37 protein-coding genes, 1 tRNA gene and 5 pseudogenes are annotated in these 40871 nt (G+C 60.1%); 32 read left to right on the forward strand and 11 right to left on the reverse strand.

Annotated features, from left to right (window positions below; all coding sequences use genetic code 11):
• Positions 1 to 144: 144 nt before the first annotated feature.
• From KQH60_RS05265 to KQH60_RS05295, 7 genes and pseudogenes are all read left to right on the forward strand, one after another.
• Positions 145 to 664 (forward strand): annotated as a pseudogene (locus tag KQH60_RS05265) (integrase core domain-containing protein); the annotation flags it as partial.
• A 401-nt stretch (positions 665 to 1065) separates the two neighbouring features.
• On the forward strand, positions 1066 to 1968 hold the full coding sequence (locus tag KQH60_RS05270) for a hypothetical protein (RefSeq protein WP_237575503.1): 903 nt from the start codon (positions 1066 to 1068) through the stop codon (positions 1966 to 1968).
• Between the two features lie 821 nt (positions 1969 to 2789).
• Complete coding sequence (locus KQH60_RS05275; RefSeq protein WP_237575504.1) at positions 2790 to 3329, forward strand: glycoside hydrolase family 108 protein; 540 nt, start codon at positions 2790 to 2792, stop codon at positions 3327 to 3329.
• A gap of 408 nt (positions 3330 to 3737) precedes the next feature.
• The gene (locus KQH60_RS05280; protein WP_237575505.1) at positions 3738 to 4313 is read left to right on the forward strand and encodes a lysis system i-spanin subunit Rz; all 576 of its coding nucleotides are present in this window, start codon (positions 3738 to 3740) and stop codon (positions 4311 to 4313) included.
• A 214-nt stretch (positions 4314 to 4527) separates the two neighbouring features.
• The gene (locus KQH60_RS05285; RefSeq protein ID WP_237575506.1) at positions 4528 to 4914 is read left to right on the forward strand and encodes a putative holin; all 387 of its coding nucleotides are present in this window, start codon (positions 4528 to 4530) and stop codon (positions 4912 to 4914) included.
• Complete coding sequence (locus KQH60_RS05290; RefSeq protein WP_237575507.1) at positions 4911 to 5288, forward strand: hypothetical protein; 378 nt, start codon at positions 4911 to 4913, stop codon at positions 5286 to 5288. The genes KQH60_RS05285 and KQH60_RS05290 overlap by 4 nt, the downstream gene beginning before the upstream one ends.
• 133 nt (positions 5289 to 5421) lie before the next feature.
• A pseudogene (locus KQH60_RS05295) lies at positions 5422 to 6681 on the forward strand (IS256 family transposase).
• Positions 6682 to 7775: 1094 nt separating this feature from the next.
• Here the strand turns inward: KQH60_RS05295 and KQH60_RS05305 are convergent.
• Positions 7776 to 8939 (reverse strand): iron-containing alcohol dehydrogenase, encoded by a 1164-nt coding sequence (locus KQH60_RS05305; RefSeq protein ID WP_237575509.1) that lies wholly within the window; start codon positions 8937 to 8939, stop codon positions 7776 to 7778.
• Between the two features lie 213 nt (positions 8940 to 9152).
• Between KQH60_RS05305 and KQH60_RS05310 the strand changes: the two are divergent.
• Positions 9153 to 9272 (forward strand): annotated as a pseudogene (locus KQH60_RS05310) (hydroxypyruvate isomerase); the annotation flags it as partial.
• A gap of 158 nt (positions 9273 to 9430) precedes the next feature.
• Here KQH60_RS05310 and KQH60_RS05315 read toward each other — a convergent pair.
• The 4 genes from KQH60_RS05315 to KQH60_RS05330 are packed head-to-tail and all read right to left on the reverse strand — an operon-like array spanning position 9431 to position 14234.
• A complete protein-coding gene (locus tag KQH60_RS05315; protein ID WP_237575510.1) occupies positions 9431 to 10318 on the reverse strand; it encodes an HlyD family secretion protein in 888 nt (295 codons plus the stop codon).
• Positions 10319 to 10334: 16 nt separating this feature from the next.
• A complete protein-coding gene (locus KQH60_RS05320; protein WP_237575511.1) occupies positions 10335 to 10535 on the reverse strand; it encodes a DUF1656 domain-containing protein in 201 nt (66 codons plus the stop codon).
• Positions 10525 to 12732, reverse strand: a complete 2208-nt coding sequence (locus tag KQH60_RS05325; RefSeq protein WP_237575512.1) for an FUSC family protein — start codon at positions 12730 to 12732, stop codon at positions 10525 to 10527. Before KQH60_RS05325 ends, KQH60_RS05320 begins: the two co-directional genes overlap by 11 nt.
• Positions 12729 to 14234: an efflux transporter outer membrane subunit gene (locus KQH60_RS05330; RefSeq protein WP_237575513.1), complete on the reverse strand. Its 1506-nt coding sequence runs from the start codon at positions 14232 to 14234 to the stop codon at positions 12729 to 12731. The genes KQH60_RS05325 and KQH60_RS05330 overlap by 4 nt, the downstream gene beginning before the upstream one ends.
• Before the next feature lie 158 nt (positions 14235 to 14392).
• Between KQH60_RS05330 and KQH60_RS05335 the strand changes: the two genes are divergently transcribed.
• Positions 14393 to 15334: a LysR family transcriptional regulator gene (locus tag KQH60_RS05335; RefSeq protein ID WP_237575514.1), complete on the forward strand. Its 942-nt coding sequence runs from the start codon at positions 14393 to 14395 to the stop codon at positions 15332 to 15334.
• Here KQH60_RS05335 and KQH60_RS05340 read toward each other — a convergent pair whose 3' ends face one another.
• From KQH60_RS05340 to wrbA, 3 genes are read right to left on the reverse strand one after another with little or no spacing between them, the layout of a single operon-like run.
• Complete coding sequence (locus tag KQH60_RS05340; RefSeq protein WP_237575515.1) at positions 15335 to 16780, reverse strand: FAD-binding oxidoreductase; 1446 nt, start codon at positions 16778 to 16780, stop codon at positions 15335 to 15337.
• Positions 16777 to 17202: a DUF2069 domain-containing protein gene (locus KQH60_RS05345; protein WP_237575516.1), complete on the reverse strand. Its 426-nt coding sequence runs from the start codon at positions 17200 to 17202 to the stop codon at positions 16777 to 16779. The genes KQH60_RS05340 and KQH60_RS05345 overlap by 4 nt, the downstream gene beginning before the upstream one ends.
• Positions 17199 to 17807: an NAD(P)H:quinone oxidoreductase gene (gene wrbA, locus KQH60_RS05350; RefSeq protein WP_237575517.1), complete on the reverse strand. Its 609-nt coding sequence runs from the start codon at positions 17805 to 17807 to the stop codon at positions 17199 to 17201. The genes KQH60_RS05345 and wrbA overlap by 4 nt, the downstream gene beginning before the upstream one ends.
• Positions 17808 to 17855: 48 nt before the next feature.
• Here wrbA and KQH60_RS05355 point away from each other — a divergent pair, with 48 nt between their 5' ends.
• Positions 17856 to 19205, forward strand: a complete 1350-nt coding sequence (locus KQH60_RS05355; RefSeq protein WP_237575518.1) for a YihY family inner membrane protein — start codon at positions 17856 to 17858, stop codon at positions 19203 to 19205.
• Here the strand turns inward: KQH60_RS05355 and KQH60_RS05360 are convergent.
• Positions 19194 to 19491 (reverse strand): annotated as a pseudogene (locus KQH60_RS05360) (PLP-dependent transferase); the annotation flags it as partial. The gene KQH60_RS05355 and the pseudogene KQH60_RS05360 sit on opposite strands and share 12 nt — an antisense overlap.
• Positions 19492 to 19685: 194 nt before the next feature.
• Here KQH60_RS05360 and KQH60_RS05365 point away from each other — a divergent pair.
• From KQH60_RS05365 to aroC, 4 genes are all read left to right on the forward strand, one after another.
• A complete protein-coding gene (locus KQH60_RS05365) occupies positions 19686 to 20144 on the forward strand; it encodes a CBS domain-containing protein (RefSeq protein ID WP_237575519.1) in 459 nt (152 codons plus the stop codon).
• Between the two features lie 426 nt (positions 20145 to 20570).
• Positions 20571 to 20711, forward strand: coding sequence for a hypothetical protein (locus KQH60_RS05370; protein WP_237575539.1), 141 nt, complete (start codon positions 20571 to 20573; stop codon positions 20709 to 20711).
• A gap of 66 nt (positions 20712 to 20777) precedes the next feature.
• Entirely contained in the window at positions 20778 to 20957 is a 180-nt protein-coding gene (locus tag KQH60_RS05375) for a hypothetical protein (protein ID WP_237575520.1), read from the forward strand.
• 31 nt (positions 20958 to 20988) lie between these two features.
• Complete coding sequence (aroC, locus tag KQH60_RS05380; protein ID WP_237575521.1) at positions 20989 to 22095, forward strand: chorismate synthase; 1107 nt, start codon at positions 20989 to 20991, stop codon at positions 22093 to 22095.
• Between the two features lie 63 nt (positions 22096 to 22158).
• On the opposite strand, the gene KQH60_RS05385 is transcribed toward aroC, so the two are convergent.
• Positions 22159 to 23832 carry an electron transfer flavoprotein-ubiquinone oxidoreductase gene (locus KQH60_RS05385; protein WP_237575522.1) on the reverse strand — a complete coding sequence of 558 codons (1674 nt, stop codon included), beginning with the start codon at positions 23830 to 23832 and terminating at the stop codon, positions 22159 to 22161.
• Positions 23833 to 23997: 165 nt separating this feature from the next.
• Here KQH60_RS05385 and KQH60_RS05390 point away from each other — a divergent pair, with 165 nt between their 5' ends.
• Together KQH60_RS05390 and KQH60_RS05395 are read left to right on the forward strand one after the other, a co-directional pair.
• The gene (locus tag KQH60_RS05390; protein ID WP_237575523.1) at positions 23998 to 24780 is read left to right on the forward strand and encodes an SDR family oxidoreductase; all 783 of its coding nucleotides are present in this window, start codon (positions 23998 to 24000) and stop codon (positions 24778 to 24780) included.
• Positions 24780 to 25193 carry a thioesterase family protein gene (locus KQH60_RS05395; protein ID WP_237575524.1) on the forward strand — a complete coding sequence of 138 codons (414 nt, stop codon included), beginning with the start codon at positions 24780 to 24782 and terminating at the stop codon, positions 25191 to 25193. Before KQH60_RS05390 ends, KQH60_RS05395 begins: the two co-directional genes overlap by 1 nt.
• 104 nt (positions 25194 to 25297) lie before the next feature.
• Here the strand turns inward: KQH60_RS05395 and KQH60_RS15000 are convergent.
• A pseudogene (locus KQH60_RS15000) lies at positions 25298 to 25666 on the reverse strand (helix-turn-helix transcriptional regulator); the annotation flags it as partial.
• Between the two features lie 227 nt (positions 25667 to 25893).
• Here KQH60_RS15000 and KQH60_RS05405 point away from each other — a divergent pair.
• The 16 genes from KQH60_RS05405 (at position 25894) to KQH60_RS05480 (ending at position 40741) form a co-directional block, all read left to right on the forward strand.
• On the forward strand, positions 25894 to 26592 hold the full coding sequence (locus KQH60_RS05405) for a CoA transferase subunit A (protein ID WP_237575526.1): 699 nt from the start codon (positions 25894 to 25896) through the stop codon (positions 26590 to 26592).
• Between the two features lie 19 nt (positions 26593 to 26611).
• Positions 26612 to 27253 (forward strand): CoA transferase subunit B, encoded by a 642-nt coding sequence (locus KQH60_RS05410; protein ID WP_237575527.1) that lies wholly within the window; start codon positions 26612 to 26614, stop codon positions 27251 to 27253.
• Positions 27254 to 27432: 179 nt separating this feature from the next.
• Positions 27433 to 28365, forward strand: a complete 933-nt coding sequence (locus tag KQH60_RS05415) for an alpha/beta fold hydrolase (RefSeq protein WP_237575528.1) — start codon at positions 27433 to 27435, stop codon at positions 28363 to 28365.
• 51 nt (positions 28366 to 28416) lie between these two features.
• Positions 28417 to 28770: a RidA family protein gene (locus KQH60_RS05420; protein ID WP_237575529.1), complete on the forward strand. Its 354-nt coding sequence runs from the start codon at positions 28417 to 28419 to the stop codon at positions 28768 to 28770.
• 57 nt (positions 28771 to 28827) lie between these two features.
• Complete coding sequence (locus tag KQH60_RS05425; protein WP_237575530.1) at positions 28828 to 31053, forward strand: bifunctional (p)ppGpp synthetase/guanosine-3',5'-bis(diphosphate) 3'-pyrophosphohydrolase; 2226 nt, start codon at positions 28828 to 28830, stop codon at positions 31051 to 31053.
• Between the two features lie 164 nt (positions 31054 to 31217).
• A tRNA-Val gene (locus KQH60_RS05430) sits at positions 31218 to 31294 on the forward strand.
• A 248-nt stretch (positions 31295 to 31542) separates the two neighbouring features.
• A complete protein-coding gene (thrS, locus tag KQH60_RS05435; protein WP_237575531.1) occupies positions 31543 to 33450 on the forward strand; it encodes a threonine--tRNA ligase in 1908 nt (635 codons plus the stop codon).
• A 48-nt stretch (positions 33451 to 33498) separates the two neighbouring features.
• Positions 33499 to 34023, forward strand: coding sequence for a translation initiation factor IF-3 (gene infC, locus KQH60_RS05440; protein ID WP_237575537.1), 525 nt, complete (start codon positions 33499 to 33501; stop codon positions 34021 to 34023).
• Between the two features lie 206 nt (positions 34024 to 34229).
• A complete protein-coding gene (gene rpmI, locus KQH60_RS05445; protein WP_237575532.1) occupies positions 34230 to 34427 on the forward strand; it encodes a 50S ribosomal protein L35 in 198 nt (65 codons plus the stop codon).
• A 28-nt stretch (positions 34428 to 34455) separates the two neighbouring features.
• Positions 34456 to 34815 (forward strand): 50S ribosomal protein L20, encoded by a 360-nt coding sequence (gene rplT, locus KQH60_RS05450; protein WP_013434982.1) that lies wholly within the window; start codon positions 34456 to 34458, stop codon positions 34813 to 34815.
• Positions 34816 to 34959: 144 nt separating this feature from the next.
• Complete coding sequence (gene pheS, locus KQH60_RS05455) at positions 34960 to 35982, forward strand: phenylalanine--tRNA ligase subunit alpha (RefSeq protein ID WP_237575538.1); 1023 nt, start codon at positions 34960 to 34962, stop codon at positions 35980 to 35982.
• 24 nt (positions 35983 to 36006) lie between these two features.
• Positions 36007 to 38475, forward strand: coding sequence for a phenylalanine--tRNA ligase subunit beta (pheT, locus tag KQH60_RS05460; protein ID WP_237575533.1), 2469 nt, complete (start codon positions 36007 to 36009; stop codon positions 38473 to 38475).
• Between the two features lie 57 nt (positions 38476 to 38532).
• Positions 38533 to 38934, forward strand: a complete 402-nt coding sequence (locus tag KQH60_RS05465) for an integration host factor subunit alpha (protein ID WP_041753362.1) — start codon at positions 38533 to 38535, stop codon at positions 38932 to 38934.
• Between the two features lie 72 nt (positions 38935 to 39006).
• Positions 39007 to 39417, forward strand: a complete 411-nt coding sequence (locus KQH60_RS05470) for a MerR family transcriptional regulator (protein ID WP_237575534.1) — start codon at positions 39007 to 39009, stop codon at positions 39415 to 39417.
• A gap of 734 nt (positions 39418 to 40151) precedes the next feature.
• Entirely contained in the window at positions 40152 to 40433 is a 282-nt protein-coding gene (locus KQH60_RS05475) for a hypothetical protein (protein WP_237575535.1), read from the forward strand.
• Between the two features lie 104 nt (positions 40434 to 40537).
• Positions 40538 to 40741, forward strand: coding sequence for a hypothetical protein (locus KQH60_RS05480; protein WP_237575536.1), 204 nt, complete (start codon positions 40538 to 40540; stop codon positions 40739 to 40741).
• The last annotated feature ends 130 nt before the right edge of the window (positions 40742 to 40871 follow it).

Consider the following 40871-nt stretch of genomic DNA (forward strand, 5'->3'; position numbering starts at 1 on the left):
GTTTTTCGCGCAAGACAGTATGTCCCGATGCGTCGCATCCAACAACATGAAACCAGCGCTTACCGAGGTCGATACCCAGTGTAGTCGCGTTCATGGCTACCTCCATTTGAGCAATGTACCACTACGATAGAAGAAGCGGGTGGAACAATACCATTAGTCGCTGACGCACTGTTTGACGGTCGGTGCCTGCGGTCCCTGACGATCGTCGACAACTACACGCGTGAATGTCTGGCCATCGATGTCGACTCTACGCTGCGAGGCGAAGACGTGGTGGCGGCGCTGGACCGGATTACTGTGAGCCGCGCACTAGCGCGCTACATCAAGGCCGACAATGGCAGCGAATTCATCTGTAAAGCGCTCGACAGGTGGGCGTACGAGAGGGGCGTCAAGAATCGACTTCTCACGTCCCAGCAAGCCAACCGATAACGCGCAGAACGAGTCGTTCAACGGGCGTTTCGGAGAGGAATGCCTGAACGCGCATGGGTTCTTGTCGCTCGAGGACGCCAGGCGCAAAATCGAGGCCTGGCGCGAATACTATAATGAGGCGCGTCCCCGCTGGGCACTGAAGTGGATGACGCCCGCCGAATTCGCCCGCCAGCGCAAGTCCCGGGCCGATTCGGCCCACCCCGAAGAGCCGGAAATTTCCACTTTAGAACAGCCCTGATTGGGGGGCCTCAATTTTGCGCGCACCCCGTTATCCGTGGCGCGAATCGTGTCGATGGCATCGAGTACGTCGGCGGACGCTGGTGCCACACACAGCTTCATGATCGCCAGGAAAGCCGGCATATACTGGTGCAACGTCGCATAATGGTCGCCGATTTTATGCTGAAAGTCGAACGCCTAAGGCTGTGCCAGTTGCTCGGCTTTGTCGGCGCCTCGAGTGAAGGCTTCTCAAGATATGACCGATTCGACCGGCTTGGACGCGTCAGCGCTCCGGGATTGGAGATGTGCATGACCGGCACAGGAACATTAAAGTGTCATATCCTATGCAGCGGTACAGTTTAGCCTATGTGCGTATCGTCTCACCGTGTGTGCCAAGCGTAGCGTAACCATGAGGAGCGGAAAATGAAAACAAGCGCCGTTCAGAATTACACAGTGCGTCAATCCTCGCGCCGGTCGAGTAGGCAGCCGTCCGAGACGGAGGACGAGTCAACGCCGGCATTTGGCCTAGCGCCGGTTCAAGCCGCGTTGGCTAGGCTTTCGTCTGCTTCGCAAGTGAGCCATGGTGGTGCACGGATTCCGTATCAACAATTGGCAGAGGTCTTTCAAGAGGGAGATATTGTCTATGGTCTGGATGCGCCGAGAAAGCGTGCACTGGATACGTTAAAGCAAGCAGGGTTTAGTAACCCAGATCAAGGCAGCGGCAGCACGCAAAAGCGGGACGCGCTGCCACCTAAAAAAATTTTGATTCAAAATGACTTGACAAACGCGGTATGGGATCCACTGGGTAAACCTTATCTTTACCAGTCCGACAAGCGCATCAAAAAGGCGTTAGTCGATGCCCAGCGAGGTATTGCATTCAAGGCATTTTTGTCCCGCCATGCCCGCTACAATGTTGCCAGCGAAGTGACGCCAAGCCAACAACTAACGTTAGAGGCGAGCAAGGCGTTATGGAAGAAAACCAGTAAGGCGGGGCTTGAGTACCAGTTGCTGGTCAGGCAAAAAAATATTCACTTTATTGTGGATGGCATTGATGAAGATGAAAACCTCAGTGCGGTAGCAGGCAAGACGGGGCATGGGACCAGTATTACATCCAGTGAACTGAGATGGCTGTATCGGCATCAAAAAACTGAGCAGGTCAAGCAACATGTGCGGTTTTGGAAGGAGGATAGAGAAGTCCCGCATGATGAGATCTTCAGCCCGAAAAAATGGCGGTTTGGACTCGATAAGGAGCATACGTACCGGCCCAAGCAAAGTTACTGGCATGCTAGCTGGTTGACCAGTGCCCGCCCGCCCAGGCCGAAGTGAACCGTCACCGATCCGTTTTTGTTGGAATCGGTGAAGTCAAGGGTGAGAGAATGTTGGTAGGCCGACCTCATTACGGGGTAATCGTATCTTTCGTGAAATTTATGGTGGTTTGATTATAAAATCTTTATAGAACAATAGCTTAAGAGTCCTCCAGTTGCGCGAAAGCCGCGAAGCTGCCGAGACTTACTGCGAGCGCCTCGCCAAGTCATTAATGTCAGATTCCGAGCGATTCAAACGATTATCTTGCGGAGGGATACGCACTTTACTGCCCCCACGGCGGCACTCCGCCGCGATGACAGATACCGACCTCTCGACCCGGCCTTCGGCACATTCTCGCTGACCTTGCGCGCGTCGGATGGACGAAAACGGTCAGCCAATGTTGCCATCGAACCCTTCCCTTTGGGTGTCCACTCGCGGCCAACGACGTTTGGAGCTTTTTCTCCGTGACTTCGTCATGGTTTGTCTCGACAGAACTGAATGTCGGCGATCGAACACCGGCTTTGTCACATTGTGTTGTGGATGAGCTCGGGCCAGCTAGCTGGCTAGACAAAATCGCTTTATCACGCTCACTGTTTTCCAGCGACGATCATCCGCTGCGCGGTTCGATGGTACGGGCGCTTCAACCTGAGCCAGCGCGACATCGAAAGGGACGACCCGTCAGTTGTGATTTCGCAGTGGTGGCCGTGACAAATGGGACTGGTACCCGTTGCGTTTGATGGCTTTGTGTTTTTTGAACAGCTTATTGGCTAAATCCGCCTGTTGATCCAAATAAATTTTTAAAGGAGGATGTGTACCGCGATCTTGTTAAGAGGAGCAAAGCCATGACGGCGTTTGATGGTGCATTTGAGAAGACGGTGGCCCGAGAAGGAGGCTACTCCAATCACCCTGATGATAGCGGCGGCGAGACGTCCTATGGCATTACTGAGGCAGTGGCACGAGCAGAAGGGTATTTGGGTCCGATGGCCTTGCTGCCCTTAGCAACCGCCAAAGCCATCTATCGGCGTCGCTATTGGGAGCAGCTACATCTGGAGGACGTTGCTACGCTATCGGTGCCGATTGCGCTTGAATTATTTGATACCGGTGTCAATATGGGCACGCAGGTGGCAGCGCAGTTTTTACAGCGTGTGCTCAATGTGTTCAATCGTCGGCAGGTCGATTACCCCGATATGATGGTGGATGGTTTGATAGGTCTCAAAACGATCGCAGCGCTCAAAGCTTTTCTGGACAAACGCAAAGAGCCAGGGCAAGTGGCGCTTCTCAAGGCACTCAATAGCCTACAAGGGGCGCGTTACATTGAGCTGGCGGAGAAACGAGAGAAAGACGAGGCATTCGTATTTGGCTGGGTAATGAACCGACTATGAAAGGCACTTCCTGATCCAAGCTATTTATTTCAAAAATAGATACAATGCATCGCAAAATTCGATGATTTTTTCATTGTTGTGCGTGTCACCAACGTATCCGTGATGACGCCATGGTCGCACTTAATTGAGCGATGTCAAGTGCATTGTTTCATGGCGGCTTGCTTTTAAAGCAGGGCAGCTGTGCCTGTATTGCTAACTCTTTCAATGATGGCGGTTCAAGTCATGATTTGTTTGGGCGTTAAGATAAATACGGTATATAGTGTTTTTGCCCTTTTCAGCCCATCTAGCGTTCCGGCTGCATGAGCGCATGAGGCGGGTTTAGCACGCAGGCAGGGACAGAAATTTTTGATATAGCAGTCGACGTGCCTTAGGTGGGGAACACAGCTGCCGCGGGTCAGGAGGAGTGCAATGCAGCACTTGTTGAGATGGATCGCACCCTATGGTGTTCTATTCATTGCGGGGATTGCCTTGGGTTGGGGCATGAGCTCGGTCATCGCTGGCAGACAGCTGGCTGAAGAACAAGCTGCGCGAGCCCGGGATCATGAGCAGCATGCCGAACAAATGAAAGCGATTTCAGACGCAGCCTTGGCCGCGCAACAGAAAGCGACCGCTATGAGCGAGACCCAAGCCCGACGGATCGAAACGCTGGATGCACAACTGAGTCAGGAGCGCCAAGCCCATGAAAATGAAAATCAACGTCTGCGCGATGCTCTTGCTGCTGGTACTGAGCGGCTGCGTGTCGCCGTCGTCAACTGTTCAACCCGTAGCCGTGACGTGTCCGGCTTTGCCGCCGCCACCGGAATGGGCAATGGTTCCCCCACCTACGCAGACCTCGACCCAACGGTTGCAGAACGCATTTTCCGGGTCGCTGACGACGACCAACGAGAAATAGATAAGCTCAAGGCCTTGCAAGCTTACGTGTGCACGGTGCGACCTGAAACCGCAGAGTGTCCCGTGACCGGGCTTCAGTCGGCGGTCCCATGACAAAATGTCTTAAGCGACTACTCACCAAAGGAGGTATCAACGCATGTCTGTGGTGTAAATTCAAGCGTACGGTGTCAGGCAACCACTTAAGCGAAATACGTTGCTTGCCCAAATGGCCAGCCCAAACAATGTCCATGCGATACAGTTGTAAGCATAGCATACACGGTCCGACTAACTAGATGCCGGATGCGCGAACATATAGCAGAGGTAAAGCATGACGTGGTGGTTTGAACTATTGCGTGTGCCATCCGTGTTCAGTCCAAGGACCTGGACACAGGATGACCTAACCCTGGTGAGTGGGGTAGTGTGCGGTGCATTGATATTTTTGCTGCATAGTCGTGAGCCGTCGTGGCCGCGCAAGATAGCATATTTTGGCGTATCAGTGATTGGAGGACTTTCGGTGACTTCGTCAGTGCAGCAATACGTGGGGCTACCGGAATGGCCTGCAGCGTTTCTGTCTACGGCGGCGATCGTGACGCTGGCCAATGCACTGCTGGATTGGTCGGAGAAAATGGTGCCGGAACTGCTGACTCAGTTGACCTACCGGATCATTGGGAGTGCGCCTGTCAATGACACTAAGAATAGCGAGTTAGAAAAATGATAAAAGCGGCAATAGTGTACTTCAATGCCTACAGCGTATGGGACTTGTTGCTGCTGTGGATGAATGGGGTATTGGCAAGTGCGATTTTTCTGATTCTGTTGTTTGCCTTTAGTGCCCCAGTACCCCGGCGCAGTCCGTTGAATTGGTATGAACGAGCGATACGATTTTGGTTGGTCGCGGTATATGGCATTTTGGCGGTACGTGTATGTGCAGGATGGTATTCCACACCGGTGGAACCGACGCATGTGGCGGTCAATGCCTTGGTACTGGGTTTTGTGATAATGGCGCGTGGAGATGTTGGCGTGATCACCGAGGCGTTGCGTCAGACGCGCAAGGCACGCCGGAAGGTATTGAGCGAGCGTAAGCAGCCATAGCGGACGCTTTCTTTAATTCAACATAATCGATGAGCGCAGATTTTGCGGTTTCATGCGGTTGGTTGAATTGTCCAATTATGAGCCTATCCGATTTCTTGTGTGTGAGGCATAAACTATTGGCAAAGGAGCCGACATGCCTCACAAGCGAAAAGAAGAATTGACGATTGAGCCCGGTCGCGGGCTGAACCTGGACCCGGAGCTGATCAAGCAGCTGGTGCCCGGCACGCTGGAGCGCGCGACGCTCAACGAGCAGCTTGCCGCGCTCAAGAAAGCGATCTTCGAACGGGCCTTGGGCGCAGAGCTGATGCATCACCTGGGCTACGAGAAAGGTCAAGCCAAGCTCCAGGAGAGCCAGAACCATCGCAACGGCAGTAGCCGCAAGCGGATCACGACCGACGATGACATGCTGGAATTGAGTATTGCGCGCGATCGCAACGGGACATTCGACCCGGTGCTCATCGCCAAAGGCGAGCGGCGTTTTACCGGATTCGACGACAAGATCATCGCGATGTATGCACGCGGTATGACCATGCGCGAAATCCAGGGTTTTTTGCAGCAGATGTACGGCATCGAAGTATCGCCTGACTTTATCAGCACGGTCACGGACGCCGTCATTGACGAGGTACGCGAGTGGCAGCAACGGCCCCTTGAAGCGATGTATCCAGTCGTATTCTTTGATGCTCTGCGCGTAAAGGTGCGCGACGAAGGGACGGTGAAGAATAAGGCGATTTACCTCGCCCTTGGCGTGCGCCGCGACGGCACACGCGATGTGCTCGGGCTTTGGATCGAGCACACTGAGGGTGCCAAGTTCTGGCTGCGCGTGGTCAACGACCTGAAGCTGCGCGGTGTGCAGGACATCCTGATCGCCATGGTTGACGGCCTGAAGGGCTTTGCCGAGGCGATTAACACTGTGTTCCCCGAGACGACAGTGCAAACCTGCATCGTTCATTTAATTCGCAATTCGCTGGACTTTGCGAGTTGGAAAGACCGCAAACAGCTCGCCGCCGAACTTAAAGAAGTGTATCGGGCGCCGTCGGCCGAAGCCGCGGCGCTGGCGCTCGAAGCGTTCGACGCCGGCCCGTGGGGGTGCAAGTATCCGCCGATCGCCGCCCTGTGGCGGCGTGCGTAGGAGCAGGTCATTCCCTTCTTTGCCTTTGCGCCGGACATTCGCAAGATCATTTACACAACGAATCCGATTGAGTCGTTGCACATGCAGCTGCGCAAGATCATCAAGGCATGCGGCCACTTCCCAAGCGACGAAGCCGCGCTCAAGCTGGTCTGGCTGGCGCTGCGCAATGTCATTGCCAAATGGACCGGTTCCCGACATGATTGGAAAAGCGCAATGACGCAGTTCGCGCTGCTCTACCTCGAGCGCTTCAATATCGGACTGTGAGTTTTAACCCGCCTCACACACAGAATTCCGGATACGTCCATTTCAGGCAGGCCATAATTGTAGTTCGCTTCGAATAAACGGCGTCCGCGAGGTGTCGGTGTTGACTTCTCTGTCCGCCAGACTCGAATGTAGCCGGCTCGTCGCATCGTTCGCGTACCATCGTTCGCGTACACCAGCAGCATGCACTGTGACGCGTGCTTCTCAAACTACGGATGCTCGCTGCCATCAATCTGAATCAGCTTGCCCAGACACGCGCGCCGTGCCCGCGGCTTTGCATCAGTCGGATAGGCGTGGCTAGTCGCCAGGGCAGCAGAGCTTAGTAATTTCAGTTCTATAACCATCGACGGCTGCACCAGACGCTGAAGACAAAAACCTCGGCTGCGGCATCCGCGTTAGCCACTTAACCTATGCAGGTTTGGGCTGGACCATTACATCCGAAGCTGAGTTCTGGCTAAGCTGCTCAACAAGCGCTGGCGGCTCTACCACGAAACACGGCTGCCAAGCGTCTGTCGTTACCCAACCTTCTGCGATGATTCGTCGAGCCTAGTCGGAGTCCGACAGTATCGACTTATGGCTCACTGCCTGAGTGATTACAAAATTCCGCCTCGGGTTACCCGCATTGTGGGCCGTTTCGTTGCCGGCGGAAACACTTGCCACGAACCGTCGTCGTGACTGAAAAAGAACACAATTTGCATACCTGTCGGCCTTGAGGCTTCTATGCACACGTAGCGCCGTTGGGTGGAATTCATGCGACTGAAGCGTGCAATGCGGATGGGCGTCTCAGGCGTGGGTGAGAACCATTTGTCAACAAGTAACCGCAACGACATTCCGGCGTTATTCATGATCTCCAGTTCTACTGAACGCTTGTTGCATCATCGCTTTACGGTTTACTGCAAACTCCTGGTGAATCCGTCTTAAGCCAGCATCTGTAGACGGGCGGGCGCCGCGTCCATCTTGAAGTCGATGGACACAGACACTCGATGGTAGACCGTGTCGAAAAACATGCTACTTCAGCATAAGAAATAGCACGGTGTCCAATGCTCGCATGTAGCTATTTTGTTCCTTATGATTCCCCGGTGAAGGCGAGATTTGCTTTACATAGCGGCTTCGAAGATTGCGATGACCTGGGCGAGGGTTGCTTTGCGAGGATTCGTCAGCATGCATGCGTCTTTCTGCGCATTGCTAGCCATAACTTCATGATCGTGTGCTTTCACGCCCAGGCCCGACGGGATACCGATGGACGCGGACAAGTTCCGGATCGCCGTTATAGCAGCCCGCGCAGCGTCGACTGTACTGAGCCCGGCGGTATTCACGCCGAGCAGCGCAGCGATGGTGGCGAAGCGCTCGGGCACGGCGATCAGGTTGAACTCGCACACGTGCGGTAACAGGATCGCATTGCAGACTCCATGCGGCAAGTTGTAAAACCCGCCGAGTTGATGCGCCATCGCATGCACATAGCCGAGCGACGCATTGTTGAACGCCATGCCGGCGAGGTACTGCGCGTAGCACATCGCGGCACGTGCCTCCATGGATTCGCCGTTCGCGACTGCCTTCGACAGCCAGGTGCCGATCAGCGCAATCGCCTTTTCGGCACACGCGTCGGTAATCGGCGTGGCTGCGGTGGACACGTATGCTTCTACTGCGTGAGTCAACGCGTCCATGCCGGTCGCAGCGGTCAATGCCGGCGGCATCGCCACCATTAGGCGCGGATCATCGATCGCGATGAGCGGGGTACAGCGCCAATCGACGATGGCCATTTTGACGTGGTTGCTCGAGTTGGTGATGATGCAGAATCGCGTCATCTCCGCAGCGGTGCCGGCCGTTGTGTTGATAGAAATCAACGGCGTCATGGGCACCGTTGATTTGTCGATACCTTCGTAGTCGCGAATATGTCCGCCGCCGGCGGTGACCAGCCCGATGCCTTTTGCGCAGTCGTGCGATGAACCGCCACCCAGCGAGACGATGAAGTCACAACCTTCTCGCTCGAACAGCTTGACGCCGTCGTGGACGTTGATGTCGGTAGGATTGGGCTCGGCACCCGGAAAGGTCACGGCTTGAAGCCCAGCCTCACGGATGTAGCCTGCGATGATCTCGGAGATCCCCATTTTATGTAGGCCGGCATCCGTCACGATGAGCGCCTTTTTCGCGCCGAGTGACTTGGCTCGGGAACCGGTTTCGCGTGTACAACCCGGTCCGATGAGGGTCACGCAGGGAATGAAAAAGCTGTCGGTACGATCAGCGATGTTTAGGTAGCTCATTGCGTCTCCGAGTTTTGGAGGCTTACCGTCTTGCGGCCAAAGGGTTGACGCATGAACCGTACCAGCGTTCGAGAGAACGATTTTTCAAGCGCTTTTCTTGGGACGTGCCATGTGCATTGTTGTCATTCGAAGCAATGTGTTGCGTTATGGAGCAGTCTAATCCCTGGCTCGCGCTGAGCATGAAACAATGGCCTCGGGGTACGGCACGATGCGGATGACGCCGCCTGCCACTGGGCATGCTATTTGGAGAATCTCGCGTACGCGGCCGGCGAGGCTGTAGTACATGGCATCACCATCGTCATCGAGCCGATCAATCTGCGTGACATGTCAGGATAGTTGCTGAATCGGCAAAGCGATGCCGAAACGGCACGTCGGAGGGTCTGTGTGAGGTGCGGTAAGGAGGTCCGCGTTGGTTGCGTGACGGAGGGTAGGCAACTCGGCAATTGGCTGCATGACTTGCGGTGAGCGGGGCGGCGCCGCCTACCGTCTAACTACGTGCGCGGCCCGGTGCCGTTTGCCGCGGCCGGCTTGACCACTACCGTGCAGGTCGTGCCGGCGGACAGGATCAAGCCGTCGGGCACCTGATCGATATGGATGCGTACTGGAACACGCTGCGCGAGACGGACCCAGTTGAAGGTTGGATTGACGTCGGCAAGCAGTTCGCGGCTCATCGGGTTGTCGCGGTCGGCGATGCCGCGCGAGATCCCTTCGACATGGCCCTTCAATACCGCGCCGCTCATCAGTCGCATCTCGGCCGGGTCGCCGATCTTGAGCAGCGGGATCTTGGTTTCCTCGAAATAACCGTAGACCCAGAACGAGTGGCTGTCGACGAGTGCCAGCTTAGGCTGTCCGGCGATTGCGTAATCGCCGCGATAGGCGTTCAGGTTTGTCACGTAGCCGTCCACTGGCGCGACCACGGTCGTGCGCTCCAGGTTCAGCTTTGCCGCGGCGAGTTGCGCGAGCGCCTGTTCATATTGGGCTTGGGCGCTGGCAGCCTGAATCACGGCATTTTCGCGGTTCTCCTTTGATACAACCAGCGCGTCCAGATCCCGGCGTCGTGCGGCATCGTCACGGCGCATCTGCAGATCCGCCTTGCGTGCCGCGACCAGCGCCTCGGCTTGCTGGACGGCGATGCGGTAATGGTCCGGATCGATGCGCATCAGGACGTCGCCGCGATGCACGAACTGATTGTCCCGCACCGGGAACTCGACAATCTGCCCCGATACGTCCGGCGCGATGTTGATGATCTGCGCCCTGACGCGTCCGTCGCGGGTCCAGGGTGAATCCATGTAGTGGACCCACAACGCGCGACCGAGCAACACGGCAACGGCGAAGATTGCGATAGTCGCAAAGAAGCTGAGGATATGGCGAAGTTTCATGTCCGACTCTTTGGGTTCAACGATAAACGGCGAGCCCGAGCAGGCAGATGATACAGGTGAGCAAGCTCGCGCGAGCGAGCGGTGGGTGCCAGAACAAACGATATATGCCAAAGTAGGCTAATACGCGATCGAGCGCCCACGTCAACGCGGTGCCGGCCAGCGTGGTGAGCAGGACCATGGGAACGTAGGCGTCGAACAATGCGATGTCACGCGGCATGGGGGGGATCTCGTCGGTGAGGGCTATGCTGGCCGGGTGTGAGCCCGCTAAGTGGAGACTGGGCATCGAGCAGAGCGGTCCGGATGAAATGCAAATAGCTCAAAGTACGTTGCAACCTGTGCCGGTCATCGCGCGACCCAGCGACGCTGCGCAGCATGACCAGCGCCGCGTCGATACTGGCTGCGGTCGCCTCGCGTGCGTCGACGAGCCGTCGATGGCTGGGTGCGGAGAACAAACCGGCCAGTGTGTTCAGCATGTGTTGCGCGGCCTGCCGCCACGGCATGTTGGCCGAATAGCGGGGTTCGGCGGGGAGTCGGTCGAGTTCCATGCGTAATTCGATCACAGCATGACCGACCTCGAGCACGGTAAAGGTCCACGATAGCATTCGCATTTGCAGGTCCGGACGATCCGCGGTGACTGCATTGGCTTGGTGCAGCAGGTCACGCGTGCCGCTTTCCAAGTATTGACGGGCCCGGCTCAGTCGAGTGGCGCACGCGTCCACGACCTGGTGTAGCAGGGCCCGCTGCAGTTGCTTATGCAGCCACGGACTGGCCGGTGGCAGCAGTACGGCACTGACTAGCGCGACGACGAGCATCGCGGCAATCAGCGCGATGGCATCGTTCATGTACGACGAAGGATCGTAGCGCACGACGTTGTCGGGGCCGGCCAGGAAGCAGAAGAATACGCAATAGCCCATGCCGAACGCGGCCCAGCCCGCACGCGTGGACATCAGTACGCCGAACATCAGCAAGGGGGTAAGGGTGGCGCACAGCAACGCGTAACCGTTCAGGTGCGGGAAGATGCCGAACACCACGATGAAACCGGCGAACACCGCGACCATCGTACCCATCGCCATCTGCGCGGCGCCCTTGGCGGGCTGCGGCATTGACGCGACCAGCGCGCTCGTGGCGGCCGCGTTCAACACCGCTATGCCGCCGCTTTGCCAGGCGGTCTCAATCCAGAATGCGGCGAACAACAGCATCACAATGGCCGCCCGCACGCCGGCTACGCCCGCCGCCACGGTATGGGTGCGCGGGATGTAGCGTTGTGCATCGTACTCACGCTCATGAAGGTCCGTGCTCAGCGACGCGTACGTGAGCGCGTACGCGTGCATCTCTTCGACGAATCGGTACAGCAATTCGGCTGCGGTGTCGAAGTCCAGCAGCGCGATGCCTTCACGCTGTTCGAGCTGCGCTCGGGTATCCCGTATGCGGCGCGGCAAGGCCTGCTTGAACGCCTGCAGCTGTGTCGCCACGTGCTGTGCATCCTCCGCGTTGCACACCGGTGCGCCGCTTTTCTTCAGCAGTAGCGGCGCGACTTCGCGAAAATACGGTTCGATTGCCTCGACGATTTGAACCTGGCCGCCAGCACGGATCCGGTTCATCAACTGGTGTAGCGCATGAAAGCGTGTCGATGCTTTCATGAACTCGGTGTTCAGCCGCGACAGCCGGCCACTGCGCATTCGGCTGTGCGGATCTTCGAACACCGCGAAGCTGCGCATCGCTTCTAACCCGACGACATCGGCGGCAAAACGCGCGTTGGTGCGTTCGGCACGAGAGCGGTCAATTCGGCCCCCCAGCGTATCCGATACAAATTCGACGAACGCGAGGTATCGCGCCCGGACCGTGGAGCGAATCGCGTCGGCGGTGTGCTGGGGCAGTACCAGCGCGCTGACCGCACCAGCACACAGGATGCCCAGCGTAACCTCCGTGACCCTTGTCACGGCCGCCATGAACGCACCATCCGCATGCTGGGCGGCCGGAATGCCCACCAGCGCGGCGGTATAGCCGGCGAGCACGAACCCGTACGAGCGGAAGTTACGGTTACGCGCCGCGCCAAAGGTGCAAATGCCCACCCAGATCGATACGGACAGCAAAAACAGCTCGCGCTGTTGCGCAAACAGCGAAACCAGCGCAATCGTCACGACTGAGCCGACCACGGTCCCTACGATCCGGTAAAAGCTTTTGGCGAGCACCATTCCGCTTTGCGGCTGCATGACAATGAATACGGTTGTCATCGCGGTACGCGGTTGCGGCAAGTCCAGCTTCATGGCCACGCCTAGCGCAAGCAACGCGGCGCCGACGGTCTTAAATATATAAATCCATACCCGGCCGTCGGTGCGTAACCAGTCGCGCATCGTGTCGCGCCATGCGGGCGATGACGTCAACCGGGCCAGCACGGATGTCGCGCTGCTCATTGCGATGCCTGCCGGGCGACGGCCTTGGGCACGCGTGGATCCTTGTCGGACGGGCCGTCGCTCGGACCGACCAGTCCGCCACCCAGCGCGGCCGTCAGCGACGCGCGGGCCGCCAGCTTCGACGCGTGGATAATTTCGGCGTCCTGTTGTGCCTGCAACAATTGGGTTTGCGCGCTCAATACCGACAGGTAGTCGGTCAAGCCGCGCCGAAAGCCGGTGGAGGCCAGATCGTAGCTGCGCTGGGCGACGGCGACCGCGCGCTGCACCGCATCCTGCTGGACATCGAGCGATTTCAACGTGACGATCTGGTCCGCGATGTCCTTCAATGCGTCAACCAGCGTCTGATTGTATTGATCGACGGCCAGGTCATAGCCGGCGCTGGCGGCATTCAGCTGAGCGCGCAGCCGCCCGCCGTTGAAGATCGGCAGTGAGACTGCCGGTCCCACCGTGGCAGCATGCGCTTGGGACAACAGAAAGGCTAACGGTCCGCCGCCGACGAACATGCCGCCGACCGAGGCCAGCAGATTGACGTTCGGACAGAAGGCAGTCCTGGCGACGTCGATACCCGCGGCGTTGGCGGCCACGCGCCAACGCGCGGCGACCACGTCGGGCCGATGACCGAGCAACTCGGCAGGCAAGTTCGATGGCAGGCTCACCGGCGTCTGGAGCGAGAGCGTCGGACGTTGCAGCGCGGCGCCTGCTCCCGGGCCTTTGCCGGCCAGTGCGGCAAGCTGGTTGCGGATGAGTGCGATCTGCTCGTCGAATGCCGCGATTTGGCATTCGCGTTGGGGCAGCGGAGCTTGCGCCTGCGTAAGTTCCAATTGGGTACCGATACCGCCTTGCAGCCGCCGTTGCGCAATGTCAGCAATCGACTGCTCGTGCGCCAGCGTCTGCGCGGCGATGTCCCGTTGCGCGAACGCGAGTGATAGCTTGATGTAGGCGCGTACGATGTTGGCTTCGAGCTCGAGTTGCGCGGCCCGGGCATCGACCGCTTGCATGCGCGCCGTATCGAGTGCACGCTCGGCGGCCTTTTTATCACGCCTCCACAGATCTAGGTTGTACGATAACGACAGTCCAATCGTGTTATTCCACTTATTGGCGTTGGCCAGCGGCCCAGGACCGTAAAACACGTTGTCGGGCCAGTGCTGCCGCGTCATCGACAGATTACCGTTGAGTTGAGGCGCGAGATCGGCCCGCGTAACGTCGGCCATTGCCTGCGCCTGCCTTACGCGATCTCGGGCCATTGCCAAGCTGGGCGAGCCGGTCAGCGCATCGGTGATCCACTGATCGAGCTGCGGATCGCGGTACATTCTCCACCATTGCTCGTTCGGCCACTGTGCATTGACGCTTGCTGCACGCACGGCCTGGGACACATCGAGCTGGCCGGCGTCAACCGGCTTGGCGCGAGGCGCGATGCCATGGGTACTCGCACAGCCCGCAATAATCAAGTAGCTTGCAAAAATTACGGGAGTCAGCGTGATGAAACGTCGGACGGATCGCACGGCTATCTCGAAACACCCCGAAATGACTGGTCATTAAAATTATATTTTTGAAGTATTTTCTGAATAAGCGATCACTTTGAGATAGTTCCTTACCAAAAAAGCAATAATAGCTCTTGCAAAATGTGCAACAATGCTTCGAACCGTCCAGGAAGTTCGTTATGGATACGCTGCAAAACATGAAGGTGTTTGTCCGCGTTGTGGAGGCTAAGAGCTTCACGGCTGCGGCGCAGCAAATGAATACGACGACGGCGTACGCATCGCGGGCCATATCGGATCTGGAGGCGCACCTGCGCACCCGCTTGCTGAACCGTACGACGCGGCGCATCGCGCTCACGGAGGCGGGGGAGCGATACTTGCAACGGTGCGAGCAGATCCTCGCCTACGTCGATCAGGCCGAAGCCGAAGCCGCCGACGCGCACGCACGACCCTCGGGCCGGCTCAGAATCCATGCGACCACCAGTTTCGGCCAGTATTACGTGGTGCCTGCCGTCACGCGTTATCAGGAGCGTTATCCGTCTGTGGCGGTCGATCTGACGCTGTCGCAGCACGTGCCGGATCTGCTCGATGAAGGCTACGATGTCACGCTGCAGGTCAGCACGAACGAACTGCCCGATTCCGGATTGGTATCGCAGCGGCTTGGCGACTCGTACAGTGTGCTATGCGCCTCTCCGGCCTATTTGGAAAAGCATGGCACGCCCCGCAGCGTCCGGGATCTGGCCGGCCATACCTGCCTGCGCATCGTGACATCGATCTTTCCCGGTGATCATTGGCGCTTCGACGGGCCGGACGGCATTGAGACGATCGAGTTGCCGGCGCCGACGTTCCAGGTCAATGTGGCGGACGCGCTCGCGGTGGCACTGCGCGAGGGAATGGGCATTGGCGCGCTGCTCACGCCTTCGGCGTTGCCGGCGCTGCGCAATGGCACGCTGGTGCGCGTGTTGCCAGACCACAAGATGCAAAAGATGACGATTTACGCGATGTATGCGTCGCGGCAATATCTGGACGCGAAGATCCGGACCTGGGTCGAATTCCTGCGCGAGCATATTTCGAAGGCACTTGCGGCTGACGAGGCCGCGTTGCAGACCTTCGGGGTGCGCTAGTCATGGACCGCAGCGCAGCACTTTTCCGGGATTGAATACATTGCCGGGATCGAGCGCCGCCTTTAACGCACGCATCAATTCGAGTTCCACGGAAGACTTGTAGCGTGCCATGTCGTCGATCTTCAACTGCCCGACGCCGTGCTCGGCGCTGATCGTGCCGTGGTGCGCATGGACGCTATCGTAGACAATCCGGTTCACGCTCGCCTGATGTTTCACCAGAAAGGCCCGCGGATCCATCCCCGCGGGCGCCTGTACATTGTAGTGCAGGTTGCCATCGCCTAGATGCCCGAAGGTGACCATCCGCGCGCCGGGCACGGCTGCGGCGATCGCCGCGTCGGTGGTGTCGATGAATTCGCCGATGCGCGAGCTTGGTACCGCGATGTCGTGCTTGATATTGAGCCCTTCGGTTGCTTGCGCGAGCGGGATGTGCTCGCGCAGCGCCCACATTGCGTTCGACTGCGCCAGGCTTTGCGCCACGAGCGCATCGTCGACGATACCGCGCTCGAATGCACGCTCCATCAATCTCTCGATGAGCTTGCTTGCGTGCGCGTCGCTTTCGCCGTCGGATAACTCGAGCAACACGGTCTGTGCATGCGGGGCGGCGAACGGGTATCGCTGCGAGGGGAAATGGTGGGTGACCAGCCGCAGGCAGAAGTCGGACATTAACTCGAATCCGGTTAGCAGCGCGCCGGCAGTGTCGCGGGCCAGCGCCAAAAGTTGTAGCGCGGCGTGCGGCGATGCAACGCCGGCCAGCGCGGTGAGGCGCGCGGCCGGTTGCGGATAGAGTTTCATCACGGCTGCCGTGATGATGCCTAGCGTGCCTTCGGCACCGATGAAAATATCGCGTAAGTCGTATCCGGTGTTGTCTTTGCGCAGCCCGCGCAAGCCGTTCCAGACCTCGCCCTTCGCGGTCACGACTTCCAAGCCCAGGCACAGTTCGCGCGCGTTGCCGTAGCGCAGCACTGCGGTGCCGCCGGCGTTCGTCGCCAGGTTGCCGCCCAACGTGCAACTGCCTTCGGCCGCCAGGCTGAGCGGGAATAAGCGGCCGGCGTCCGCCGCGCGGGCCTGCACATCGGCGAGGATGCACCCGGCTTCTGCGGTGATCGTGTCGTTGATCGGGTCCACCGCGCGCACGCGGTCCAGTCGGCGCAGGCTGAGCACCGCCTGCCGTCCGCTGGTGTCCGGCGTGGCACCGCCGGCTAGCCCGGTGTTGCCGCCTTGCGGCACCAGCGCGACCCCGAATTCGGTGGCCAATCGTACCAGCATGGCGACTTCTGCCGTGCTTGCCGGACGTAGCACCGCGCAGGCGCGGCCGACGTACCGGCGTCGCCAATCTGTCATGTAGGGCGACATGTCGTGCGGCTCATCCAATACCTGGTCTGCGCCGATGGCGTGCTGGCAAGCTTGCAGGAAGGCGGGCAGTGCGGCGGTGTCGTGACGCGTCATCGGTGTTCGGCCGAGGCGTCAGAGGCAGCGGTGGCGTGCCGGGCAGTGCGCTTGAATGGCGCGAGATAACCGAGCACGCTGACGAAGTAGACGAGGGCGAGCACGGCCTCGATCCAGCCTAGGCGCGCACTGGCGCCCGCATCACTGATTGCGCGCACGATTCCCTCCGCGAAATAGGCCAGAATCAGCATGGCCGACCATTGCATTGTGTACAACCTGGCGCGCAGCAGCCCGGGCACGACCAGCAGTAGCGGCAACGCTTTGAGGGCCAGCGCTGAGCCGCCGGGATGCAACGGCGCGAGCCAGATTTCCCAGTTCACGGCCAACACCACCAGTGCGAGCAGCGTGGCGATCGCGATCATCAACAGCCGGTGCAACCGCTGCGCGGTCCGTAGCGCTAGATTGCTGGGCTGCTGGTTCATTGCCCGCCTGCCAGCGCGAGCGCAGCGCGGGCGAGCCGCGCGCCGAGTGCGTGCGCCAACGTCTTCTCCTCCGACGACAGCGGAGCCGGATCGTTGCCGCCACTGACTCCGGCGACGTGAGAGGCGCCGTACGGCGTGCCGCCGCTCGTCGTGCTCATCAGTGCGGATTCGGTATAGGGTAGCCCGACGATCAGCATACCGTGATGCAACAATGGCAGCATCATAGACAGCAGTGTGGATTCCTGGCCGCCGTGCAGGCTGCCGGTGGACGTGAAGACGCTGGCGGGCTTGCCCGCTAGCGCGCCGCTAAGCCATTGCGGCGTCGTGCCGTCCAGGAAGTACTTCAGCGCCGCAGCCATATTGCCAAAGCGCGTCGGCGAGCCCAGCGCGAGTCCAGCGCACTCAGCTAGATCGCGCAATTCCGCGTACGGTGGGCCATCGTCGGGGATATCCGGCCTGGTGGCTTCGCAGACCGTAGAGACAGGCGGCACGGTGCGCAGGCGTGCCTGTGCGCCGGGTACGCTGTCCACGCCGCGGCTGATGGCTCGCGCGAGTTCCCGGGTGGCGCCGTTGCGGCTGTAGTAGAGAACGAGTATGTCTTTCATGACCTGTGCGGTGAGCCGTTATTATAGAAGACGTAAGGAGGGTTGAACTTGACGAAATTTGATATCGATCTGGATGCGCTGAAGCGGCTCGTGCGCTTTGTCGCGACCCGCAGCGCCGAGGACCGTATCCCGCAGGTGGCGGGTAGTCTCACGTTCACGACCGTACTGTCGCTGGTGCCGCTGGTGACGGTGGCCTTCGCGTTGTTCACCGCGTTTCCGATCTTTGCGTCATTCCAACAGTCGCTGCAGGGCTTCCTGGCCGACCATCTCATGCCGGCGCAGATTAACAGCCAGATCTTCAAATATCTGAACCAGTTCGCGGAAAAGGCGAAAGGGCTGACGACGGTCGGGATGATTACCCTCGTGGTTACGTCGGTCATGACGATGATGATCGTCGAATCGGCGTTTAACATGATCTGGCGCGTACGTAAGTCGCGGCCGCTTGCGCAGCGCATCCTGGTGTATTGGGCAGTGATCACGCTGGGGCCGCTGCTGATCGGCGTGAGCCTATCGGTGTCGTCCTACCTGCTCACGCACTCGATGCTTGCCAACACGGTTGCCAACGTGGCCGGCGTAGCCAGCGCGGCATCGGGCGCCGCATCGCGCGCGATGCCGACGTTCGTCGAATGGGCGCTGATCGGCGCGGTGCTGCCGCTGTCGGTACTGGCGTTCACGCTATCTTATGTCTATTTACCGAACTGCCGCGTGGCGTGGCGCGACGCGCTCGTTGGCGGGCTGTGTGCGGCGATTGCGTTTGAGTTCGCCAAACGAGGTTTCGGGTTCTATATTCGGCGTATTCCGACCTATACGGCCGTGTATGGCGCATTTGCGACGATCCCGATTTTTCTGCTTTGGGTCTATCTAAGTTGGCTGATCACGCTGTTCGGCGCGATGTTGACGTCCGCGTTGCCAGAAATCCGGCTCGGGCACTTTCATCGCGTCGATTACGCAGGCAGCGACTTGCTCGATGCGCTGGAGTTGCTCGCGTGGCTCAACGATGCCCGCGATGCGGGCCGTGCCGGCTACACGCTGCATGAACTCGCACGGTTGCAGCGCTGCGGGTTGCAGTCGGCTGCACGACTGCTAGACAAGCTCGAGGCGATCGACTGGGTCGCCCGGATACAGCGCGAGCACGACCCAGACCGCTATGTGCTTCTAGTGAATCCGCGGCACGCTAGCCTGCGCCAACTCTATCAATTGTTCGTCATTGATCACAACGAGTTCACTTATCAGCTCAATCTCGACACCGCGCACGTCGATGGCCCGACGCTGCTCGCTGCGCTCGACCATGGTGGCCTGGATGTGTCGCTCGCTGCGTTGTTGGCCGCGCGCCGTCGTCGCGGCGCCCAATCCGAGCGGGCCAACAGCGCACGCCCGTCGTCGGTGGCGGCTGTGTAGCCGGATCGCCGTGCGCCAATGTCATGTGGCCAAACGAAGCTTGTCTCGATGCCGAAGCGGCGCGGCGTGTAGTGCAGCAAGTTGTGCGAGCCACCCTACAGCGCGCTGGACGCGACGATGCGTGAGTCGGCAACCATCCGATGGCCAAGTGTAGCATCGCTTGACCGCTGGCCGTGCCGATCGCGCCGACGCCGTCCTCCAGCGCGGCGACACGTTCCTCGAAGACGGCCCCTGTCGGATTGAAGCGGCGTGAATACACATGCCCCACGTGCTCCATGTTGAACAGCAAAGTGCTGACATGGCGGGTCTTCTGTCAAGGGGCTGGATCGGGCCGGTGTGCCGGACAGGCCGCGTGCGTGCCCGACGCGGTGTGCCGGTATCGTTGGCGCGGCGGCGTGGGCCGCGCCGCGCCATGCTTTCCTTTTACCCGTCTTTCGGCTAGGATCGGTGCACGAAGCTGCGCCGTGCAAGGAGGAGGCCATGCGAGTCAGCGATATCTTGAAGGTCAAGGGCAATGTGCTCTACACCGTCACTCCCGACACGCCGTTGCGTGAAGCGGTTCAAACCATGGCCGAGCATGATATCGGCTCGCTGGTTGTCATCGAATTTGGTGATCTGGTCGGCATGCTGACGTTCCGCGAGATCATTTTGACATTGCGCGACCACGGCGGCTCGGTCGAGGCCGTGACGATCCGCAAGGTGATGGACGATCATCCGCTCACTTGTACGCCGGAAACGGATGTCAACGAGGTGCGGCGCATGATGCTCGCGCGTCACGCGCGCTATTTGCCGGTGATGGAAAAACGCACGTTGATGGGCGTGATCTCGTTCTATGACGTGGCCAAGGCGGTGGTCGAGGAGCAGGGGTTTGAGAACCGGATGCTCAAAGCCTATATTCGCGACTGGCCGGAGGATGAAGGGGCACGCGAGGCGCGCTGAAGCTGTGGCGGAGCCAGCGTACGGCCAGTGGCAAGGATGTCGCGGGCGACGGCGAAACTGAAGGAAGCCCGACGCGAAGCGCTGGCCTGACGCACAGGAAGGAGGCGAGGCGGTGCGTCGGGCAAGGCAGCCCAAAAGGCCAAGGCCCGAAACTTGCACGGAGCGATGCGGCGTATAGCTGACAGGCATAAGCGTGAAGCCGAGGGCATCCATGTACGGGAGACCCACACGGCTGCCGAAGTGCTACTGGCGTCGAATGGCGCTGGGAGAGTTGTACAGACGTCAGCCGAGGCCATGGTAGGTGCGGTATGACCGAAGGGCCGAACATGAAGCACCGCGATTAGGACGGTGAGGCTCAATGTGAGCCGAAGAAGCGCAAGCCCGTGGGAATGGGGCCATGAGGCAGGAACTGGGGGAACTTCGGGGATGGCGCGCTTGGTGCAGCGCGCCGGCGCATCGGCCCATGGCAAGACGCGGCTCGCATTGGTCTGCGCGGTAATCGCGTTGGCCGGACGCGTTGCCGCCTTGTTTGTACCGGCCATGCCAGTGCCGCAACCTGCACTGTAGATCAATTGGAATCTGGTGTTCGAGACCCGTCGCGTTGCGAGGGCGACGGGGCAGGAGGGGCGCGCTTTGCCGAGGCGGACATGCCCAGAGCGCTGTGGCACGGTCAGCCGGCTCGCCTTGTTGGTGGGCGAGTCGCTGTTTCGGGCGCAGGTCATGCCTGAGCGGCTGCAGCAGGCTGTCATGCAATTGCATGGCGCGCTCAAGTCAACCCCACCCACGGCGCGCGCCGTGACAGCGCTGGCATAATGTTGGTTTGAGCAATTTCCGGGCAATCAGCATGTCGGGCAACACTTTCGGTACGCTTTTCACGGTGACGACTTTCGGGGAGTCGCACGGTCCGGCCATCGGCTGCGTGATCGATGGCTGCCCGCCAAAATTGGCACTGACTGAGGCGGATATACAGGTAGAGCTCGATCGCCGCAAGCCAGGCACGTCGCGCCACGTGACACAACGCCAGGAGGAAGACCGGGTCGAGATCCTGTCGGGCGTGTTCGACGGCGTGACGACCGGCACGCCGATCGCGTTGCTAATCCGCAATACGGACCAGCGCAGCAAAGATTACGGCAACATCGTGGAAACTTTCCGGCCTGGCCATGCGGACTACACATACTGGCAAAAATATGGTGTGCGCGATTACCGTGGAGGCGGGCGCGCGTCCGCGCGGCTGACTGCGCCGAATGTCGCGGCAGGGGCCGTGGCGAAGAAGTGGCTGCGGGAGCGCTTCGGCATCCAGGTGCGCGGCTACATGAGCGCGTTGGGCGAAATCGACATCCCGTTCGTGGATTGGGCACACGTAGCCAGCAATCCTTTTTTCGCACCGAATGCGCAAATCGTGCCGCAACTTGAGGCCTACATGGATGCGTTGCGCAAGGACGGCGACTCGATCGGCGCCCGGATCTCGGTGATCGCCTCCGGCGTGCCGCTCGGGTGGGGCGCGCCATTGTTCGACAAGCTGGATGCAGACATCGCCTATGCGATGATGGGGATCAACGCGGTGAAGGGCGTGGAGATTGGCGCCGGATTCGACAGCGTGCGCCAGCGCGGCTCGCTGCATGGTGACGAGTTGACGCCCGCTGGTTTCGCGGGCAACAATGCCGGCGGCGTGCTCGGCGGCATTTCGACTGGGCAGGACATCGTCGTGTCGATCGCGATTAAGCCAACCTCGAGCATCCGCACGCCGCGCCGCTCAATCGACAAGGCCGGCGAGCCCGCGATGGTCGAGACGTTCGGGCGCCATGATCCGTGTGTCGGGGTCCGAGCGACACCCATTGCTGAAGCGATGCTTGCACTGGTGCTGATGGACCATGCGCTGCGTCACCGCGCACAATGCGCGGAGGTCAAGACGTCGACGCCGGCGATCGCCGCGCGCGCCCCGGGCGCGTGATTTCGCAGTGCGCCCCGGTGGGCGGGTAGGCGACGGCGCCGTGTCGCGCGCCGCTGCATGGCGTCACATGTTCGGGTAGTTTGGGCCGCCGCCGCCCTCGGGCGTGACCCACACGATATTTTGCGTCGGATCTTTGATGTCGCAGCTCTTGCAGTGCACGCAGTTCTGCGCGTTGATCACCAGCCGCTCGCCGCCCTCTTCGTCGCGTACAAACTCGTACACCGCCGCCGGACAGTAGCGGCTCTCCGGGCCCGCGTACTCATGCAGGTTGATGCGCACCGGCACGCTCGCGTTCTTGAGCGTCAGGTGCGCCGGCTGGTTTTCCTCGTGATTCGTGTTCGAGATGAACACCGACGAGAGCCGGTCGAACGTGAGCTTGCCGTCCGGCTTCGGGTACGCGATCGGTTGGCACTGCGACGCCGGCTTGAGCCGCTCGTGATCCGCATGCCGGTGATGCAGCGTCCACGGCACGCGCCCGCCCAGCAGCTTTTGCTCGATGAACACCATCGGCGAGCCCACGTATAGCCCCTTGCTCATCCACTGCTTGAAGTTGCGCGCCCGGTATAGTTCCTCATGTAGCCATGAGCGCTTGAACGCCTGCGGGTACGCGAGCAACTCGTCGTGCCCACGGCCTGCCTGCAACGCCTCGAACGCCGCCTCCGCGGCCAGCATCCCGGTCTTGATCGCCCCATGGCTGCCCTTGATGCGCGAAGCGTTCAGAAATCCCGCCTCGTCCCCCACCAGCGCCCCGCCCGCAAACGTGAGCTTGGGCAGCGACATCAGCCCGCCCGCGGTGATCGCGCGCGCCCCGTACGACACCCGTTTGCCCCCTTCCAGGAATGCGCGGATCGTCGGATGCGTCTTGTAGCGCTGGAACTCCTCGAACGGTGACAGGTACGGGTTCTCATAGCCCAACCCCACCACGAACCCCACCGCCACCTGCCGGTTATCCAGGTGGTACAGGAACGAGCCACCGTAGGTCTTCGCATCCAGCGGCCAGCCCGCCGTGTGGATCACCAGCCCCGGCTTGTGCCGCGCCGGCTCTACCTCCCACAGCTCCTTGATGCCAATGCCGTACACCTGCGGATCCACCCCCTCGCGCAGCCCAAAGCGCTCCTGCAGCTGCCGCCCTAGGTGCCCGCGCGCGCCCTCGCAAAACAGCGTGTACCTCGCGTGCAGCGCCATGCCCAGTTGGAAGTGCTCCGTGGGCTGGCCATCCTTGCCTACCCCCAGGTTGCCGGTGGCCACCCCGCGCACCGCGCCGCGCTCATCGTACAGCACCTCGGCCGCGGCAAAGCCCGGGAAGATCTCCACCCCCAGCGCCTCGGCCTGCTGGCCCAGCCAGCGCGTCACATTGCCTAGGCTCACCACGTAGTTGCCGTGGTTCTTGAAACTCTCTGGCAACGCCCAGTTCGGCGTCTTCAGCGCCCCCGTGCGGCTCAGAAACAGGAACCGGTCTTCTACCACGGGCACCGTCAGCGGCGCACCTCGCTCACGCCATTGCGGAATCAACTCGTTGAGCGCGCGCGGGTCCATCACCGCTCCCGACAAGATGTGCGCGCCAATCTCCGAGCCCTTCTCCAGCACGCACACCGCCAACTCCACCCCTTGCTCCGCCGCCCGCTGCTTGAGCCGGATCGCCGCTGACAGCCCCGCCGGACCACCGCCCACCACCACCACGTCGTACTCCATCGACTCGCGTGGCCCGTATTGCTCAATCCAGCTTTGCGGGGTCATTGACGTCCTCTCCGTTAGAATGCGTTTTAGTCGGGTGCTATTGTCCGGGAAGCGACCGGTGGCCGCAACCGAAGGACAGTGAATTAGCACGATCGTTCTATTTGATGGTAACGTATCGCGCATTGTGTGATACGGTCTGTTCTCTCCACCTGAAAAGGAATTCCAATGGGTCGTTCGATCAATCTTGAAGGCAAGGTCGCGCTGATCACCGGTGCGTCGAGCGGTCTGGGCAAGCGTTTCGCGCAGGTGCTGTCGGGCGCGGGCGCGAAAGTGGTGCTGGCGAGCCGCCGCACCGAGCGTCTCAAGGAGCTACGCGCCGAGATCGAGGCGTCGGGAGGCGCGGCGCATGTGGTCGCGTTGGACGTGACCGATTATGGCAGCATCAAGGCCGCGGTCGCGCACGCCGAAACCGAAGCGGGCACAATCGATATCCTGGTGAACAATTCCGGCGTATCGACGACGCAGAAGTTGGCCGATGTGACACCGGCCGACTTCGAATATGTGTTTGGCATCAACACGCGCGGCGCATTTTTCGTCGCGCAAGAGGTCGCCAAGCGCATGATCATGCGGGGCAATGGTGCAGTGGATGCGAAGCCATGCTATCGGATCATCAACATTGCATCGGTTGCCGGCCTGCGCGCGTTGCCGCAAATCGGATTATACGCAATGAGCAAGGCCGCCGTCGTGCATATGACCAAAACAATGGCGCTCGAGTGGGGACGTCATGGCATCAATGTCAACGCGATCTGCCCCGGCTACATCGATACTGAGTTCAGCCACCATCACGGGTCCACGGAGCACGAACAGAAACTGCTCGCGATGCTGCCGCGTAAGCGGGCCGGCACGCCGGAGGACCTGGACGGGTTGTTGTTGCTGCTCGCAGCCGATGAGTCACAATTCATCAACGGTTCGGTGATGGCCGCTGACGACGGATTGGGGTTGGTCTGATGTCTTCTGACGTGTATCGCCACGTGTTCGAGATGGTGTTGCCGATCCGCTGGGGGGATATGGACGCGTTTCAACACGTGAACAACGTTGTCTATTTCCGCTATATGGAACAGGTGCGGGTCTCATGGTTCGAGGCGTTACGCTTGCCTGTGCCAGATGAGAACGGGTGTGGTCCGGTGATCGTCAGCGCGCACATGAATTTTTTGCGCCAGCTGCGCTATCCAGGCGACGTACATGGCACGATGCGGGTCGGCAAGCCGGGACGTAGCAGCGTGGACTCGCGCTTCGAGCTGACGCGCACCGACGCGCCCGGTGAACTCATCGCGCAAGGGGGCGCAAAGATCGTTTGGGTCGATTATGACGCGGGTAAGTCGGTGCCGTTGCCCAAGGCGCTGCTCGCAGCGCTCGAGTAGCCATGCTGGGGAGGCGGGCCCCGCATGCTCCCTGTGTACACGGGATGCGCACCACTCGGCCGGTTTCCGGTCCGGGGAGCAATGGGCAATCCGCCCGGGGCGTGCTCAGCCGGCAACCGCTGGACCGGTTCAGTCGCGTTGCCGGTGCCGTACTTCGCATTAGTCTCGTACTTGCGCACTAGTCTAGTTGGGCGCGATAGATAGCGACGGTGCGCGAGCTAATGTCCAGTACGCGGCCGATTTCCTTGCTGGTCTTGTCTGAGTGCCCCATTGCGCGACGTCAGTTCAATGTCCACGCGGCGCGTCGCGCTCAAGTCTTCGAATGTCCAGACGCCGGCGCCATGTGGCGCCAGCCGGTCCAGCGAGCGGCCGGTCACATGGCGCCAGTACAGCTCGCCCGTCACACGCTTCATGATCCTGTCATCCGCATAGCGGCCCTGGTTTGTCATGATCGGCGGGATGCGCTCATCAATCACGTACGCTGGCATGACGCGGCGAGCGTCACGGCCGTCACGCACGGTACCGCCGACGGTTCCGCGCGGTGCGGCGCTTATATACTTTGTACTTTGGCGTATTGTGCTGCAACATCCGCTCAGCGTAACCTTTGCGTACCCAATTGGGCGTCGTGCCGCGACCGTGGCACCGGACCCGGCGTAGCACCCGCGCCGAAGCGGGATATCCATAGAGGAGGGACAGCAATATGAACAAGCTTTATTCGAGCGCCCAGGCAGCGCTGACGGACATCGTCAAGGACGGCCAGACGTTTGCGGTCGGCGGTTTCGGTTTGTGCGGGATCCCCGAGGCGCTCATCGCCGCGCTGCGCGATTCGGGCGTCAAGGGCATCACCTGTATCAGCAACAATGCGGGTGTGGATGGGTTCGGACTGGGCCTGCTGCTCGAAACGCGACAGATCAAGAAGATGATCTCGTCGTACGTGGGCGAGAACAAAGAGTTCGAGCGCCAATACCTGGCCGGCGAATTGGAACTGGAGTTCACGCCGCAAGGCACGCTAGCCGAGAAGTTGCGTGCTGGTGGCGCCGGCATTCCGGCCTTCTTCACCCATACCGGTTACGGCACGGTGATCGCCGAAGGCAAAGAGACGCGGCAGTTCGACGACGACCACTATGTGCTCGAGCGCTCATTGACCGCCGATATCGCGCTCGTCAAGGCCTGGAGGGCCGACAAGGCCGGCAATCTGCTCTATCGCCGTACCGCGCGTAACTTCAATCCGATGTGTGCCATGGCGGGCCGGATCACGATTGCCGAAGTCGAAGAGATTGTCGAGACTGGCGAGCTTGAGCCGGATGCGATTCATACGCCTGGCATCTTCGTGCAACGGTTGGTGCTCAATGCCCACCCGGAAAAGCGCATCGAACAACGCGTCTTGCGCCAGAAATAAGCGCGCAAAGGAGACTGAAATGGTCTGGAGTCGAGACGAAATGGCGGCGCGTGCCGCACGGGAACTGCAGGACGGCTTCTATGTGAACCTGGGGATCGGGCTGCCGACGCTGGTGGCCAACCATGTACCGGATGGCATCGAAGTGTGGCTCCAATCCGAGAATGGATTGCTTGGCATCGGTCCGTCGCCGACCGAGGACGAAGTCGACGCGGATCTGATCAACGCCGGCAAGCAGACGGTGACGACATTGCCCGGCTCGTCAATCTTCTCGTCCGCCGACTCGTTTGCGATGATTCGCGGCGGGCACATTAACCTGGCGATCCTGGGCGCGATGCAGGTCAGCCAGGGCGGGGACCTCGCCAATTGGATGATCCCCGGCAAGATGATCAAGGGCATGGGCGGCGCGATGGACCTCGTGGCCGGCGTCAAGCGGGTGATCGTGTTGATGGAGCACGTGGCCAAGGGCGACCAGCACAAGATCCTCGATCAATGCACGCTGCCATTGACCGGCGTCGGTGTCGTGGACCGGATCGTCACCGACCTGGGCGTGATCGACGTGACCGAGGTCGGCCTGAAGTTGGTCGAGATCGCGCCCGGCGTGAGCATCGAGGAAATCCAGCGCAAGACCGGCGCGCCGCTTGATGTAAGCGCACTCGCATAGTCTGGACGACAGCCGTGGCGCGCCCGCGCTGCCGTAGCGCGGCGGTCGTGACAGGGCGTGGCGGGTCGTGGCGGATTACGGTCGCGTGTGCGTCGGCCGATCGGCCATTGTGCGCGGAGCCGGCGGGCCGCGTGCGCAAAGCACGCTAAAATTAAGCCATTACGTTTCAGGATACATCCATGTCGGCTCCGTCCGCTTCACCTGACCCATGTACGCCGCGTCAGGGCTTTGTACGCTGTATCAGTCCCACCGGTTTGCACCGGATCGCCTACACCGAATGGGGTAACCCATCCAATCCGCGCGTGCTTGTTTGCGCGCATGGCCTGACCCGTACCGGCAGGGATTTTGATGTGCTGGCCAGCCGCCTCGCGGACCGTTTTCGCGTCGTGTGTCCTGACGTCGCCGGTCGTGGACTGTCCGACTGGCTCGACAATGCACAGCAGTACGCATTGTCGCAATATGTGTCGGACATGGTGACGCTAATCGCCCGGCTGAACGTCGAGACAGTGGATTGGTTCGGCACGTCGATGGGCGGTATGATCGGCATGGTGCTGGCCGGGCTGCCGAACAGTCCGGTGCGCAAGCTGCTGCTCAACGACGTCGGGCCGACGCTGGAGCCGGATGCGCTGCGCCGGATCGGCGAGTACGTCGGCAACGCGCCGAAGTTCGACACCGAGCAGCAGGCTTATGATTATTTGGCCTCGATCTCGGCGGGGTTCGGTCCGCATGCGCCAGACGAGTGGCGTGCGTTGAACCGGCCATTGCTGAGGCATCATGCCGGCGCGTGGGTGCTGCACTATGACCCGCGCATCGCGGTGCCGTTCGAGGCCAGCAAGGCGGAACTCGCGAGTACTGGCCAAGCGCTGCTGTGGCGCGCCTTCGAGGCGATTCCAGGGCCTACGCTGGTGGTGCGGGGCGAGCAGTCGGACCTGCTGTCACGCGAGAGCGTTGAAGCGATGCAGCAGCGTGGCCGCCAAGTGTCGGCCGCTGAGATTGCCGGCGTCGGCCATGCGCCCACGTTCGTGCACGACGAGCAGATCGCGATCGCCGAAGCATTCTTTTGCGGCGACGAGCCGGCGCTCGCGCATCAGCCGGCGCCGACGCTGCAATGAGCCGGCACGCGATGGCGCGTGCCTAATTTCACCGACTCCAGGATATTGACCATGGCAGTGCAACGTTTTCATGTTGGTCCCCGTTTATCCGAAATTGCCGTGCACAATGGCACCGTCTACCTGGCCGGCCAGATCGCCGAGGATACGAAGCAAAACATTGCTGGACAGATGCGCGAGGTGCTCGGCCACGTCGACCGGCTGCTCGCGGAGGCCGGCAGCGACAAGTCGCTGATTTTGTCGACGCAGATCTATCTCTCCGACATGGCGAATTTCGCCGCAATGAATGACGTGTGGGACGAATGGGTGCCCAACGGTAATACGCCGCCGCGTGCCACCGTGCAGGCCCAACTCGCCGATTCGGCATGCCTGGTCGAAGTCGTGGTGGTTGCCGCGCAGCGAAGCTGAGCGTTTTCCGTGTTATCGCGCCGTGCGGTAGCGGCCGGCGTCGTACTAGTTTGACAGATGAGTACCGAATCCGAAACCCGCGCCCAGTCGCCGACAGCGACGCTTGACGACGCGCTGGCCTTCGTGCAGGAGCACGCGAGTGGGGTGCGACTTGGGTCGGGTGAAATGCTCGTTGAGCACGCGCAGGGCACTGCGCAGATCGTCAATACGCTGAACGTTGATCCTCCGTCATCTGTGGCGGCGGCGCTATTCTCGGTGATTCCCTACCTGAGCGAACCGGAACGCCTGCTTCGGAAGCGTTTCGGCGAAGACGTGTTGCAGCTGGTCATAGATGTGCGCAAGCTGCTGCGGCTCGGCGTGATTGGCATTCGGGCGACGGCACCCGATAGCGACATGGGCCGCGACGCGCAGGCGCATCGCCGCGCGCAGGTCGAGGCGCTGCGCAAGATGCTGGTAGCGTTCGCACGGGATATCCGCGTCGTGCTGATCCGGCTCGCATCGCGGTTGCAGACGCTGCGCTTCTATGCGGCGCACAAGCTGATGCCGCCGGCGGAATTGCCGCGCGAGACGCTGGAAATCTATGCGCCGCTCGCGAATCGCCTCGGCATCTGGCAATTGAAATGGGAGTTGGAGGACCTCGCGTTCCGTTTCGAAGAGCCAACGACCTACAAGCGTATCGCGAAGTTGCTCGACGAGCGGCGGGGCGAACGTGAATCTTACGTGCGCGATGCGATCGCACGCCTGAAGCGCGAACTCGCGGCGGCGAACATCGATGTGGACGTAAGCGGACGCCCCAAGCACATTTACAGCATCTGGCGCAAAATGCGCGGCAAAAAGCTCGAGTTCTCCGAGCTCAACGATGTACGCGCGTTCCGCGTGATCGTGCCGGACGTCAAGGACTGTTATACCGTACTCGGTGTCGTGCACAACATCTGGCAGCCGGTGCCCCGCGAGTTCGATGACTATATATCCCGGCCAAAACCCAATGGCTACAAGTCGTTGCATACGGTGGTGATCGGCGATGACGGCCGGGCATTCGAAGTGCAGATCCGCACGCACGACATGCATCGTTTTGCCGAATATGGCATTGCCGCGCATTGGCGCTATAAGGAGGCAGGAACCCGCGGATACGACGGCCGGTTTGCCGCCAGTGACAAGTACGACGAGAAGATCGCGTGGCTGCGGCAGTTGCTTGCGTGGAAGGATGAAGTGTCCGGCAGCGACTCGCCGTCACAATCATGGGAGCAACTGCGACAGACGCCGCTGGATGACCATATCTACGTACTGACGCCGCAGGCGCGCGTGGTGGCGCTGCCGCAGGGGGCGACGCCGGTCGATTTTGCCTATTACGTGCACAGCGAACTCGGGCATCGATGCCGGGGCGCTCGCGTAGACGGGACGATGGTGCCGCTGAACACGCCGTTGCAAAACGGGCAGACAGTCGAGATCGTCGCGGTCAAGCAGGGGGGGCCGTCGCGTGACTGGCTTAACCTGCAACTGGGCTATCTGCATAGCGCACGCGCCAAGCAAAAGGTGCGGGCGTGGTTCAACGCGATCGAGTTGCAGGAGACCATCGCATTGGGCCGGGCCGCTGTCGAAAAGACGCTGCAACGCGAGGGGCGCACGTCGGTCAATTTCGATGAGCTCGCTGCGAAGCTTGGCTTCAAGACAGCGGACGAACTGTTCCTGCAGGTTGGCAAGGACGAACTCAGCCCGCGCTCAGTCGAGCAGGCGCTTCGCGATGCGCCCGCCCCGGAGCCGTCTGGGCTGGAGCCCGCGAACTTTGAATGGCGCAGCAGCGGCGCCAGTGTTGCGTCCGGGGCGTCGACCGGCGTGCTGGTCGTAGGCGTCGACGCGTTGCTTACGCAACTGGCGAAATGTTGCCGGCCGGCGCCTCCCGACGAGATCGCCGGCTTTGTGACCCGCGGCAAGGGAGTATCGATCCATCGCAGCGATTGCGCAAGCTTTTTGCGCATGGCCGCGCGCGTGCCGGAGCGCGTGCTGCATACGGCTTGGTCCAACGACGTGCTCGGCGGCCGCGGCCGAAGCGTCTACCCAATCGACTTGACGGTCGAAGCCGTCGATCGCCAGGGACTGCTGCGTGACATCACCGAGGTGTTCGCACGCGAGAAGATCAATTTGGTTGGCGTGAAGTCCCAAACACGCCGCAACGTTGCGTATATGCAATTCACCGTGGAGGTGTCCAACAGCGCGCAGGTGCAGCGTGCTGCCACGCTGCTTGGCGACGTGCAAGGTGTGGTCCGGGCGAAGCGGCGTCAATGAACGCCGACGAAGCGGATGGCTCGCTGTGTCAGTGCCCTTCCCGTCGGCGTGGGGATCGCGTCGGTCCAAGCCATCGCATCGCATAAAAGACTCGCATTGTATCAACCTTCTTGCATAAACTACTTGGCAACAGACGAAAAGCCTCCTATAATCACGGCTTCTTCAGGCTCGTAGCTCAGCTGGTTAGAGCACCACCTTGACATGGTGGGGGTCGTTGGTTCGAGTCCAATCGAGCCTACCAACGAATACAGATTCCTAGCGGAATCTAATGCAGGACAAAAGGTCGCTCATCGGCGGCCGTCGGGCGAAATGGTTATGACACCGCGAACGTTGATTGGGACTTTTTCGGAGCGACGCTAGTCGAGGACCTATTTAGACCTTTGTTTTGTGTTGAATCTGAAATGCGGCCCTCGGTAGGGCCGCATTTTTTTTTGGCCTTGTTTCCGGCCCCCGACTTAACCGTACATGGCACGGCGCCAGGAGAACGCAATGATTTCGGTACGACTGCCCGATGGCTCTATCCGGCAATACGATCATCCGGTGACGGTGGCCGAAGTGGCCGCGTCGATCGGTCCGGGACTTGCGAAGGCGGCGCTTGGCGGCAAGGTCGATGGCGAACTCGTGGATACGTCGGCCGTGATTCAGCGCGATGCCGCTGTCTCGATCGTCACGGACAAGGACCCGGAGGGACTCGAGATCATCCGTCACTCGACGGCGCACTTGCTCGCGTATGCGGTCAAGGAGCTATTTCCTCAAGCTCAGGTGACGATCGGGCCGGTCGTGGACAACGGGTTCTATTATGATTTCGCTTATCATCGCGCGTTCACGCCCGAAGACCTGCAAAACATCGAGCAGCGCATGCATGAACTCGCCAACAAGGACGAGCGGGTGTCGCGGCGCGTGGTGTCGCGCGATGAGGCAGTCGATTACTTCAAACGCATCGGCGAGCGCTACAAGGCCGAGATCATCGAGTCGATTCCGCAAGGCGAGCAGATCAAGCTGTATTCGCATGGCGGCTTCACGGACCTGTGCCGCGGACCCCATGTGCCTTCCACGGGCAAGCTCAAGGTGTTCAAGCTGATGAAGCTGGCCGGCGCGTATTGGCGTGGCGATTCGAGCAACGAGCAACTGCAGCGGATCTACGGCACGGCGTGGGCGCGCAAGGAGGACCAGGACGCGTACCTTCACATGCTCGAAGAGGCTGAAAAGCGCGACCATCGCAAACTTGGTAAGCAGCTAGACTTGTTCCACCTGCAGGAGGAGGCTCCCGGGCTCGTGTTTTGGCACCCGAAGGGCTGGACGCTGTGGCAGCAGGTGGAGCAATACCTCAGACGCCGGCTTGGCGAGGCCGGCTACCTCGAGATAAAGACGCCGATGATTATGGATCGCTCGCTATGGGAACGCTCCGGCCACTGGCAGAACTACCGCGAGAACATGTTCACGACGGAATCGGAGAAACGCGACTACGCGATCAAGCCGATGAATTGTCCGGGGCATGTGCAGGTGTTCAATCATAGTCTTCATTCGTATCGCGACTTGCCGTTGCGTTTTGCCGAGTTCGGTTCATGTCATCGCAATGAGGCCTCGGGTGCGCTGCATGGCCTAATGCGGGTGCGCGGGTTCGTGCAGGATGACGCGCATATCTTCTGCACGGAAGACCAGGTGATTGCCGAGTCGATCGCGTTCAATTCGCTGGCGATGAGCGTGTATAAGGACTTCGGCTTCGAGCAAATCGACATCAAGCTGGCGTTGAGGCCGCAGCAGCGCGCGGGCACCGACGATACCTGGGAGCGCGCGGAACAGGGCTTGCGTGAGGCACTGGCGGCGTGCGGCCTGCAGTGGCAGGAGCTCGATGGCGAGGGCGCATTCTATGGTCCGAAGGTCGAATACCATATCAAGGATGCGTTGGGGCGGTCGTGGCAGTGTGGCACGCTGCAATTGGACTTTGTGTTGCCGGAGCGCCTCGGCGCGGAATATGTGGCCGAAGACAATAGCCGCCGCCGCCCCGTGATGCTGCACCGGGCCATTGTGGGTTCGATGGAGCGCTTCCTTGGCATCTTGATTGAGCATCATGCTGGTGCAATGCCGCTGTGGCTGGCCCCAGCGCAAGTCGTGGTAATGAATATTGCAGAAAGTTCGGCCGATTACGCGGATATTGTTGCCCAATCATTGAAAAAACAAGGGCTTAGGGCTGCCGCCGATTTGCGTAACGAAAAGATTAGCTATAAAATACGGGAACACGCGCTCGAAAAAGTCCCGTATTTGGCAGTAGTCGGCGACAAGGAGCGCGATGCGCAAACGGTAGCCGTGCGTGCCCGTGGCGGCGTCGACCTGGGCGTGATGCCGGTCGAAGCCTTCCTCGACCACCTGCACAATGAAGTGCGGGTGCTTGGGTGAGCCATCAGCAGTGCGGCTAGTTTTTTTGACTTTTAGAGGAAACGTAACATCGCTACTGATAAGTCGTCGCATCGCATCAACGGTGAAATTAACGCGCCGGAGGTGCGTCTGGTTGGGGTCGATGGGGAACCCATTGGCATCGTGAAGCTGGCCGAGGCGTTCCGTTTATCGGAACAGCACGATGTCGACCTTGTCGAGATTGCTCCGCATGCACAGCCGCCTGTGTGCCGCCTGATGGACTATGGCAAGTTCAAGTATCAGGAAGCCAAGAAGCAGCACGAGGCGAAGCTCAAGCAGAAGGTGATCCAGGTGAAGGAAGTCAAGTTCCGTCCGGGCACCGACGATGGGGATTACCACGTCAAGCTGCGCAACCTGACGCGATTCCTCGAGGAAGGCGACAAGACGAAGATCACGTTGCGTTTCCGTGGGCGCGAGATGGCGCACCAGGAAATCGGCATGCGGATGCTGGACCGTCTGCGCCAGGACCTGGATGAGCACGGTCAGGTCGAACAAATGCCGAAGATGGAAGGTCGTCAGATGGTAATGGTGCTGGGGCCGAAAAAGAAGAAGTGATGGGCGTTGTGCGTTGCGCGCGCGGCACGTTGCCGCTTGCGATGCGACGCGCGATGCAGGTTTCGAAGGCGGCCAGTACGGCGTCTTCCGAAAAGACGGCGCGTGACGCGATCGCAACGCGCGCCGACAACAAGTGGTCCCCGGGTCTTGCAAGGGCGGAGTATTCAGCCGCACACCCGTGGCCATAAAAAACTGGAGTGGTAGCAATGCCTAAGATGAAGACCAAGAAAAGCGCGTCCAAGCGCTTTGTCGTGCGTCCGGGCGGTACCGTCAAGCGCGGTCAGGCCTTCAAGCGTCACATCCTGACGAAGAAAACGACGAAGAGCAAGCGTCACCTGCGTGGTAGCACGGATGTCCACGCGTCGGACGTCAATTCCGTTCGCGCGATGATGCCGTTCGCGTAACCCTGAATCGAACTCATAGGAGAGAAACATGCCTCGAGTCAAACGTGGGGTTACCGCACGGGCCCGTCACAAAAAGATCATTAACCTTGCGAAGGGCTATCGTGGCCGTCGCAACAATGTGTTCCGGATCGCGAAGCAGGCGGTTATGCGTGCTGGTCAGTACGCATACCGCGATCGCCGCAATAAGAAGCGCGTGTTCCGGCGCTTGTGGATTGCGCGTATCAATGCAGCGGCGCGGCAACACGATATCACGTACAGCGTGTTCATGAACGGCTTGAAAAAGGCGTCGATTGAACTCGATCGCAAGGTGCTTGCCGACATGGCCGTGTTCGACAAGGCCGCTTTTGCCGCCATCGTGGCGCAGGTGAAAGCCGCCGTTGCCCGCTGACCGCAAGGGCAGTCGGTGCCGGGTCGGTCGTTCACGCCCATTGGGCCGCACGCCGACCCGCAGACTTGAACGGGGGCTCTTGCTGGAGCCCCCGTTTTTTTGTTGGCCGCAAGCCTTTTTGATCCATTGACAGACGTTGAAATGATGGGATCTCCCGATCTTGAGCAGATCGTCGCCGATGCGCAGCGCGCCTTTGCGGATGCTGCGGACACTGTGACGCTCGAAAACGAAAAGGCGCGCTTCCTCGGCAAGGCCGGTGCGTTAACCGAATTGCTGAAAGGCTTGGGCAAGTTGGACCCGGAGGTGCGCAAGAGCGAGGGTGCTCGCATCAACGTCGCGAAACAGCAGGTCGAGGCGGCACTGAACGCGCGTCGACAGGCACTCGCCGATGCGTTGATGAATCAGCGGCTGGCGGCCGAGGCGATCGACGTGACGCTGCCCGGGCGCGGCACGGGTGTGGGCAGTCTGCATCCGGTGATGCAGACTTGGGAGCGCGTCGAGCAGATTTTTCATTCGATTGGCTTCGACGTAGCCGACGGTCCGGAGATCGAAACCGACTGGTACAACTTTACCGCGCTGAACAGCCCCGAGAACCATCCGGCGCGCTCGATGCAGGACACGTTTTATCTCGACGCGAAGGACGCGCAAGGCAGGCCGTTGTTGCTGCGCACGCATACGAGTCCAATGCAAGTCCGGTATGCGCGGATGAACAAGCCGCCGGTTAAGGTCATCGTTCCCGGGCGCACTTATCGTGTCGACAGTGATGCGACGCATTCGCCGATGTTCAACCAGGTCGAGGGGCTGTGGATCGATGAGAACGTGAGCTTTGCAGACTTGAAGGGCGTCTACACGGACTTCCTGAAGAAATTTTTCGAGCGCAACGATATCCTCGTGCGTTTTCGTCCATCGTACTTCCCGTTTACCGAACCGTCCGCCGAGATCGACATGAAGTTCGAGCACGGCAGAAACGCCGGGCGCTGGCTCGAAATTTCCGGCTCGGGGCAGGTGCATCCGAACGTGGTGCGCAACATGGGGCTCGACCCGCAGCGCTATATTGGCTTTGCATTTGGCAGCGGCCTTGAGCGACTGACGATGCTGCGCTACGGCGTGGACGACTTGCGCGCGTTCTTCGAGAACGATTTGCGTTTCCTGCGCCAGTTTGCGTGACCTGACTTTCCTTATCGACACCCCATGCAATTTGCTGAATCCTGGTTAAGAAGCTTTGTTGATCCGCAGTTGTCGACTGAGGCGCTGTCGCATGCGCTGACGATGGCGGGGCTCGAGGTCGAGGAATGGGCGCCGGTGGCGCCGCCGACATCGAAGATCGTTGTCGGCAAAGTGCTCGAGGTCGTCAAGCATCCGAATGCGGATAAGCTGAACGTGTGTCAGGTTGACGCGGGCACGGGACAGACGTTGACGATTGTGTGCGGTGCGCCGAATGTGACACCTGGCATCAAGGTGCCGACCGCGCTGGTCGGCGCGACGTTGCCGCCCGCGCAAGCGGGCGGTGCGCCGTTCGAGATTAAGTTGTCGAAGCTGCGCGGTGTCGAAAGCCAGGGCATGCTGTGTTCGGCTCGCGAACTGAAGTTGTCAGACGACCACAACGGTCTGTTAGTGTTGCCGGACGATATGCTGATCGGACGCGACATCCGTGACGTGCTGCAGCTCGACGACATGATTTTTGAGATCAAGCTGACGCCGAACAAGGCCGATTGCTTATCGGTGTTCGGTATCGCACGCGAGACGGCTGCAATTACCGGTGCGCCGCTCAACGCGCCGTCCTACCCGCCTGTTCCGGTCACCTGCGATGCGCGGTTGCCGGTGCGTATCGAAGCGCCGCAGCTTTGCGGACGGTTCTCCGGCCGCGTGATCCGCAATGTCGATGCGCGGGCCAGCACGCCTGCATGGATGGTTCAGCGGCTTGAGCGAGCGGGCCAGCGCAGCATTTCGGCGCTCGTCGACATTTCGAACTATGTGATGCTCGAGCTCGGGCGTCCATCACACATATTCGACCTGGACAAGATTAACGGCGGCTTGCACGTGCGCTGGGGCAAGCGCGGCGAGACGCTGAAGCTGCTCAACGGCACTACGATCGAGCTGGACGAAACGGTTGGCGTGATCGCGGATGATCAGGGACGTGTCGAAAGCCTGGCCGGTATCATGGGCGGTGACAGTACCGCGGTGACGCTCGATACGCGGCATATCTATTTAGAGGCGGCATTTTGGTGGCCGGACAGCATCCGTGGACGTGCCCGCCAATACAACTTCTCGACCGATGCCGCGCATCGCTTCGAGCGAGGCGTGGACTACGCGACCACCGTTGAGCACATCGAGTACCTGACGCACTTGATTACGACGATCTGCGGTGGCGACGCCGGTCCGGTGGACGACCATATCGTCAACCTACCGCAGCGCAAGCCCGTTTCGATGCGCGTGTCGCGGGCAAACCGGATCATTGGCGTGCCGATCGATGCGAACGAGATTGCCAGCATCTTCACGCGTTTGAATCTGTCATTCGAGCGTGCGGCGGATGGCGACACGTTCATTGTGACGCCGCCAACCTACCGCTTTGACATCGAGATCGAGGAGGACTTGATTGAGGAGGTCGCTCGTATCCACGGATTCGAAAAGATCCCGGCGCGTGCACCGATCGCGACGAGCGAGATGCGGGTGACGAACGAGACGCGGCGCTCGATCCATGCGTTGCGTCGTGCGCTAGCGGCACGCGACTACGCGGAAACGGTCAATTTCAGCTTTGTCAATGCCGAGTGGGAGCGGGATTTCGCCGGTAACGAGTGGCCCGTCGCGCTGCTCAATCCGATTGCGAGCCAGCTGTCGGTAATGCGTTCGACATTGTTTGGCAGCTTGGTCGGCGTGCTGCAGCATAATTTGAATCGGCGTGCGGAGCGCGTGCGCGTGTTCGAGGCTGGGCGGGTCTTTCGCGCGGACCCGGCGGTGAAGGAAGGTGAATTGACGGTAGAAGGCTTTGCCCAACCAAAGATGATCGGTGCGCTAGCCTATGGCCCGGTCGTCGACGAACAATGGGGAGTATCGGCGCGACATGTTGATTTCTTCGATGTGAAGGGTGACGTGCAGGCGCTGTTTGCACCGACGGTGCCCCGCTTCACACGGGCCTCGCATCCGGCATTGCACCCGGGGCGCAGTGCGCGGATCGAGATCGATGGCCGCATTGTCGGTTGGATCGGCGAGCTGCATCCGCGTTGGCTGCGAAAATACGATCTTACGCATGCACCCGTAATCTTCGAGGTCGAGGCTGATGCGGTGGCCGGGCGTGCGTTACCGGGCGTAACTGAAATCTCGAAATTCCCGCCGGTGCGCCGTGACATTGCATTGGTCGTGCCGCAGCATGTCGAAGTCCAATCGATACTCGATGAGTTCGCGCAGGCTCGGGGCGACAATGATGCCCTCCGGTTCGTGCAAAAAATGGTGCTATTTGACGAATTCCGGCCGAAATTCGACGCGAAACAAACCGGTTCGGGTGCTGTTTCGGGGGGACTCTCGGCTGACGAGAAAAGCCTTGCGTTCCGGGTAACCTTGCAAGATACTGGCGGGACCCTTCAGGACGAGACGGTTGAGTTCGCTGTCACAACCCTGGTGGAACGTTTGGCTCGAGTCTTTGGTGCGAGGTTGCGCGGCTAAATCGAATCCGATTTGACCGAAAGAAACCAGAGGCCATTCTCATACGATAAGCATCCAATGAACTCGAGTGAATTTGAAGCACTTCTGTCTGCGCAACGCAGTGCGATGAGTCGCGATAATCCGGCTTACAGCAATCCGGTTTCATCCGAGACGCCGACGTTGACAAAAGCCGAGCTGGCCGAGTTGTTGTTCGATCAGGTCGGTTTAAACAAGCGCGAGGCAAAGGACATGGTCGAAGCGTTTTTTGAGGCAATCCGCGATGCGCTCGAAAACGGTGAGAGCGTCAAGCTATCGGGGTTCGGCAACTTCCAGTTGCGTGATAAGCCGCAACGTCCGGGACGCAATCCGAAGACCGGCGAAGCTATCCCAATCGCGGCACGGCGCGTGGTGACTTTCCATGCGAGCCAAAAGCTGAAGGCGCAGGTCGAGTCCGGCGCTGCGAACTTGCAGTCACGCTGAACGTAGCCACGTCAGGGTCCGCTCGTGCTCAGTCCCCGACGCATCCAAGACCGACATGACGAGCGTGTGACGATGGACAAAGTCACGTTGCCCCCGATACCCGCGAAGCGGTATTTCACGATCGGTGAAGTCAGCGAGCTGTGCGGCGTCAAGCCGCACGTGCTTAGATATTGGGAGCAGGAATTCACGCAGTTGAGGCCGGTCAAGCGCCGTGGAAACCGGCGCTATTATCAGCATCATGAAGTACTGCTGATCCGGCGGATCCGGGAGCTGTTGTATGAGCAAGGATTCACGATCAACGGTGCGCGCAACCGGCTCAATTCACACCGTGCGCTGTTGCCTGACGAGCCGGGCGGTGCGGTCCCGCCGGGCGAAGCGGGCGTGCCGCCAGCGGATCCTCGGCTTGTTGCCGTCGACGTGGACGCACTGCGCGACGAAATACGACAGGTGATCGTTCTACTGACGGACGGCAAGCGATCGTGATCCATCGTTCTTCTCTTGCTGATTCACGCGATATGCGTGTCACCGATTCGTCGTGGTTCGGGACGGCTACGGTGCCCTTAGGTCTCTTTCGAAAATTTATCCACGAAGCACGCTAACCGTTCGTGACGTAGTTTGGTTAGGCGCCGACCTTCCGGCGTTTGAAAAGGGCGAAAAGCTTTAATAGCTTCGTGTGAAAGTGATCAAGCGCGTATCGCGCTTCTCAGTAGTCGGTATTGTGCGTGCAGATCGGCGTGTGCATGTGTACAGCGCTGAGATCCCATGCGTTCAGCGACGAGCAGTATCGTGTGATACTGAATGTGCCGAGGGCGTTCCGCCGATCGGTGTCCTGCCGAATTCTGGCTTTGAGCGGCTTTGGCGCGATACCGGTAGTGTAACTGTGCGCTTCGATTGCATAAGCGACGAATTCAATCTTTTCTTGTTATCCCAGTCGCCCGGGGGCGTAGCGCGTCGGGCGGCCAGTCGAGAAGCTTGCGCGCACAGCAGCGAGCTCTTTTCCACCTGAACGCAGTTGTGCAGCAGGACGGCGGCGAATGGTACTTGTGCGTTGCCACTAACCTTTGCGGATCTGGCGGTCAAGCGCGAAGCCATCTATATGCGCGCCGGCATCGATCCTTATCAGGAAGCGGCGAACTATGCCACGACGTTGACCAGTGGAGACATGATCAATGTAACTCACCGAACAGATCGTGCGGGGCCGTCAGGTTCAGGAAATATTGAACCACCCGCTGATGCAGGAAACGTTCCAGGCGCTGCGGAATCGATACCGTCAGCAGTGGAAACACAGCCTGGCGCGGGAGCGTGAAAACAGAGAAAAACTGTGGTTAATGATGCGGTTGCTTAACGCTGCGGAGGGCCACTTTCGGCAAACCGTGGAAACGGGACAACTTGCGCGGCATACGCTCGAGCAGCAGACGCTGATGACAAAAGCTCGCCGTGAGCTGAACGCTGTGTTGGGCGTAAACGCATTGAGCCGGCCCATTAACCCCAACGCATGACGAGGTCGAGCACTGGCCAACGGGATGTCGGCGAGACAATCATTGTGCCCTTTGAACAAGCCCAAGCCCGCTAATGCGGGCTTTCTTTCTGGAGCGTATTAAACATGAACGAAACGGACGCGGTTCAGCAATCGGATGCGGCTGACCTCATGGTAGTCGCTGAACACTTGAGTCCGGATAGCAACCAGGGTAAAACAACTGATTCCCCTGAGCAGGTCGCTGACAAAGTCACGCAACCGCAGAAGGCGAGCGAGCCGATTTTTACGCTCGAAGTCGATGGCAAGAAACGCGAGGTCTGCGAGCCATGATCCTCCGGTAATCTCCCCGTTTTCCATGGGGTTCAGAAGTAGAAACTATGCGGCCATGGCCAGCCGCTGTTTTGGCGTCAATCCGCCCAAGGCCATGTTCGGGCGATCGTGATTGTAAGTCCACATCCAG

The sequence above is a fragment of the Mycetohabitans sp. B8 genome (genome assembly GCF_021991875.1).
Lineage (GTDB): Bacteria > Pseudomonadota > Gammaproteobacteria > Burkholderiales > Burkholderiaceae > Mycetohabitans.

Excerpts from the sequence above, each read along its gene's own strand:
- KQH60_RS05370 (WP_237575539.1), top strand. The coding sequence starts at position 20,571 with ATGGCGCGCTTGGTGCAGCGCGCCGGCGCATCGGCCCATGGCAAGACG.
- KQH60_RS05325 (WP_237575512.1), bottom strand. The coding sequence starts at position 12,732 with ATGAGCAGCGCGACATCCGTGCTGGCCCGGTTGACGTCATCGCCCGCA.
- KQH60_RS05345 (WP_237575516.1), bottom strand. The coding sequence starts at position 17,202 with ATGAACCAGCAGCCCAGCAATCTAGCGCTACGGACCGCGCAGCGGTTG.
- KQH60_RS05320 (WP_237575511.1), bottom strand. The coding sequence starts at position 10,535 with ATGCCGCGTGACATCGCATTGTTCGACGCCTACGTTCCCATGGTCCTG.
- KQH60_RS05270 (WP_237575503.1), top strand. The coding sequence starts at position 1,066 with ATGAAAACAAGCGCCGTTCAGAATTACACAGTGCGTCAATCCTCGCGC.
- KQH60_RS05365 (WP_237575519.1), top strand. The coding sequence starts at position 19,686 with ATGCGAGTCAGCGATATCTTGAAGGTCAAGGGCAATGTGCTCTACACC.
- KQH60_RS05480 (WP_237575536.1), top strand. The coding sequence starts at position 40,538 with ATGAACGAAACGGACGCGGTTCAGCAATCGGATGCGGCTGACCTCATG.
- KQH60_RS05470 (WP_237575534.1), top strand. The coding sequence starts at position 39,007 with ATGGACAAAGTCACGTTGCCCCCGATACCCGCGAAGCGGTATTTCACG.
- KQH60_RS05290 (WP_237575507.1), top strand. The coding sequence starts at position 4,911 with ATGATAAAAGCGGCAATAGTGTACTTCAATGCCTACAGCGTATGGGAC.
- KQH60_RS05385 (WP_237575522.1), bottom strand. The coding sequence starts at position 23,832 with ATGACCCCGCAAAGCTGGATTGAGCAATACGGGCCACGCGAGTCGATG.
- KQH60_RS05305 (WP_237575509.1), bottom strand. The coding sequence starts at position 8,939 with ATGAGCTACCTAAACATCGCTGATCGTACCGACAGCTTTTTCATTCCC.
- KQH60_RS05395 (WP_237575524.1), top strand. The coding sequence starts at position 24,780 with ATGTCTTCTGACGTGTATCGCCACGTGTTCGAGATGGTGTTGCCGATC.
- KQH60_RS05335 (WP_237575514.1), top strand. The coding sequence starts at position 14,393 with ATGGATACGCTGCAAAACATGAAGGTGTTTGTCCGCGTTGTGGAGGCT.
- KQH60_RS05405 (WP_237575526.1), top strand. The coding sequence starts at position 25,894 with ATGAACAAGCTTTATTCGAGCGCCCAGGCAGCGCTGACGGACATCGTC.
- KQH60_RS05285 (WP_237575506.1), top strand. The coding sequence starts at position 4,528 with ATGACGTGGTGGTTTGAACTATTGCGTGTGCCATCCGTGTTCAGTCCA.
- pheS (WP_237575538.1), top strand. The coding sequence starts at position 34,960 with ATGGGATCTCCCGATCTTGAGCAGATCGTCGCCGATGCGCAGCGCGCC.
- KQH60_RS05415 (WP_237575528.1), top strand. The coding sequence starts at position 27,433 with ATGTCGGCTCCGTCCGCTTCACCTGACCCATGTACGCCGCGTCAGGGC.
- KQH60_RS05280 (WP_237575505.1), top strand. The coding sequence starts at position 3,738 with ATGCAGCACTTGTTGAGATGGATCGCACCCTATGGTGTTCTATTCATT.
- KQH60_RS05340 (WP_237575515.1), bottom strand. The coding sequence starts at position 16,780 with ATGACGCGTCACGACACCGCCGCACTGCCCGCCTTCCTGCAAGCTTGC.
- KQH60_RS05275 (WP_237575504.1), top strand. The coding sequence starts at position 2,790 with ATGACGGCGTTTGATGGTGCATTTGAGAAGACGGTGGCCCGAGAAGGA.
- KQH60_RS05410 (WP_237575527.1), top strand. The coding sequence starts at position 26,612 with ATGGTCTGGAGTCGAGACGAAATGGCGGCGCGTGCCGCACGGGAACTG.
- rpmI (WP_237575532.1), top strand. The coding sequence starts at position 34,230 with ATGCCTAAGATGAAGACCAAGAAAAGCGCGTCCAAGCGCTTTGTCGTG.
- rplT (WP_013434982.1), top strand. The coding sequence starts at position 34,456 with ATGCCTCGAGTCAAACGTGGGGTTACCGCACGGGCCCGTCACAAAAAG.
- thrS (WP_237575531.1), top strand. The coding sequence starts at position 31,543 with ATGATTTCGGTACGACTGCCCGATGGCTCTATCCGGCAATACGATCAT.
- pheT (WP_237575533.1), top strand. The coding sequence starts at position 36,007 with ATGCAATTTGCTGAATCCTGGTTAAGAAGCTTTGTTGATCCGCAGTTG.
- KQH60_RS05390 (WP_237575523.1), top strand. The coding sequence starts at position 23,998 with ATGGGTCGTTCGATCAATCTTGAAGGCAAGGTCGCGCTGATCACCGGT.
- aroC (WP_237575521.1), top strand. The coding sequence starts at position 20,989 with ATGTCGGGCAACACTTTCGGTACGCTTTTCACGGTGACGACTTTCGGG.
- wrbA (WP_237575517.1), bottom strand. The coding sequence starts at position 17,807 with ATGAAAGACATACTCGTTCTCTACTACAGCCGCAACGGCGCCACCCGG.
- KQH60_RS05420 (WP_237575529.1), top strand. The coding sequence starts at position 28,417 with ATGGCAGTGCAACGTTTTCATGTTGGTCCCCGTTTATCCGAAATTGCC.
- KQH60_RS05315 (WP_237575510.1), bottom strand. The coding sequence starts at position 10,318 with ATGAAACTTCGCCATATCCTCAGCTTCTTTGCGACTATCGCAATCTTC.
- KQH60_RS05425 (WP_237575530.1), top strand. The coding sequence starts at position 28,828 with ATGAGTACCGAATCCGAAACCCGCGCCCAGTCGCCGACAGCGACGCTT.
- KQH60_RS05465 (WP_041753362.1), top strand. The coding sequence starts at position 38,533 with ATGAACTCGAGTGAATTTGAAGCACTTCTGTCTGCGCAACGCAGTGCG.